This window comes from Rhodopseudomonas pentothenatexigens (genome assembly GCF_900218015.1).
Lineage (GTDB): Bacteria > Pseudomonadota > Alphaproteobacteria > Rhizobiales > Xanthobacteraceae > Rhodopseudomonas > Rhodopseudomonas pentothenatexigens.
The window spans coordinates 1-55,864 of record NZ_UFQQ01000028.1; the positions used below are offsets into that span (position 1 = coordinate 1).

57 protein-coding genes and 1 tRNA gene (1 of these 58 cut by a window edge) are annotated in these 55,864 nt (G+C 65.8%); 22 read left to right on the top strand and 36 right to left on the bottom strand.

What is annotated here, in order from left to right; translation table 11 throughout:
* Positions 1-124: 124 nt before the first annotated feature.
* The 7 genes from rfbC to DWA33_RS20670 all read left to right on the top strand — a co-directional run bounded on the left by rfbC (position 125) and on the right by DWA33_RS20670 (position 8,204).
* Positions 125-682, top strand: a complete 558-nt coding sequence (gene rfbC, locus DWA33_RS20640; RefSeq protein WP_114360392.1) for a dTDP-4-dehydrorhamnose 3,5-epimerase — start codon at positions 125-127, stop codon at positions 680-682.
* Positions 683-686: 4 nt separating this feature from the next.
* Positions 687-1,586: a dTDP-4-dehydrorhamnose reductase gene (rfbD, locus tag DWA33_RS20645; RefSeq protein WP_114360393.1), complete on the top strand. Its 900-nt coding sequence runs from the start codon at positions 687-689 to the stop codon at positions 1,584-1,586.
* Complete coding sequence (gene rfbA / locus DWA33_RS20650) at positions 1,583-2,470, top strand: glucose-1-phosphate thymidylyltransferase RfbA (RefSeq protein ID WP_114360394.1); 888 nt, start codon at positions 1,583-1,585, stop codon at positions 2,468-2,470. The genes rfbD and rfbA overlap by 4 nt, the downstream gene beginning before the upstream one ends.
* Positions 2,471-2,544: 74 nt before the next feature.
* A complete protein-coding gene (locus DWA33_RS20655; RefSeq protein WP_114360395.1) occupies positions 2,545-3,282 on the top strand; it encodes an FkbM family methyltransferase in 738 nt (245 codons plus the stop codon).
* Between the two features lie 14 nt (positions 3,283-3,296).
* On the top strand, positions 3,297-4,187 hold the full coding sequence (locus DWA33_RS20660) for a hypothetical protein (protein ID WP_114360396.1): 891 nt from the start codon (positions 3,297-3,299) through the stop codon (positions 4,185-4,187).
* A 104-nt stretch (positions 4,188-4,291) separates the two neighbouring features.
* Entirely contained in the window at positions 4,292-6,571 is a 2,280-nt protein-coding gene (locus DWA33_RS20665) for an ATP-binding protein (RefSeq protein ID WP_114360397.1), read from the top strand.
* Positions 6,564-8,204 (top strand): potassium channel family protein, encoded by a 1,641-nt coding sequence (locus DWA33_RS20670; protein ID WP_114360445.1) that lies wholly within the window; start codon positions 6,564-6,566, stop codon positions 8,202-8,204. The genes DWA33_RS20665 and DWA33_RS20670 overlap by 8 nt, the downstream gene beginning before the upstream one ends.
* 6 nt (positions 8,205-8,210) lie before the next feature.
* Here the strand turns inward: DWA33_RS20670 and DWA33_RS20675 are convergent, their stop codons facing one another.
* From DWA33_RS20675 to DWA33_RS20700, 6 genes are all read right to left on the bottom strand, one after another.
* On the bottom strand, positions 8,211-9,035 hold the full coding sequence (locus DWA33_RS20675) for a phosphodiesterase (protein ID WP_114360398.1): 825 nt from the start codon (positions 9,033-9,035) through the stop codon (positions 8,211-8,213).
* Positions 9,032-9,856, bottom strand: coding sequence for a phosphodiesterase (locus DWA33_RS20680; RefSeq protein WP_114360399.1), 825 nt, complete (start codon positions 9,854-9,856; stop codon positions 9,032-9,034). Before DWA33_RS20680 ends, DWA33_RS20675 begins: the two co-directional genes overlap by 4 nt.
* 63 nt (positions 9,857-9,919) lie before the next feature.
* Complete coding sequence (locus DWA33_RS20685) at positions 9,920-11,200, bottom strand: ABC transporter substrate-binding protein (RefSeq protein ID WP_114360400.1); 1,281 nt, start codon at positions 11,198-11,200, stop codon at positions 9,920-9,922.
* A gap of 23 nt (positions 11,201-11,223) precedes the next feature.
* Entirely contained in the window at positions 11,224-12,060 is an 837-nt protein-coding gene (locus tag DWA33_RS20690) for a carbohydrate ABC transporter permease (protein ID WP_114360401.1), read from the bottom strand.
* The gene (locus DWA33_RS20695; RefSeq protein ID WP_114360402.1) at positions 12,057-13,016 is read right to left on the bottom strand and encodes a carbohydrate ABC transporter permease; all 960 of its coding nucleotides are present in this window, start codon (positions 13,014-13,016) and stop codon (positions 12,057-12,059) included. The genes DWA33_RS20690 and DWA33_RS20695 overlap by 4 nt, the downstream gene beginning before the upstream one ends.
* A complete protein-coding gene (locus DWA33_RS20700) occupies positions 13,009-14,163 on the bottom strand; it encodes an ABC transporter ATP-binding protein (protein WP_114360403.1) in 1,155 nt (384 codons plus the stop codon). The genes DWA33_RS20695 and DWA33_RS20700 overlap by 8 nt, the downstream gene beginning before the upstream one ends.
* 127 nt (positions 14,164-14,290) lie before the next feature.
* Between DWA33_RS20700 and DWA33_RS20705 the strand changes: the two genes are divergently transcribed.
* On the top strand, positions 14,291-15,169 hold the full coding sequence (locus DWA33_RS20705; RefSeq protein WP_114360404.1) for a LysR family transcriptional regulator: 879 nt from the start codon (positions 14,291-14,293) through the stop codon (positions 15,167-15,169).
* 16 nt (positions 15,170-15,185) lie between these two features.
* Here the strand turns inward: DWA33_RS20705 and DWA33_RS20710 are convergent, their stop codons facing one another.
* From DWA33_RS20710 to DWA33_RS20775, 14 genes are all read right to left on the bottom strand, one after another.
* Positions 15,186-15,884 carry an ABC transporter ATP-binding protein gene (locus DWA33_RS20710; RefSeq protein WP_114360405.1) on the bottom strand — a complete coding sequence of 233 codons (699 nt, stop codon included), beginning with the start codon at positions 15,882-15,884 and terminating at the stop codon, positions 15,186-15,188.
* On the bottom strand, positions 15,881-16,657 hold the full coding sequence (locus tag DWA33_RS20715) for an ABC transporter permease (RefSeq protein ID WP_244601358.1): 777 nt from the start codon (positions 16,655-16,657) through the stop codon (positions 15,881-15,883). Before DWA33_RS20715 ends, DWA33_RS20710 begins: the two co-directional genes overlap by 4 nt.
* 7 nt (positions 16,658-16,664) lie before the next feature.
* Positions 16,665-17,657: an ABC transporter substrate-binding protein gene (locus DWA33_RS20720; protein WP_114360407.1), complete on the bottom strand. Its 993-nt coding sequence runs from the start codon at positions 17,655-17,657 to the stop codon at positions 16,665-16,667.
* A 12-nt stretch (positions 17,658-17,669) separates the two neighbouring features.
* Complete coding sequence (locus DWA33_RS20725; RefSeq protein WP_114360408.1) at positions 17,670-19,529, bottom strand: [FeFe] hydrogenase, group A; 1,860 nt, start codon at positions 19,527-19,529, stop codon at positions 17,670-17,672.
* A 4-nt stretch (positions 19,530-19,533) separates the two neighbouring features.
* Positions 19,534-21,531 carry an FAD-dependent oxidoreductase gene (locus tag DWA33_RS20730; RefSeq protein WP_114360446.1) on the bottom strand — a complete coding sequence of 666 codons (1,998 nt, stop codon included), beginning with the start codon at positions 21,529-21,531 and terminating at the stop codon, positions 19,534-19,536.
* Positions 21,532-21,704: 173 nt separating this feature from the next.
* Positions 21,705-23,414, bottom strand: a complete 1,710-nt coding sequence (locus DWA33_RS20735; RefSeq protein WP_114360409.1) for a methyl-accepting chemotaxis domain-containing protein — start codon at positions 23,412-23,414, stop codon at positions 21,705-21,707.
* Positions 23,415-23,421: 7 nt separating this feature from the next.
* Positions 23,422-24,513: a protein-glutamate methylesterase/protein-glutamine glutaminase gene (locus DWA33_RS20740; RefSeq protein ID WP_114360447.1), complete on the bottom strand. Its 1,092-nt coding sequence runs from the start codon at positions 24,511-24,513 to the stop codon at positions 23,422-23,424.
* 20 nt (positions 24,514-24,533) lie between these two features.
* Positions 24,534-25,376, bottom strand: coding sequence for a CheR family methyltransferase (locus DWA33_RS20745; RefSeq protein ID WP_114360410.1), 843 nt, complete (start codon positions 25,374-25,376; stop codon positions 24,534-24,536).
* A gap of 161 nt (positions 25,377-25,537) precedes the next feature.
* Positions 25,538-27,346, bottom strand: a complete 1,809-nt coding sequence (locus DWA33_RS20750; RefSeq protein WP_114360411.1) for a methyl-accepting chemotaxis protein — start codon at positions 27,344-27,346, stop codon at positions 25,538-25,540.
* A gap of 67 nt (positions 27,347-27,413) precedes the next feature.
* Positions 27,414-27,902, bottom strand: a complete 489-nt coding sequence (locus DWA33_RS20755) for a chemotaxis protein CheW (protein ID WP_114360412.1) — start codon at positions 27,900-27,902, stop codon at positions 27,414-27,416.
* Between the two features lie 59 nt (positions 27,903-27,961).
* The gene (locus tag DWA33_RS20760) at positions 27,962-28,432 is read right to left on the bottom strand and encodes a chemotaxis protein CheW (protein WP_114360413.1); all 471 of its coding nucleotides are present in this window, start codon (positions 28,430-28,432) and stop codon (positions 27,962-27,964) included.
* Positions 28,432-30,483 (bottom strand): chemotaxis protein CheA, encoded by a 2,052-nt coding sequence (locus tag DWA33_RS20765; RefSeq protein WP_114360414.1) that lies wholly within the window; start codon positions 30,481-30,483, stop codon positions 28,432-28,434. The genes DWA33_RS20760 and DWA33_RS20765 overlap by 1 nt, the downstream gene beginning before the upstream one ends.
* Complete coding sequence (locus tag DWA33_RS20770; protein ID WP_110786846.1) at positions 30,480-30,845, bottom strand: response regulator; 366 nt, start codon at positions 30,843-30,845, stop codon at positions 30,480-30,482. The genes DWA33_RS20765 and DWA33_RS20770 overlap by 4 nt, the downstream gene beginning before the upstream one ends.
* A complete protein-coding gene (locus DWA33_RS20775) occupies positions 30,845-31,168 on the bottom strand; it encodes an STAS domain-containing protein (protein WP_114360415.1) in 324 nt (107 codons plus the stop codon). Before DWA33_RS20775 ends, DWA33_RS20770 begins: the two co-directional genes overlap by 1 nt.
* 299 nt (positions 31,169-31,467) lie before the next feature.
* Between DWA33_RS20775 and DWA33_RS20780 the strand changes: the two genes are divergently transcribed.
* A complete protein-coding gene (locus tag DWA33_RS20780; RefSeq protein WP_114360416.1) occupies positions 31,468-32,619 on the top strand; it encodes an HD-GYP domain-containing protein in 1,152 nt (383 codons plus the stop codon).
* Positions 32,620-32,642: 23 nt separating this feature from the next.
* Here DWA33_RS20780 and DWA33_RS20785 read toward each other — a convergent pair whose 3' ends face one another.
* From DWA33_RS20785 to coxB, 3 genes are read right to left on the bottom strand one after another with little or no spacing between them, the layout of a single operon-like run.
* Positions 32,643-32,984 (bottom strand): hypothetical protein, encoded by a 342-nt coding sequence (locus DWA33_RS20785; RefSeq protein ID WP_114360417.1) that lies wholly within the window; start codon positions 32,982-32,984, stop codon positions 32,643-32,645.
* Positions 32,981-35,515: a cytochrome c oxidase subunit I gene (gene ctaD / locus DWA33_RS20790; protein ID WP_114360418.1), complete on the bottom strand. Its 2,535-nt coding sequence runs from the start codon at positions 35,513-35,515 to the stop codon at positions 32,981-32,983. The genes DWA33_RS20785 and ctaD overlap by 4 nt, the downstream gene beginning before the upstream one ends.
* Complete coding sequence (gene coxB / locus DWA33_RS20795) at positions 35,512-36,207, bottom strand: cytochrome c oxidase subunit II (protein WP_114360419.1); 696 nt, start codon at positions 36,205-36,207, stop codon at positions 35,512-35,514. Before coxB ends, ctaD begins: the two co-directional genes overlap by 4 nt.
* Before the next feature lie 21 nt (positions 36,208-36,228).
* On the opposite strand from coxB, the gene DWA33_RS20800 reads away from it, so the two are divergent.
* A complete protein-coding gene (locus tag DWA33_RS20800; protein WP_114360420.1) occupies positions 36,229-36,711 on the top strand; it encodes a DUF2231 domain-containing protein in 483 nt (160 codons plus the stop codon).
* Here the strand turns inward: DWA33_RS20800 and DWA33_RS20805 are convergent.
* The 8 genes from DWA33_RS20805 to DWA33_RS20835 form a co-directional block, all read right to left on the bottom strand.
* Positions 36,675-37,169: a CopD family protein gene (locus DWA33_RS20805; RefSeq protein ID WP_114360421.1), complete on the bottom strand. Its 495-nt coding sequence runs from the start codon at positions 37,167-37,169 to the stop codon at positions 36,675-36,677. The genes DWA33_RS20800 and DWA33_RS20805 overlap by 37 nt on opposite strands.
* Entirely contained in the window at positions 37,166-37,927 is a 762-nt protein-coding gene (locus tag DWA33_RS20810; protein ID WP_114360422.1) for a cytochrome c oxidase assembly protein, read from the bottom strand. The genes DWA33_RS20805 and DWA33_RS20810 overlap by 4 nt, the downstream gene beginning before the upstream one ends.
* Positions 37,928-38,428: 501 nt before the next feature.
* The gene (locus tag DWA33_RS20815; RefSeq protein ID WP_114360423.1) at positions 38,429-38,608 is read right to left on the bottom strand and encodes a hypothetical protein; all 180 of its coding nucleotides are present in this window, start codon (positions 38,606-38,608) and stop codon (positions 38,429-38,431) included.
* Between the two features lie 877 nt (positions 38,609-39,485).
* Positions 39,486-39,962: a hypothetical protein gene (locus tag DWA33_RS20820; RefSeq protein ID WP_114360424.1), complete on the bottom strand. Its 477-nt coding sequence runs from the start codon at positions 39,960-39,962 to the stop codon at positions 39,486-39,488.
* 149 nt (positions 39,963-40,111) lie between these two features.
* Positions 40,112-40,993, bottom strand: coding sequence for a hypothetical protein (locus DWA33_RS20825; RefSeq protein WP_114360425.1), 882 nt, complete (start codon positions 40,991-40,993; stop codon positions 40,112-40,114).
* Positions 40,994-41,066: 73 nt separating this feature from the next.
* Positions 41,067-42,830, bottom strand: a complete 1,764-nt coding sequence (locus tag DWA33_RS20830; protein WP_114360426.1) for a DUF2326 domain-containing protein — start codon at positions 42,828-42,830, stop codon at positions 41,067-41,069.
* Complete coding sequence (locus DWA33_RS24970) at positions 42,827-43,072, bottom strand: ABC-three component system middle component 6 (RefSeq protein WP_147270263.1); 246 nt, start codon at positions 43,070-43,072, stop codon at positions 42,827-42,829. Before DWA33_RS24970 ends, DWA33_RS20830 begins: the two co-directional genes overlap by 4 nt.
* A 4-nt stretch (positions 43,073-43,076) precedes the next feature.
* Positions 43,077-43,880 (bottom strand): hypothetical protein, encoded by an 804-nt coding sequence (locus DWA33_RS20835; RefSeq protein WP_114360427.1) that lies wholly within the window; start codon positions 43,878-43,880, stop codon positions 43,077-43,079.
* A gap of 131 nt (positions 43,881-44,011) precedes the next feature.
* Here DWA33_RS20835 and DWA33_RS25780 point away from each other — a divergent pair, with 131 nt between their 5' ends.
* Positions 44,012-44,656 (top strand): Y-family DNA polymerase, encoded by a 645-nt coding sequence (locus tag DWA33_RS25780; RefSeq protein WP_114360428.1) that lies wholly within the window; start codon positions 44,012-44,014, stop codon positions 44,654-44,656.
* 32 nt (positions 44,657-44,688) lie between these two features.
* On the opposite strand, the gene DWA33_RS20845 is transcribed toward DWA33_RS25780, so the two are convergent.
* Together DWA33_RS20845 and DWA33_RS20850 are read right to left on the bottom strand one after the other, a co-directional pair.
* Positions 44,689-44,778 (bottom strand) — tRNA-Ser (locus DWA33_RS20845).
* Positions 44,779-44,981: 203 nt separating this feature from the next.
* Positions 44,982-46,121, bottom strand: a complete 1,140-nt coding sequence (locus DWA33_RS20850; protein ID WP_114360429.1) for an ROK family protein — start codon at positions 46,119-46,121, stop codon at positions 44,982-44,984.
* 339 nt (positions 46,122-46,460) lie between these two features.
* Between DWA33_RS20850 and rplU the strand changes: the two genes are divergently transcribed.
* From rplU to DWA33_RS25285, 5 genes are all read left to right on the top strand, one after another.
* On the top strand, positions 46,461-46,847 hold the full coding sequence (rplU, locus tag DWA33_RS20855; protein ID WP_114360430.1) for a 50S ribosomal protein L21: 387 nt from the start codon (positions 46,461-46,463) through the stop codon (positions 46,845-46,847).
* 86 nt (positions 46,848-46,933) lie between these two features.
* Positions 46,934-47,206, top strand: coding sequence for a 50S ribosomal protein L27 (rpmA, locus tag DWA33_RS20860; protein ID WP_114360431.1), 273 nt, complete (start codon positions 46,934-46,936; stop codon positions 47,204-47,206).
* A gap of 131 nt (positions 47,207-47,337) precedes the next feature.
* A complete protein-coding gene (locus DWA33_RS20865; RefSeq protein WP_114360432.1) occupies positions 47,338-47,937 on the top strand; it encodes a GNAT family N-acetyltransferase in 600 nt (199 codons plus the stop codon).
* A 211-nt stretch (positions 47,938-48,148) separates the two neighbouring features.
* Positions 48,149-48,340: a hypothetical protein gene (locus DWA33_RS20870; protein WP_114360433.1), complete on the top strand. Its 192-nt coding sequence runs from the start codon at positions 48,149-48,151 to the stop codon at positions 48,338-48,340.
* Positions 48,341-48,471: 131 nt separating this feature from the next.
* Positions 48,472-48,645, top strand: a complete 174-nt coding sequence (locus tag DWA33_RS25285; protein ID WP_167443249.1) for a hypothetical protein — start codon at positions 48,472-48,474, stop codon at positions 48,643-48,645.
* On the opposite strand, the gene DWA33_RS20875 is transcribed toward DWA33_RS25285, so the two are convergent.
* The gene (locus DWA33_RS20875; RefSeq protein WP_114360434.1) at positions 48,646-49,551 is read right to left on the bottom strand and encodes a DMT family transporter; all 906 of its coding nucleotides are present in this window, start codon (positions 49,549-49,551) and stop codon (positions 48,646-48,648) included.
* A 151-nt stretch (positions 49,552-49,702) separates the two neighbouring features.
* On the opposite strand from DWA33_RS20875, the gene obgE reads away from it, so the two are divergent.
* Together obgE and proB are read left to right on the top strand one after the other, a co-directional pair.
* Positions 49,703-50,764, top strand: a complete 1,062-nt coding sequence (gene obgE, locus DWA33_RS20880) for a GTPase ObgE (protein WP_114360435.1) — start codon at positions 49,703-49,705, stop codon at positions 50,762-50,764.
* 135 nt (positions 50,765-50,899) lie between these two features.
* Positions 50,900-52,030 (top strand): glutamate 5-kinase, encoded by a 1,131-nt coding sequence (gene proB, locus DWA33_RS20885; protein ID WP_114360436.1) that lies wholly within the window; start codon positions 50,900-50,902, stop codon positions 52,028-52,030.
* On the opposite strand, the gene DWA33_RS20890 is transcribed toward proB, so the two are convergent.
* Positions 52,031-52,330: a type II toxin-antitoxin system RelE/ParE family toxin gene (locus DWA33_RS20890; RefSeq protein ID WP_114360437.1), complete on the bottom strand. Its 300-nt coding sequence runs from the start codon at positions 52,328-52,330 to the stop codon at positions 52,031-52,033.
* Positions 52,320-52,601 carry a type II toxin-antitoxin system ParD family antitoxin gene (locus DWA33_RS20895; RefSeq protein WP_110786880.1) on the bottom strand — a complete coding sequence of 94 codons (282 nt, stop codon included), beginning with the start codon at positions 52,599-52,601 and terminating at the stop codon, positions 52,320-52,322. The genes DWA33_RS20890 and DWA33_RS20895 overlap by 11 nt, the downstream gene beginning before the upstream one ends.
* Positions 52,602-52,724: 123 nt before the next feature.
* On the opposite strand from DWA33_RS20895, the gene DWA33_RS20900 reads away from it, so the two are divergent.
* The 4 genes from DWA33_RS20900 to rlmH form a co-directional block, all read left to right on the top strand.
* Positions 52,725-54,017, top strand: coding sequence for a glutamate-5-semialdehyde dehydrogenase (locus DWA33_RS20900; RefSeq protein ID WP_114360438.1), 1,293 nt, complete (start codon positions 52,725-52,727; stop codon positions 54,015-54,017).
* Positions 54,018-54,041: 24 nt separating this feature from the next.
* Entirely contained in the window at positions 54,042-54,671 is a 630-nt protein-coding gene (locus DWA33_RS20905) for a nicotinate-nucleotide adenylyltransferase (RefSeq protein ID WP_114360439.1), read from the top strand.
* Positions 54,672-54,960: 289 nt separating this feature from the next.
* Positions 54,961-55,338 carry a ribosome silencing factor gene (gene rsfS / locus DWA33_RS20910; protein WP_114360448.1) on the top strand — a complete coding sequence of 126 codons (378 nt, stop codon included), beginning with the start codon at positions 54,961-54,963 and terminating at the stop codon, positions 55,336-55,338.
* Positions 55,339-55,426: 88 nt separating this feature from the next.
* Positions 55,427-55,864, top strand: partial view of a 23S rRNA (pseudouridine(1915)-N(3))-methyltransferase RlmH gene (gene rlmH / locus DWA33_RS20915; protein WP_114360440.1) — the 5' portion only. The gene runs 45 nt beyond the window's last position; the window shows 438 of its 483 coding nt (coding positions 1-438); it begins with the start codon at positions 55,427-55,429; its stop codon lies off the right edge, out of view.

Below are 55,864 nucleotides of genomic sequence, written 5' to 3' on the forward strand. Positions count from 1 at the left end.
TGTGAATGTTCATCCGGTCCCTCCCTGGATACTGAAGCATCGCAACCTCAGCATCCCCGGTCCGGACCGGATGGACAACCTAATGAAAGCTCACAGCTAGCGGCACGCCGACAATGGGAAGATCATGCTGACAGTGACCCCGACCGCGATCGACGCGGTGAAGATCATCACGCCGACAGCGTTCGCGGATTCGCGTGGCGTGTTCTGTGAGACCTACAACAGGCAGCGCTTCGTCGACCACGGCATTGCGCTCGACTTCGTCCAGGACAACCAGTCGATCTCCGCCGCCGTCGGCACCATCCGCGGCCTGCACTTCCAGAGCGCGCCGTTCGCACAGGACAAGCTGGTACGGGTGGCGCGAGGCCGCATCCTCGACGTCGCAGTCGATCTGCGCCGATCGTCGCCGACCTACGGCCGATGGGTCGCGGAGGAGCTGTCCGCCGAGGACGGCAAGCAGCTGCTGGTTCCGGTCGGCTTCGCCCACGGCTTCTGCACGCTCGAGCCCGATACGGTGGTGGCCTACAAGGTGACCAATTACTATTCGCCGCCGAACGATCTCGGGATCGCCTGGAACGATCCCGATCTCGCCGTTCGCTGGCCGGTGACCGCCGATCAAGCGGTGCTGTCCGACAAGGACTTGCTGCTGCCGCCTTTCGCGTCGCTGCCCGGCTATTTCGAGTAACAGGATGCGAATCGCCGTCACCGGTCGTCACGGCCAGATCGCGCAGGCGCTCAGCGTCCGCGCGGCCGGCTCGACCGAACAGATCCTCCTGCTGGCCCGGCCGGAGATCGACTTGACACGGCCGGCAGAGCTCGAAGCGACGTTGATCGGACTCGAGCCGGACGCGATCGTCAATGCCGCGGCCTACACGGCCGTCGATCAGGCTGAGACCGAACCAGACCTCGCCGCCGCGATCAACGCCGAAGGCGCAGCCGCCGTCGCGCGCGCGGCAGCGAAACTGGGTGTGCCGATCGTACAATTGTCGACCGACTACGTGTTCGATGGCCGCGGCGACCGCCCCTATCGCGAAGACGACCCTACCGGACCGCTCGGCGTCTATGGCGTCAGCAAGCTGGCCGGCGAACGCGCCGTTGCGCAAGCCGCACCCGATCACGCGATCTTGCGAACCTCCTGGGTCTACAGCCCCTTCGGCAGGAATTTCGTACGCACCATGCTGGCCCTGGCGCGGCAGCGCGACGAAGTGCGCGTGGTGTGCGACCAGGTCGGCGCGCCGACCAGCGCGCTCGATATCGCCGACGGCGTCATCGGCGTCGTCCACAATCTGCTGGCTGAATCGGCGAGGTCCGATTTGCGCGGTGTCTTCCATATGACTGCGGCTGGCACGGCCACGTGGGCCGAATTCGCCGAAGCGAGTTTCGCTCTGTCGCGAGCGGCCGGCGGACCGTCCGCGACGGTGATTCCGATCCCGACGACGGAGTATCCGACCCCCGCCAGGCGGCCGGCGAATTCAAGGCTCGACACCTCGTTGCTCGCCACCGTTCACGGCATTCGCCTGCCGCACTGGCGGCAATCGCTGCAACCGTGTATCGAGCGGCTGCTTGCGCAGGACGCGGACCGACCATGATCACCAAGGGTATTATTCTCGCCGGCGGCAGCGGCACCCGGCTGCATCCGATGACGGCCGCGGTGTCGAAGCAGCTGATGCCGATCTACGACAAGCCGCTGATCTATTATCCGCTGACCACGCTGATGATGGCCGGCATCCGCGATATCCTGATTATCTCGACGCCCGCCGACCTGCCGCGGTTCCGGCAGTTACTGGGCGACGGCGCCTGTTGGGGCATGTCGTTCAGCTATGCCGAACAGCCGAAGCCGGAGGGTCTGGCGCAGGCGTTCATCATCGGCGCCGACTTCGTCGCCGGGCAGCCGTCAGCCTTGGTGCTCGGCGACAATCTGTTCTACGGCCACGATCTGATCCCGTTACTGCAGAACGCTGCGCAGCATCCGGAGGGCGCCACGGTGTTCGCCTATCAGGTCAGCGATCCGGAGCGTTATGGCGTCGTCGAATTCGATTCCGATCAGGTCGCGCGCTCGATCGAGGAGAAGCCGGTGCAGCCGCGCTCGAACTGGGCTGTCACCGGGCTGTATTTCTATGATCGGGACGTCGTCGAGATTGCAGCGAACCTGAAGCCCTCCGCACGCGGCGAGCTCGAGATCACCGACGTCAATCGCACATACTTGGAACGCGGCAAGCTGCGGGTCGAGAAGATGGGCCGGGGGTTCGCTTGGCTCGACACCGGCACGCCCGATAGCCTGCTCGACGCCGGCGAGTTCGTGCGCGTGCTGGAGAAACGCCAGGGCTTCAAGATCTGCTGCCCCGAGGAGATCGCGTTCCGGTTCGGTTGGATCGACGCGCGCCAGCTCGAACGGCTGGCGCAGCCGATCGCCAAGGGCGCCTATGGTCGGTATCTGCTGCGGTTGGCGTCAAATCCGGACGGCCTGGCCTGAAACCGCCGCCGGGCTTGCCTGATCCGGTAGAAGCTGCTGATTACGGGGCTCATCGTTTTACGAGGACGCACGTTTTGTCTGCCCTGCTCGATCGTCTGCGCGCCCGGCTGCGCCGCCTGCTGCGGGCGCCCACGGTGCCGTTCGACGGCTTCACGCTGGTCGGCTACCGCGCCGACGTGCCGAAAGGCATGATCCACGCCCTGCTGGCCGGCGACTATGAAGGCCCCGAGCGCAACGCCATCAAGGCGGTGGTGCGGCCCGGCGACCGCGTGGTCGATATCGGCGCCTGCATGGGGGTGGTGTCGCTGACCGCGGCGCGGGTCGCCGGCGCGGACAACGTCGTGGCGTTCGAGCCGAACCCGGCGGCGGCCGCGGTCGCTGCCGACAATTTCGCCCTCAACCGGCTGCCGGTGCGGCTGGAGCGCGCCGCAGTCGGCGCGCAGGCAGGCACCGCAACGCTGGCGATCGGCGACGGCAGCTGGCTCGGTGCATCGATCGGCGGCAACTATCAGACCACCGTCGAGGTCCCGGTCCGGGCGATCGCCGAAGTGATCGCCGCCTATCAGCCGACCGTGCTGGTGCTCGACGCCGAGGGCATGGAGACCGACATCCTGCCGGCCTGCCCGATGCAGCGGCTGCGCGCGGTGGTGGCCGAATTTCATCTTGCCGGGGTCGATCCGGCCGTCATCGATGGCTTGCGGCATCATCTCGGCGCGCAGGGCTTCGCGCGCGACACCGCGCTGAGCACCTCCGGCACGATGGTCTGCACCGAAGTCTGGACCCGCATACCGGCTGCGGCCGCCACCGCCTGAAGCGAGACTGCGCCGTGCCGAAGAAACTCTCCGACTACACCTTCGCCGACTGGAAGCGGCTGCGGCCGCTGTCGCAGGGGCTGAAGACCGCGCGCTACAACCGGATCGACCGCCGCTATCGCCGGCAGTCCGCCAAGGTCGGCGATCCGGCCGCGGTGGCGCGGATGATCACCGGCCGGCGCGCGCTGTTCACGGTGGCATATCAGGATCCGCAGGCAATCGACTTGCAGGCGCCGCTGATCCGGCTGTTCGTGCCGGGTGCGCTGTACATCGTGGTCGACAATTCGCCCGACGACGACCGCGCCGCCGAGATCCAACGGGTCGCTGCGGCGCACGGGGTGCCTTACTTACGCGCGCCGGAGAATCCGTGGCAGAAGAGCAGCCGCTCGCACGGCATCGTGCTGAACTGGATCTGGCACAACATCATCCGGCCAGGGGCGCCGGAGATGTTCGGTCTGCTCGATCACGATCTGTTTCCGACCGCGCCGGACGATCCGTTCGCGCCGCTCGCCACTCAGGACGTCTACGGTTACGTCCGCACCACCGAGCCGCCGAGCGAGCGCTGGTTCCTGTGGGCCGGCTTCACCATGATGCGGTTCGCCGCCGTGCGCGACCTGCCGCTCGACTTCGGCCAGGACTGGTTCCTTGGCCTCGATACCGGCGGCGGCAACTGGGGGCCACTTTACAGCAAGCTCGACCTCGCCAGACTGCAGCAGTCTCCGTCGCGCTTCGTGCCGTACCGGGAAGGTCTCGCCACCTATGACGGGCCGTTTCAGTGGTGCGGCAGCTGGCTGCACGAAGTCGGCCAGATGGGCGAGCCGGAAATCATGCGCGACAAGCGCCGGGTGGTGATGGAGCTGCTGGCGCCGCACCTCGCCGTCGCCGGGAAACCGCCGGTCGGCTGATCCGGGTCAAGGCGCCCAGCGCCGCGCCGGCCGAAGCTACCACCGCCCCGGCATCGGGCCGGGCGGCCACGAGCGGCGGCCGGAGGTCAGATGCGAGCGACTGGATGAATGAAGCCGACAGTGGCGGTATCGTCACCGCCAGGAATGTCGACCTGTCGAGCTGCGACCGCGAGCTGGTGCAATATCCGGAGGCGATCCAGCCGCACGGCGCGATGCTCACCGTCGACGAGCAGTCCGACCGCGTGCTGCACGCCAGCGCCAACTGCGCGGCGTTCATCGGCAAACCGCCGGAGGCGGTGATCGGCGCCCCGATCGCCGCGGTGCTCGGGTCCGGGTGGCGCGAGCTGATCGGCTCGCTGCGCCGGATGCCGCTCGACAGCGGTCCCGTCAACATCGCCCGGGAGTCCTTCCTCGGCTCGGACCAGGGCTGGCATCTGTTCGCCCATCGCTGCGGCGGCCTGATCATTCTGGAATTCGAGAACGCCGAACCGGAAGCGGCCGGCGCCACCTCGAATCTGTATTCGGCAGTTCGCGCCGATCTCGCGGCGCTACAGGCGACCGAAGGCGTGCAGGCGTTCTTCGATCTTGCCGTCGAGCGGATCCGCGCGTTCACCGGTTACGACCGGGTGATGGCCTATCGCTTCGCCGAGGACGGCAGCGGCCAGGTGATCGCCGAAGCCAGGCGCGAGGATCTCGAACCGTATCTCGGGCTGCATTATCCGGCGAGCGACATTCCGGCGCCGGCGCGGCGACTGTTCGCGCTGAGCTGGGTGCGGCACCTGCCGGATGTCGGCTACACGCCGGTGCCGCTGCTGGCGGCGAAGTCGCCGCTGGTGACCGGACCGGTCGACATGAGCTTCGCGAGCTTGCGCAGCGTCTCGGTGATGTACACCGGGTACCTCAAGAACATGGGCGTGCAGTCGACGCTGGTGATGCCGCTGGTGAAGGAAGGCCGGCTGTGGGGCCTGATCTCGGCGATGCATCATGCCGCTCCCCGCCACATCTCGCACCAGATGCGGATGGCGGCGGAATTTCTCGCCCATACATTGTCGCTGCTGATGTCGGCGAAGGAAGACGCCGAGCAGTTCGAACGAATCAGCGCCAGGAAGGCGTCCGCAGAGGCGCTCACGCGCCTGCTCGACAGCGAGGCCGACATCGGCGCGGCGCTCCGCTCCGCCGGCGCACTCGACCTGCTGAGCACGCTGATCGACGCCGGTGGCGTGGTCGTGCAGACCGGCGGCGAAGCAGCCACGCGTGGCGAGGCGCCGGCGGCCGCGCCGCTGCGCGAGCTGACGAACTGGCTGCTCGAACGCGCCGGGCCGGTGTTCGCCACCGACCGGCTGCCGACGCACGATCCCGCCGCGCAAGCCATCGCCAGCCAGGCCAGCGGCGTGCTGGCGGTACGGCCGATGCCCGATCAGCCGATCCTGATCGCCTGGCTGCGGCCGGAGCAGATCGAGGACGTGCAATGGGCCGGCGACCCGCACAAGCCGGTCGAAATCAGCGATGCCGACGGCATGCAGCGGCTGCGGCCGCGCAACTCCTTCGCACTGTGGAAGGAGAGCGTGCAGGGCCGCGCGGTGCCGTGGCGCGACGACGAGAAGGACGCCGCCACCCGGCTGGCCGCCGCCATCGCCGAGATCGCCGCCGCCCGCAAGGGACGCATCGAGCGGATCAACCGGGCGCTGGAAGCGTCGCATTCGGAGCTGAGCCGCTACACCGACGTCGCCTCCGCCGAGCTGAAGGAGCACCTGCGCGGCATCCATCATCTCACCACCTCGCTGCGCCGCCGCCACGGCGAAGTGCTCGACGAGGAGGGCCGGCAGCAGGTCGCCACCATCCTGAAGCTGACGCAGCGGATGGACGCGCTGGTCGATGCGCTGCTCGACCGCAGCCGGGGCGGCAGCGACTCAGCCGCCGAGACGGTCGACCTCGACGCGGTGGTGGACGACGCGCTGGCGCCGTTCGCGCGCCGGATCGCCGAGGACCGCATCGAGGTGCGCCGGCCGATGCGGCTCGGAACGGTCCACGGTCATCGCGAATGGATCGGCGAGGTGTTCGCCAATCTGATCGGCAACGCGATCAAGTACAACGACAAGCCGGAGCGCTGGATCGAAATCGGCGTCGAAGACGGCACGCCGCCGCGCTACTATGTGCGGGACAACGGCATCGGCATCGCCGAGACCGATCAGCAACTGGTCTTCCAGATGTTCCATCGCGTCGACCAACCGGAGCAGAAAGCCGAAGGCGCCGGCGTCGGTCTGGCGATGACGCGCCGGATCGTGGCGCATCACGGCGGCCGGATCTGGGTGCAATCCCGCCTCGGCGAAGGCGCGACGTTCTACTTCACGCTCGCGCCCGATGGGGAACGGCGCGATGCGTAGCATCGTCCGCCTCGGGCTCTCCCGGCTGCGGCCGCCGCTGATCCTGCTGGCGCTCGTCTTCGCGGTGTCGACGCTCGGGCTGATGCTGATCCCGGGGGTCGATGCTCAAGGTCACCCGTGGCGGATGACGCTGTTCGACGCTTTCTATTTCGTCACCTACACGGCGACCACGATCGGCTTCGGCGAACTGCCGCATCCGTTCACCGACCAGCAGCGCGGCTTCGTCACCGTCATCATCTATCTGTCGGTGATCGGCTGGGCGTGGCTGCTCGGCTCGCTGCTCAGCCTGGTTCAGGAAAAGGCGTTTCAGCAGGCGCTGGTCGACCGCCGGTTTCGCCGCGCTGTCGCCGGGCTGGATCAGCCGTTCTATCTGGTGTGCGGTCTCGGCGACACCGGCATGACGGTGGTGCACGCGCTGCGCCAGCTCGGCTGCCGGCTGATCGCGATCGACAAGGACGAGCGCGCCGTGCAGCAGCTCGAAATCGAGGGGCTGAACGGCAAAGCGCCGGCGCTGATCGCCGATGCCCGCTCGCCGGAGACGCTGACGGCCGCCGGCCTGATGAAGGCAGAATGCAAAGGCGTGCTGACGCTGTGCAACGACGATGAGGTCAATCTCGCCGTCGCGATCGCCGCCTCGATCCTGCGCCCCGGGCTGACGGTGATCGGCCGTGCCGATTCGCAAGCGACCGCCGCGTCGATGAGTTCGCTCGGCACGCACCGGGTGATCAATCCGTTTCGCGAATTCGCCGAACACCTGACGCTGGCGATGCGGGCGCCGGACGTCTACCGGCTGACCGCCTGGCTGACCAGCTCGCCCGGCGCCAATCTGTTTCCGAGCGCGCCGGCGCGGATGCCGGCGGCTCCCGGCCATTGGATCGTGTGCGGCTACGGCCGGTTCGGTCGCGAGGTGGTGGCCGCCGTGCAGCGCGGCGGCTTCACCGCGGCGGTGATCGACCCGGTCGGCTCACGGACCGAAGGCCATCACGCCGTGCACGGCCGCGGGGCCGACATCGCGGCGTTGCGCGAGGCCGGCATCGCGCAGGCATCCGGCATCGTCGCCGGCACCGACGACGATGCCGAGAATCTGGCGATCGCGATCGCGGCGCGGCGGCTGAAGCCCGACATCTTCCTGATCGCCCGACAGAACCTGCGGGCCAGCCACATGCTGTTCGCCAAGCTCGGCGCCGACATCACCATGGTGCCGAGCGAGATCATCGCCCATCAATGTCTGGCCGCGTTGCGAACGCCGCTGCTCGCGGATTTTCTCGACGCCGCGCGCCGCAGCGACGAGTTCTGGGCGTTCACGCTGTCGGAGCGGCTGCGCGCCGCACTCGGCAACGACACCCCGCAGTTCTGGAGCGCCGTGCTCGACGCCGAGAACGCGCCGAAGCTGATCGGAGCCGATGGCGCGCTGAAACAGCCGTTGAGCGTGGCCGAGCTCTGCGTCGATCCGGAGCACCAGGACGCCGCACACCCGCTGCGGCGGCGTGCGATCGTGCTGCGGTTGATCCGAGGCGGCAGCACGATCGAGACGCCCGCAGACGACGTCGTGCTGCAGCCGGGCGATACGCTGCTGTGCGTCGGCTCCGCTGCCGCCCGTGCAACACAGCAGCGGCGGCTCGGAGGCCGCTGAGGCGAGTCAGAACGAGACGCGATGCAGCGCGACGCTGTCGTGCAGCGAGAACAGCGGCCCGTCATACATGAACGAGCACTGGTGGATCACGATGCGGTCGACCTCGACGCTGACATGGGCGTAGTCCGGCGGCTCGTGCGAGCCGGGAATGTGGCCCTCGGCCACCAGATCGAACGCGACCTGATGCGCCAGCCCGCGCTGGATATGATACGGGATGCCGCGCCACACCCCGGAAATCGGCCGGTGCAGATGACCCATGAACAGATAGTCGGGCTTCCGGGTGCGGGCGATCACCTCCCACTCGGCGTCCGGATTGGCGAGCCGGATGGTGTCCATATAGCGCAGCCCGGTGTCGAACGGCGGGTGATGCTGGAACAACAGCAACGGTCGGTCGGCCGGCGCTTCGGCGAGGGCACGTTCGAGGAACGCCAGCCGGGCGTCGCATAGCAGGCCTTCGTGGTTCGGCGCGGCTTCGTTCAGCGTGTCCAGCGTGACGATCGTCGCCGCCTCGAACACCTGCATGGCCTGCACGAAACCGCTCGCATCGCGCGGCACGCCGGGGAAGAACTTGGCGAAGGCGTCGCGCTTGTCGTGATTGCCCATCATCAGGATGGTCGGCGCCCGCAATCCCGCCAACACCGAAGCGAGATTGTCGTAAGCAGGTTCTTCGCCCCAATGCGCCAGATCGCCGGTGACGATCACGAAGGCGATGTCGGGATGCTCGCGGTTGATCCGCGCCACCGCGGCGGCGAGCCGCTCGGCCGGATCGAGCCCGTAGATGCGGCGACCGCGGGCGACGAAATGCGTATCGGTGAGAACGACGAACTTCATCGCGCCATGGTCTCCCTGTTCCAGGCGTTGTAGTCGGGCGAGCCCTCGACCCGGACCTCGCCGGTGTAGCCGAACTCGACCATGTGCACGGTGACGTAGTCGTCGCCGAAGAACACCACGCCGTAGGACTCCGGCAGGTCGGAGGCGCTCAGCATCCGGCGCTCGGAGAACAGCGGATAGCTGGCATGGTTGGTGCCGCGCAGCGAGCTGACCGGCACGCCGGCCACCGAGCCGGCCAGCGGCAGATGGCAGTGGCCGAAGAAGATGTGGCGGATGCGGTCGCGATGCCGGCCGACGATCCGGCGGAATGCGGCGTCGTCGAGCAGCCGGATCTGGTCCATCGGACCGAGATGGGTCGGCATCGGATTGTGATGCATGAACAGCAGGAACGGACCGGGATGTTCGGCGAGTTGCCGGGTCAGCCACGCCTTGCGCGTCTCGCAATAGCGGCCCGCATGGGTGCCGGCTTCGGCGGTGTCGAGCAGCAGGCAGCGGCCGGCCGGGGTATCGACCACGCCCTGCACCAGGCCGTGCTCGTCGGCAGATTCCGGGAACACGCTCAGGAAATTCTCGCGGCGATCGTGATTGCCGATGCACAGCCGCACCGGAATCGGAAACGCACCCAGCTGCGCCTTCAGCCAGCGATAATCGTCCGCATCGCCCCAGTCCGACAGATCGCCGGTGATCACCATCAGCTCGGCATCGTGATGGTCGCGCAGGATGTGGGTCAGCGCTCGCTCGAAATTCAGCCGCGGATTGCGGCCGCCGATCGTCGCACCCGGGGTCGTGAGATGGATGTCGCTGAGATGGATCAGTTTCATGGCCGGCTCCGAACGAAACGCGACGGAGCGCAGGACGCGCTCCGCCGCGAGTTGATCCGTGCGTTACTTGGCGGCGCCGACGGTCTTCGACAGCAGGGCCTGGACATCCTTCGTCATGTCGGCGAGCACCGCGTCCGGCTCCTTGGCACGCGCGCCGGAGACGATCGAGTTGAGGTGATCCTTGATCACGTCGGTGATCTTCAGGCCGTTGTCGCCGGGAAACGCGTACCACTTGGTCAGCAGCGCAAGCTGGCTGACGGCGGTGTAGTTGTTCGGGTTGTTCTGGTAGAAGTTCTTCAGATAGACGTCGTTGGCGACCTTGTTGGGCGGCATGTAGCCGGTGGTCTCCGCCATGATCGCCGCGCCCTTCGGGCCGGTCCAGAACTTCACCACTTCCCAGGCGGCGTCGCGCTTGGCCTTGTCCTTGGCGGTGATCAGCACGACGTTGCCGCCGGCCGGCAGCCGGCCGTTCGGCTTGACGACGTCCGGGAACGCGATCGTCTTCAGCGCGAACTTGCCGCCGATCATGTCGGTGGTCTTCTTCAGGTCCGAGGTCGAGGTGATGTGGATGCCGGTCTTGCCGGCCGCGAAGGTGGCGCGCATCGACGGCTGGTCGAGATTCGGCATGCCGCCCTCGGTGACCAGGCGGGCGATGGTGCGCATCGCGAACTGGCCTTCGGGGCCGTCGAACGCCACCTTGGTTTCGTCGGCGTTGAGCATGGTGCCGCCGCGTGCGAACACCGGCGCCTGCCACAGCCAGTTGCCGGTGATGTCCCAGGCGTAGGTGATGCCGTTGGTGTCGGGGCCGAGCGCCTTGACCTTCTTGGCGAGGTCGAGCATGCCGTCCCAGGTGGTCGGCAGGTTGTTCACATCGCCGCCGGCCTTTTTCACCAGGTCGAGATTGACGTAGACGATCGGCAGCGAGATCGCGAACGGCAGCGCATAGACTTTGCCGCTGGCGGTGCCGATATCGTACATCGCCTGGTGGAAGCCCTGCTTGTCGAAATCCTTCTCGGCCGCGATATAGCCGTCGAGCGGCGCCGGGATGTTCTTGTCGACCAGCACGCGGATGCGGTTGAGGCCCTGGAAGGTGACGTCGGGCAACTGATTGGTCACCGCCTCGCGCAGCACCTTCTGGGTGGCTTCTTCGTACGACTCGTACGGCGCCCGGAACGTGACCTTGATCTCCGGATGCACCTTGGCGAATTCGTCGGCGATCCGCTTGTGGGTCTCGGTGAACAGTTCCGGATACGGAAACTGCAGCACCACCTCGGTCTGCTGCTGGGCGTGGGCAATACCCGCAACCAGCGTCATCGCGGCTGCGGCGATCCATCTCTTCAGCATGTTGGCCTCCTGTTGGGGTTGGATTACTTGAGTCCGGTCAAAGTGATGCCTTCGATGAAGCGGCGCTGCGCGAGCAGGAAGGCGACGACGAGCGGGGTGATGATCACGATCGCGGCCGCCATCAGCGGGCCGTAGCTGGTGCCGGCCTCGGCATTGCGGAAATGCGCGACCGCGAGCGGCGGCGTGTAGTATTGCTGGCTGTTGAGCACGATCAGCGGCCAGAAATAGTCGTTCCAGTGCGCCACCACCGAGAAGATGCCGAACGCGGTGACCGCGGGGATCGCGGTCGGCAGCATCACCCGCCAGACGATCGCGAACTCCGACATCCCGTCCATCCGGGCGGCGTCGAGCAGATCGTCCGGCACGGTCATGAAAAACTGCCGCATCAGGAAGATGCCGAATACCGAGATGGTGAACGGCAGCACCAGCGCCGCGTAGCTGTCGAGCGCGCCGAGTTGGTGCAGCAGCAGGAACACCGGGATCGCGGTCGCCTGCGGCGGGATCAGGATGCCGAACAGCACCAGCGCGAACAGCGCCTTGCGCCCGAGGAAGCGCAGCTTGGCGAGCGCATAGGCGGCCGGCAGCGCGATCAGCACCTGCAGCGCGAAGATCGACACCGTGACGATCACGCCGTTGAGCAGGAAGCGGCCGAGATCGGCCTTGCCGAACGCGATGCGGAGATTGTCCCACAGCGCGAAGTGATGCGGGATCAGATGCAGGTCGCTGGAGTAGATCTCGTCCGGCGGCTTGGACGCCGTCGACAGCATCCAGACGAACGGCGCCAGCATCAGCACCGCGCCGAGCATCAACACGGCGTGGCGGAGAGCGGAGCGGATCAGGCTTGGTCGCACGGCGCTCATGCGTAATGCACCTGCTTGGCGGCGAGCCGCGATTTCACCAAAGTCAGCAGCAGCACCAGGCCGAGGAACACCACGGTCACCGCGGCGGCGTAGCCGGAGCGGAAGAACTCGAAGCCTTCCATGTACATGGTGTGGATCAGCACTTCGGTGGATTTCGACGGCCCGCCCTTGGTGAGGACGTGGACGGTGTCGAACACCTGGAACGACCGGATGCCGGTGATCACCACCACGAACAGCGTCACCGGCCCGAGCATCGGCCAGGTCACCAGCCGGAACCGCGACCACGCGCTGGCCGCGCCGTCGATCTCGGCGGCGTCGTAGAGGTGCTTCGGGATCGACATCAGCCCGGCCAGGAACAGCACCATGTTGAAGCCGACCGCCTGCCAGATCCCGATCGCGCACAGCGCGTACAGCGCGGTGCCGCGATCCTGCAACCAGGGATGCGGTGCGAAGCCGACCATCTTGATCAGCCCGTTCACCAGGCCGAACTGCGGGTGCAGCATGAACTCCCACACGATCGCCATCGCGATCAGGGTCGCCATCACCGGCAGGAAGTAGATGGTGCGATAGAAGCTGCGTAAGCGCGTTCCGCTCTCGATCAGCATCGCGACGCCGAGGCCGAGCGCGACCGAGCCCGGCACCACGATCACCGCGTAAGTCAGCGTGTTGGTCAGCGACATCCAGAACACCCGATCGGCGAACAGCTGCTGATAATTGGCGAGGCCGATCCAGGCGAACGACGGCGCGCCGAGCTGATAATCGGTGAACGACAGCGCCACCACCCCGGCGAGCGGACCGAGCAGCATCAAGAGCATCAGCGTGAACGCCGGGGCGACGAGGCCATAGGCGACGGTGCCGCGGCCGCGACGCCGCGGCCTGGCCGAAGCGCGCGCAGTTGCGGGCGCGTCGAGATCGCGCAGCGCGACGGCGGCATCGGACATGGTGGCCTCAGACATGGGCCACCTCGCGGATCGCCTCGATGGACGTACCGGTCCGAAGCGCGAGCCGCTTGCCGGCGGCGTCGAACAGCCGGATCGCCTCGGGCGCGAAGCCGAACCGCTGGGTGCTGCCGATCGCGGGAAGCCGAAGCGGATCGTCGAGCCGGATCACCACCGGATCGGTCAGCCCGTCGCAGCCGAGATGCACGAAGGCTTCGGCGCCCATGTTCTCGACATGCACCACGACGCCGGACAGATCGCCGCCGCCGAGACTGATCCGCTCCGGGCGGACCGCGACCCGGCACGGCCCGGCGCCCGCCGTGGCGCGGGCTGCGAGCACACGATCCAGCATCACGATGCGGCCGTCGGTCTGCACCGCACCCGGCAGCACGTTGATCTTGGGGCTGCCGATGAACTCGGCGACCCGGATATCGCGCGGATTGTCGTAGACGTCGCTCGGCGTGCCGACCTGCACCAGTTCGCCGCCGATCATCACGGCGATCCGGCCGGACATCGTCATCGCCTCGGCCTGATCGTGCGTGACGTAGACGAAAGTCGCTTTCAGCCGGCGATGCAGCTGCGCGATTTCGGCGCGCATATGAACCCGGAGTTTGGCGTCGAGGTTGGACAGCGGCTCGTCGAACAGGAAGCCGACCGGCTCGCGTACCAAAGCGCGACCGACCGCGACGCGCTGGCGTTGGCCGCCGGAGAGCTGCCCAGGCTTGCGGGCCAGAAGCGGCGAGATCTCGAGCTGGGCGGCGACGCGCTCGACATCGGCGCGGATACTGCGCTCGACACGGTAACGGTTCGGCAACAGCCGGCCGAGCAGCGGCGCGCGCTCCAGTGCCGACAATCGCTTCATCCGCAGCGGCACCGCGATGTTGTCGAACACCGACAGATGCGGGTACAGCGCGTAGGATTGAAACACCATCGCGAGGTTGCGCGCGCTCGGCCGGACGTGATCGACCGCGACGCCGCCGATCTTCACTTCGCCGGCGCTCTGCGGCTCCAGCCCGGCGATCACCCGCAGCAGTGTCGACTTGCCGCATCCGCTCGGCCCGACCAGCGATACGAATTCGCCGTCGTGGATCGACAGATCGACGCCCTTCAGGACTTCGGTGTCGCCGAACGATTTGCGGATCGCGCTGAGCTCGATCTTCGCCATCACCTGTGCTCCGGCCTGATTGCGATGCGGCACAGGGTTACGGGTGGCGTCTGACAGTCACATAACGGTCGCCAGTTTTGCTTATGGCTCTCACCAGGTTTCCTGGTGATGCGGAGAAGCGAGCCCGATGGCCCTGACTTCGGCGCGGGTGCGCGCCGTCAACGCCGTGTTCGATGCCGGCAGCTTCGCAGCCGCGGCGCGGCGGATCGGCGTGACGCAATCGGCGGTGGCGCAATCGGTGCGCGAACTCGAAGGCGAATTCGGCGTGGCGCTGTTCGAGCGCCACGGCGCCAATCTGATTCCGACCTCGCTGTGCCGCCAGCTCTACGGCGCCACCAGCCGGATGCAGGCGATCGAGACCGACGCGCTGTCGATCCTGTCGCAGCGCGAGGAACTGGCCGGCGGCGAACTCCGTGTCGGGCTCGGCAATTCGATGCCGGGCATGGCGCTGATCGCGGCCTTCAAGCAGATGTATCCCAAGGTGCAGGTCGCGATCGAAATCGGAAGCTGGTCGGCGATCGTCGCCGCGGTGGTCGATCAGCGCGTCGACATCGGCATGCTGCCGGACGTGCCGGCCGACCGCCGTTTCCGCCGCGAGATCTGCCTCGAACAGCGCGTGGTTGCGCTGTGCCATCCGAACCATCCGCTGAAGAAGAAACCGCAGGTCTCGATCGCCGAGCTGATGCGCTATCCGCTGGTGTTCCGCACCCGCGACTCGTCAACTCAGCGTGCGGTCGACCGCGCGTTCCGCGCCGCCAACCTGCGGCCGATTCCGTCGATCGTGGTCAACACCCGCGAAGGCATGCTGGAGGCGGTCGCCAATCACCTGGGCATCGGCTTCATGTGGGAGCACGGCTCCAGCCGGGTCGACCGCATCGCCAAGGTGCCGATCGTCGAACTCGATGCCGAGTCGCCGGAGTGCATCTTCGCGCTCGCCGGCAAGAAGGGGCGTCTGGTCGAACTGTTCTTCCTCGCCAATGGCGCCCACTCGCCGCCGCGCGAGTAAGAAGGCGGCGCCGTCGTCAACGCCCTGTCGATGCGGCCACAAAGGTTCGGACCACGTCGCTGACGGGATGGTGCGCGATCTCGGCCGGTGTGCCGAATTGCTCGATGTGGCCCGCAGACAGGATGGCGAGGTGATCGCACTGCATCGCCTCAGGGCCGTCGTGGGTGACGATCAGCATCGTCAGGCCGCTGCGCGCATGGATGCCGCGCAGGATCCGCCACAGCTCGGCTCGCACCAGCGCATCGAGCGCGCTGAACGGCTCGTCGCAGAGGAGGAGATCCGGCTCGATCACCAACGCCCGCGCCAGCGCCACGCGCTGCCGCATCCCGCCGGAGAGCTGGCGCGGATACTTACCGGCATCGTCGCCGGAGAGGCCGACATTCGCGAGCATCGCCCGTGCGCGTTCGCGGCGCTCGCGCTTCTGCAGGCCGAGCGCGATCAGCGGAAACGCCACATTGTCGAGCGCGGTGCGCCACGGCAGCAATGCGGGATCCTGAAACACCATGCCGAGCCGCGTACTGCAGCGATGCACCGCGCCGGCGTCCGGCATCAAGAGCCCGGCGGCGAGCGCCATCAGCGTGCTCTTGCCGCTTCCGGACGGCCCCATCACCGCGGTGATCGAGCCTGCCTCGACGTCGAAATCGATGCCGCGCAGCACCGGCGCCGCCTGATAGCCGAACTGTACGCCGCGGAACTGCAGCACCGGCTCGCTCATCGGCCGCCGCTCCGCTCGTCGTCGCGCCATAGCCAAAGCCGCCGCTGCAGCGGCTGCAGCACGCCGGCATCGACCACGATCAGCACCCCGACCACGACCACCACCCAGGCCATGGTCTCGGCGGTGTCGACATGGGCGCGCGCGGTGGCCAAACCATCGCCGATGCCGCCGGCGCCGGCGAGTAGTTCGGCCATCACCGCGACCTTCCAGGACATCGCCAGCGTGGTCACCAGCGCCGGAAACAGATGGCTCAGCAGTTGCGGCCCATACAGCTCGGTCAACCGCGCCGAGAGCGGCAGCTGGTACACCCGCGCCATCCGGGCCAGCGTGCCGTCGAGACTGCGCACACCTTCCAGCGCCGCGGCGAACAGCATCGGTCCGGTGGCAGCAGCGACCGTCACCACCACCGCCCAGCGCCCGCCGAACCACAGCAGCGCCATCACCACCCAGGCGATCGCCGGCACCCCGAGCAGAATGATCGCGACCGGCTGCAGCGCACGCTGCGCCTCTTCGCGCAGGCCGGCGAGCATCCCGGCACACGAGCCGATCAGCGCGCCGATGATCCAGCCGAGCCCGGCATTGCCGGCGGTCTCGAGCAGCGCCGGCCCGACCTGCCCGGCGCGGATCATCCGCCACAGCGTTAGCGCCGTGTCGCCGAGCCCCGGAAGGACCAAAGGCCCGTAGAGGCGGTGCCCCGCCTGCCACAGCACGAGCAGCAGCGCGATGCCGACCAGGCTCCAGGCCGACGAGACCCGCGGTTTGCCTCGCCGCACCGGCCGCTCACCCTGCATAGAACGCCGGAGCGGGTAGCCGGCCGCCGACGATGCCCGGGTCGAGCTCCATCAGATTCTTGAAGTACACTTCGATGTCGTCGCGTGCTTGTCGCGCCGGAACGACGTCGAGGCGAACATGCGGCAGCGACGCCGCGATCACTTCGGCCGGCAAGCCGAGCGCCGGCGCAGCAAGCTCGGCGGCCTCGCGGGGATGCGCCGCGATCCAGTTACTTGCTTCGACGCAGGTGGCCTGCACTGCGGCCACGATCTCGGGCTGGGTGTCCAGCAGTTCGGCGCTGACTGCGAGCCCGACCTGCGGAATCCGCGCCCCCCGCCCGGTGTGGCGGCCGTACAGTTCGGCGATATCCAATACGCGATAGACCGGCCTGCCCTCCTGCCTGGCGCGCAGCAGCGCGGTGGTGGCGGCGGGTTCGTGCAGCACCGCGACGTCGCTGCGGCCGGCGAGAAACAGCGGCACCGCCTCGCCCGGCGAGCCGACATATTCGCAGCGGACATCGCGGTCCGGATCAAGCCCGGCCCGGCGCAGCACCAGCCGAAACAACAGATCGGGCGCCTCGTTCTTGTTCGACAGCAGAATGCTGCGGCCGGCGAGATCGGTGACCGACCTGATGGCCGGATCGCGCGCCATCACGTAGAGCACGCCCCAGGTAACGACGTTCAGCATCCGCGTCCCGGCGCCGCGATTGAAGAAATTGGCGGCCGCGTAGGTCGAGGTCGCGAACAGCCGGAACTGTCCGGACGCGATCCCGGCGCGCATCTGGTCCGTGCTCTTCCAGAGCTGAAAGCGCGTTCCGGGCGCGATCTGTTGCAGCCGCTCCGACGTCACCGCGCGGACGAACAGCGCCGACGGCGTTGCCGGAATCCCCCACAGCGTCAGCGGCTCGGCCGCGAACGCCCGCGTCAGGTCCAGCATCGGCAACGCCGCCAGGCCGCACACGACCTCGCGACGATTGACCAGCGGGTGCTGAGGCGAAGTCATCACGAGCCCCCGTCAGTACAGGATCGTGCTCATGGTGAGATCGTCCCAGATCTCCTTGACGGTGTGCTGCAGCTCGCGCTTGCGCGAGGCATAGTGAGTGTGCAGCAGCTGATGCGCGATCTCGGAATTCGGCGCCTGCAGCAGTTCGCGGTACAGCGCCTGCACCTGGGGATTGTTGTGCGACTGCCGGACCTTGGCGGCGCGGTCGACATTGTAGATGGTCTCGCGCCGCTTCAGCGCCAGCGGCAGATACGCCTTCTTCGAGCGCAGCGACCCGCCGCCGTCGACGCAGCCGCCCGGACAGGCCATCACCTCGATGAAATCGTAGTTCGCCTCGCCGCTCAGCACCGATTCCACCAGCCGGCGGGTGTCGCCGAGGCCGTGAACCATGGCGACCTTGACCTCGCCGACCGGGCCGCCGAGATCGACACTGGCCTCGCGCAGCCCTTCAAAGCCGCGGAGCTGCGTCAGCTCGATCCGATCAAGCTCGCGGCCGTTCACCAGCGCGTAGATGGTCCGCACCGCCGCTTCCATCACGCCGCCGGTGGTGCCGAAGATCGCACCGGCGCCGGAATACGCGCTCATGAACGGCCGGTCGAACTGCGACGACGGCAGGTCCTTCAGGTCGATGCCCTCGCGCCGCAGCAGCCGGGCGAATTCGCGCGTGGTCAGCACCAGGTCGGTTTCCGGATGGCCGTCGTGCGACAGTTGCGGCCGTACCGCCTCGTCCTTCTTGGCGATGCACGGCATGATCGAGATCACCCGGATACGTTCTGCCGGCACGCCGAGCTGCGCTGGCAAGTAGCTCTTGGCGATCGTCGACAGCACCTGCTGCGGCGACTTGGTCGAGGACAGCAGCGGCAGCACCTCCGGATAGTGGATCTCGGCGAAATTGATCCAGGCCGGGCAGCACGACGTGAAGGTCGGGCGCCGGCCCTGCTTCAGCCGCGCCAGCAGCTCGGCGCCCTCCTCCATGATCACCACGTCGGCGGCGAAATTGGTGTCGAGCACCACGTCGACCCCGAGCTTGCGGCAGGCGGCGATGATCTGGCCTTCGACATTGGTCCCGGCCGGCATGCCGAATTCCTCGCCGAACGCCACCCGCACCGCCGGTGCGAACTGCACCACGGTAACGACGTTCGGATCGCAGATATAGCTGAGGGCCCGCTCGGTCTCGTCGCGTTCGCCGAGGGCGCCGGTCGGACAGACCAGCACGCATTGGCCGCAGGAGACGCAGACCGAGTTCGGATAGCCGTCCGCGTCGCGCAGCGCCACAACCCGTTCCATGCCGCTGCCTTCGATCGCCAAGGCGTCGATCTTCTGGTGATAGCGGCAGATCGCCACGCAGCGCTGGCAGCGGACACAGCGCCGCATGTCGCGCACCATCGACGGCGAACTCTGATCGACCGGGCGCGACTCGGTCCGTTCCCGATCGAAAAACCGGTTCTGCTGCAACCCGACGAACTGCGCCAGATCCTGCAGCTCGCAACTGCCGTGGCGGATACAGGTCGCGCAATCCTGCAGATGGTCGGCCATCAAGAGCTCGACCTGCAGACGCTGCATGTCGCGCGCCTTCTTGGAGCGGGTCTGCACCTCCATGCCGTTGCGCACCGGGGTGTTGCAGGCGGTGACGATCTGCGCCGTGTCCTTGCCGGCCTGCAGGATCTCGACCAGGCAGACCCGGCAGGCACCGGGGGTGTGATCGATGTCTTCCAGTTCGCACAGCGTCGGGATGTAGACGTCGTAGCGCCGCGCGCAGGACAGGATGGTCTCGTTGGCAAAGCCGGCGCAGGCGATGCCGTTGATCGACAGCGCGATCGTCGCCTCGGCGGGATCGCGGGCAGAATGGCCGGCCTGATCGGGGGTGCACATCGCTTCAAGCCGCTCCTTCCGGGATCGGATGCTTGGTGACGACGGAATAGACGCGATAGCAACGCATGCAGCGCTGGGTTTCGGCGTAGGCGGCGCGAGCGTCGATGGTCTGCTCGACCTCGCCGAACATGTGCTTGCGCAGTTCGGGATCGATTTCGGGATTGTGCACCCGATAGGCGTTGCGCACCGGCGCCGCGACGATCTCGTTGGCCATCATATGATTGTCGGCGATCAGCTTGCGCATCCGCGACCGCTTGAAGAACCGCACCGAGCCGCGCTGAATCCAGTCGTCGATGTTGCGCGCCGCCTTCAGCCCGGCGGCCATGGCGTAGACCAGGGTCGACGGACCGGTGACGCAATCGCCGCCGGCGAATACGCCCGGCCGCGAGGTGGCGAGCACCCGATCGGTCGCGACGCAGCGCCAGCGGTCGAAGGCGATGCCGTCGCTCTCGATCAGCGGGCCGTCCTCGACTTGCTGGCCAATCGCAGCGATCAGCACGTCACAACGCATCGCCGTCTCGCTGCCCGGGATCGGCTTTACCGAGCGCCGCCCGCTGGCATCGGGCTCACTCGCCTGCATCTTCGTCAGCACTACGCCGGTGACCTTGCCGTGCTCGGTGACGATCTCGGCCGGTGCGCTGAGCACGTGGAACTCGACGCCTTCGGCGCGGGCGGCTTCGATCTCGGCCGGATCGGCCGGCATGTCGGCGAGGGTGCGGCGATAGACGACGTGGACCTTGGCGGCGCCGAGGCGGATCGCCGAACGCACGCAGTCCATTGCGACATTGCCGCCGCCGACCACCACCACCTCGCCCTGCAGCGCCAGCGGTGCGATGCCGTCGACATGGTCGTGAACCTTGAGCAGAAAGTCGATGCCGCTGAAGTAGCCGCCATGCGCGAGGTCTTCGCCCGCAACGCCGAGCCGGGCGCCCTGCTGGCAGCCGAGGCCGAGGAACACCGCGCGATAGCCGCGCGCGAACAGATCGTCGATCGAGAAGTCGCGGCCGAGCCGCTGCTCAAACAGGAAGCGGCCGCCGAGATCGACGATGATATCGGTCTCCAGCGCCAGCGTGTCCTTGGGCAGCCGGTAGCTCGGAATCCCGATCTGTGCCATGCCGCCGGCCTGGCTGGCTTTGTCGAAGACGTCGACGTGATAGCCGCGCAGCAGCAGGTGATAGGCGCAGGAGATTCCCGCCGGGCCGGCGCCGACCACCGCTACCCGCATGCCGTCGGCGAGCGGCTTGCGGATCATGTCGCGGGTGAATTTCAGCGCGTGCGGACCGCTCTGCTGGTCGGCGACGTAGCGCTTCAGCGTCTTGATGCCGACCGCCTCGTCGACGAATTTGCGCCGGCACGCCTGCTCGCAGTAACGCACGCAGACCCGGCCGCAGGTCGCCGCCATCGGGTATTTCTGCAGCAGGACGCCGAGCGAGCTCTCGGGCTTGCCGTCGCGGATGTAGTCGATGTAGCGCGGCACGTTGATCTTGGAGGGGCACGCCTCGATGCACGGCGCGGTGACGTAGGCCATGCCGTGCTGGGCCGGAATCGGCCGGCCGGGCGCCAGCTCCTGTTCGATCCGGCCGCGAAACTCGCGCAGCACCGCGAGCAGCGCGACCGCACAGGTCTGGCCCAGCCCGCACAGCGAGGTCTGACGGATCTGCTCACCCAGCACCACGATGTCGTCGAGTGTCAGGACGGCGTCGAGACCGCGTCGCATCTGGTCGAGCGCGTCCCGCACCAGCACCGTTCCGACCCGGCAGGGTGTGCAGGCGCCGCAGGACTGCTCGGCCGCGGTCTTGAGGTAATGAAACAGCGCGTCGACCAGCGACACGGTGGGATCGAACACGAAGAAGCCGCGATCGGCGATGAAGGCGCGGATCGCATTGCCCTCATCGAACTCGTCGAAGTTCTCGAGCGCGTAGTCGGTCGCCCGCGCATCGAACCCGCCGGCTCGCGCGTCGTAGGCCACCCCGTCCCAGACTCCGTACACCACCTGCGTCATTTCGACCCCGTTCCAGCAGGGCGCGCGCGCACCGACCGGGCCGATCAAAGCCGATTTGCGCTGAAGTGATGATGACACAGATCAGAAATGGCGGCCGGCCGAGGCCGGACGGTCGGCGCACCTCATCGGCGCTTTGCGTCCGCTCCGGCTTTCAGTCGCCGCCGGCCGAGACCTTAAAACAGCTCGAAGTCACAATCGCTTGCAGCAGGCGCCTGCTGCCTGGTGACGAGCCCGAACCGCAGCAGGAATTGGCGGTGGACGTCGCGCTCACGCTCCATCGTGTAGCGGGCGTAGAGCTGGTCGAGCACGGATTCTTCCGCGTGGCCGAAGGTGGCCCGCCCGAGATCGCCGCCTGCTTCCTCGAGGCGTTCGGCGACCGCCGGCAGCGTCGAGGCGCTGGATCCGAGCGACGTCATCTGTTCGCGGGCACTGTTCATGACGGCGTCGAACTTGCCGCCCTCGTCGATGAGCCGGCCGATCAGTCCGCCGAGCCGGTCGTTGCCGGCCTCGACGTCCTGCAGAGTCTGCAGGATCGCCGCCTCCATGCCGGACAGCTTGGCCGGATCGCTGCTCGCCCGGGTGTTGCGCAGATCGGCGCCGACCTTGCCGATCTCCGACAGCAGCGGCCTCAGCCGCGCCGCCGCCCCGGTCATCTGGTCGGCGGTGAGCTTCATTTCGTTGGCGATCACCACGAAGGCGCGCCCCTTGGCGCCGAGGTGGCCGGCCTTGAGCCCGGCATTCATCCCGATCAGGGAGATGTCGACCACGGAATCCGTCAGGTCGGCGATGGCGGCGCCGAAGGTTTCCAGCGTATTCTCGACCACACCCAGGGCTTCGTCGATCGAGCGGCCGCCGTCTTCGCACATCGCGATCAAACCGGAGGCCTGGGCGAGGGCCTGCCGCACCCGCGACAGAAACGATGCCGAGCCGCCCTCCCGGCCGCCGTGCAGCGACCGGCCCTTTTCGACCAGCGTCGCCACTTCGGTCAGAATCGTCGACAGCGACCGGACGATGTCGACGATCCCGGCGTCGAATTCCTGTTGGGTGTCGTGCAGCTGCACCGCTTCGAGATGGACCAGCAGCCGGGGCAGCGGCTGCACTTCAGTCGTGTCCGGCACCAGCGTCGGCTCCGGATCGGCGGCGCGGCGCAGACCTTCGCAGACATGCTCCAGCCGCTGACGCGTACTGTCGCCGGCCTGCAGCGACACGATCGAGCGTCCGACCACTTCGCTGATGGTCCGGGCGCTGCTGCCGGCCAGCTCGGCGACGCCGACGCTGCCGTTGCGCTGCCGGCCGAGATCGGCGAACGCCGACATCAATTCGCCGCCGGAGGCGCCGAGTTGTGGCCGGTAGCGCCGCTCGAATTCACTCTGGCGGCCCCAGGTGGTTTCCACCGCCGCCGCCAGCAATTGCTGATCCTTGACGCAGGCTTCGATCGACGACTGCACGGTCTTGCCGAGATCGTAGGCCTCGCGGGTGAAGGCGATGAAGCCCTCGCGATCGCCTTCGAGCGAGGCCGATTCGATCCGGGCGCTACGCGCGATGGTGGTGATCATTTCGACGTGCTTGAGCAATTGCTTCAGCAGCGCCCCCGCCTCGCCGACGTTGCGGCGCAGCTGATCGAGCAGCGCGCTTTCGGCCGGCAGCGTGTCGGCGAGGCTGTTCAGCCGGCCGGCGATGTCGCGCAGCGCGCCGGATGCGCCCTCGATCTGCGCGGAGGACAATTCGCGGGCGAGTTCGCTGAGGGCCTCGTTCAGCCCCTGGAAGATGCCGTGGCCTTCGCCGAGCTGCCCCCCGACCTGGGCGAAAGTCGTTTCGATCCGGGACGCGACCAGTTCGATCGACGCGACGGCGTCGGCAATCGGATGTTTCAACGCGGACACGACGCGATCAATCCGCCGCGACCGGCTGCTTGGCCTGCTGCCAGGCCATGATCTCGCGCGGGATCTGGTTCAGCGACACCACCTTCTCGACCGCGCCGCAGGCGATCGCCTCCTTCGGCATGCCGAACACCACGCAGCTCTCTTCGTCCTGGGCGCAGGTGGCGGCGCCGAGCTTGCGCATCTCCAGGAGGCCGCGGGCGCCGTCGTCGCCCATCCCGGTCATGATGATGCCGAGCGCGTTGGCGCCGGCATATTGCGCGGCGGAGCGGAACAGCACGTCGGCCGAAGGGCGATGCCGCGACACCGGCGGGCCGTCCTTGATGGCGATCTGATAGCGCAGGCCGCTGCGCACCAGCAGCATGTGCCGGGCGCCGGGCGCGATATAGGCCCAGCCCGGCAGCACCGGATCGCCGTCCTCGGCTTCCTTGACGTTGATCCGGCAGCCGGCGTTGAGCCGCTTGGCGAAGGCGGCGGTGAAGCCCTGCGGCATGTGCTGCACGATCAGGATGCCCGGGCAGGTCGGCGGCAGCACTTCGAGCACGTCGTACAGCGCCTCGGTGCCGCCGGTCGACACCCCGATGCAGACGATCCGCTCGGTGGTCGGGCGCGACCGTCCGGCCACCGGCGGCGGGATGATGGCGTCGGCGGTCAGCTTCTGTTCGATCACCTTGCGGGCCGCGCGCGGTCGGACCCGGGCGCGCGCCGCGGACTTGATCGCTTCGCGCAGCCGGCCGGAGCTCTCCAGCAGCGCCTGCCGGGTATCAACCCGGGGCTTGGGCACGATGTCGACCGCGCCGGCCTCGAACGCCTCGAACATCAGGTCGGAGCCCTCGGCCGTCAGCGACGAGCAGATCACCACCGGAATCGGATGCTGCGCCATGATCTTGCGCAGGAACGTCATGCCGTCCATCCGCGGCATCTCGATGTCGAGCAGGATGACGTCGGGCAGTTCGTTCTGCAGCCGCTTCGCCGCCACGAACGGGTCGGACGCGGTGGCGATCACTTCGATCTCGGGGTCTTCGCCGAGGATGGTGCCGAGGACCTGTCGCACCGAGGCGGAGTCGTCCACGATCAGGACCCGGACCTTCTGCTTCGCCATCTGATGCGCTCCGATCATCCCTACAGCTTAAAGACGGTTGGTTGAACCTGCCTTAACTTCGGCAGAGCGCTGTGAATCATCGACTCGGAGTGGCCGACCAGCAGATAGCCGCCCGGCCGCAGATGCGAGCACAACTGCTCGACCACTTTGCGCTGGGTGTCGCGGTCGAAATAGATCAGCACGTTGCGGCAGAAGATGACGTCGACGTCGCGGTCCACCGGATAGGACGCGTCCATCAGGTTCATCCGGGTGAAATGGGTCAACCGGCGCAGCTCCGGCACCACCCGCACCTGATCCCGGGAGCGGTCGCGCGAGGTCAGAAAATAGCGGCCGACGAACGGCGCCGGCACCGGCGCGACCACCTCGCGATTGTAGATCGCCGCCTTGGCGAGACGCAGCACGGCGGTCGAAATATCGGTGCCGAGAATCCGGAACTGAAACCGCGACCCGGATCGCACCATGTCGTCCAGCACCATCGCGGTGGTGTAGGCCTCCATGCCGGTCGAGCAGGCGGCGCTCCAGATCTTCAAATCGTTGGACTTGCGGCTGGGCAGCTTCAGCAGCTCCGGCACCGCCACCGTCTTCAGGAATTCGAAATGCTGCGGCTCGCGAAAGAAGTCGGTCTTGTTGGTGGTGACGACGTCGATCAGATGCGTCAATTCGTCTTCGAGTATCTGTTTGTCGAACAGATTGTCGACGTATTCGCCGACGCCCGAATAGTTCAGCGCCCGCACCCGCTTGTGCAGCCGCCCCTCCAGCATCAAGCGCTTGGCGTTCGGCATCTTGATGCCGACCTGGTCTTCGATCAGTTCGGCGAGCGAACGAAACTGCCTGTCCGACAGCTGGCGCTTGGCTTGGACCATGAGGATACTCTTCGTTACGGTCCACCGACCGATCGTCTCGCAGGCGACGCCGGCGCCGTCGATCGCGCGACGGCCGGCCGGCGTTTTCGAAAGGTGAACGCCCGGGCGGGGCGTTCACCGTTGCTGCATCCGGGCTCGCGGGATCTGGTCCCGCGGCTTGCTCAGCGTTGGAAGTCGGCGTCGCGGTCGTCCTCGCCGTCGCCGAGCGCGAAGGCGAAGCCGCCGCCGCCCGCCGCCTTGACCTGGCGCTGCGGCTTGGCGGCCACCGGCTTCTTCGGGCCGCGATCGACGGCGGCCATGTGGGCGGCCTTGGCGCGGAGCTGGCCGACCGCCTTGTCGAGCGATGCGCCGTGCGACTTGGAGGTATCCTGGTCGATGCGGAAGAACGCGATGGTCGACTGCAGCTGCTCGGCCTGCGAGGCGAGTTCTTCCGAGGTCGACGAGACCTGCTCGGAGGCGCTGGCGTTCTGCTGGCCGACCTTGTCGAGCTGCTGGATCGCCTGGTTGATCTGCGACGACCCGACGTCCTGTTCGCGACAGGCCGAGGAGATCTCCTGCACCAGCTCGGAGGTCTTCTTGATGTCCGGCACCAGCTTGGCGAGCATATCGCCGGCTTCCTGCGCCACCCTGACGGTTTCGCCGGAAAGTTCGCCGATCTCGGTCGCCGACGCCTGGCTGCGCTCGGCGAGCTTGCGGACTTCCGAGGCGACCACCGCAAAGCCCTTGCCGTGCTCGCCGGCGCGGGCCGCTTCGACCGCGGCGTTGAGCGCCAGAAGGTCGGTCTGGCGTGCGATCTCCTGCACGATGGTGATCTTCTCGGCGATCGTCTGCATCGCCTGGACGGCGCGGCCCACGGCGGCGCCGCTGGCTTCGGCGTCCTTGGCGGATTGCGCCGCGATCTTCTCGGTCTGGCTGGCGTTCTCGGCGTTCTGCTTGATGTTCGCCGCCATCTCTTCCATCGACGACGAGGCCTCCTCGGCCGACGAGGCCTGCTCGGTGGCGCCCTGCGACAGCTGCTCGGCGCTGGCCGACAGTTCCTGGCTGCCGGCGGAGACATTCTGCGCCGCGGTGAGCGCTTCGGACACGATCTGCCGCAGCTTCTCGACCATCTGCTCGAGCGCGATGCCGAGCGTGTCCTTGTCCGACAGCCGCTTGGCGTCCGCGGTGAGATTGCCCTTGGCGATCTCGTTGGCGACATCGGCCGTGGCGTTGAGGTTGGCGGTCATCGCATTCAGCGACTTCACCAGATCGCCGATTTCGTCGTCGCTGGAGACGTCGATCTTCTGGCTGAGATCGCCGATCGCCACCGCGTCGGCAAGCCCCACAGCCCGCGACAGGCCGCGGCTGATATTGAGCGCGATCCAGATCGCGGCGATCAGCGCGATCACCAGCGAAGCGATGACGAGACCAATGAGCATGATCTGAGCGCGCGCACCATCCTCCTTGGCTTGCTCCGACCGGTCGGACATGGTCTTCCTGACGTAGGTGATGTATTCGTCCAGATCGGACATCGCCTCGACGACCTCCTTCCGGACTTCGGTGCTCGACAGCTCCGCCGCCTTTGCCTTGTCGGACTTCGCCAACCGGAGCGCCTGATCCTCGCTGGCGCTGACGCGCAGGTACACCGCCGAGAACTTGTCCAGAATCCGCTTTCCGTTCTCGGTCGCCGCGGAGTGGATCTCGTCTCTCGCCTTCACCAGCTTCGCGCGAATGCTGCCGATCTCGGCAGCATAACGATCCACCTCGCTCTCGGAGCTGGCCAGAATGGCATTCTTCTCCGCACGAACCTGCAGCAGCAACATTTCCTTCAGGTGATTGGCTTTGTCTGCTCGGTCGGCTGCCGCCGTCAGAGCAGTCGTCGTGGCGGCCATTTCACTCAGCTTGAGGTAACCCACCGCCCCGGCGATGGCGGACAACAGGATCACGACACCGAAGGCGCCGGCCAGCTTTGCTTTGACAGTCAGTCTCATGTCGAGATTCCTTAGAGGTCGAAGGTTTGGGCCAAACTCACGCAACAACTGATCCGGACCGGGCGGCTCAAGCCGCCAGGTCGTTCGATGGGTTCGCGGCAGCGCTGGGCGCCATATCGGCGCCGGCCATCAGGCGCGCCAGATCGAAGATGATGACGAAGCGATCGCCCTTGCGACCGATGCCGGCGATGTAGTCCGACTTCCATTTGCCGCCGACGTCGGGGACCTGCTCGAGCGAGCTCTCCTCGATGTCGGTGACTTCGTAGACACAGTCGGCGACGAAGCCGACACCGACGATGCGGTCCGCGACCGGCACATCGAGAATGATGATGCGGGTCGCCTCGGTCGGCGGCACCGGCGGCAAATCGAGTTTCAGCCGAAGATCGAGGATCGGATAGCCGGTCCCACGCACGTCGATGATGCCGAGCATGAATTCCGGCGCGTGCGGCAGCCGCGAGATCGGCCGCATATCGAGGATTTCACGAACGTTGCGGATCGCCATTCCGAACGTCTCCCCGGCGAGTCCGAGCGTCAGATACTGAGCGATTTCGGCCATGTCTTCCTCACTTCAGCGCAGGTGGCGGCAGGCACGGTGGGATGCCGGACCGAGGACGCTCAATTCAGGATCCGTTCCATGTTCGGTACGACGACGAATTCGTCGCGCCATTTGGTGATGAAGCGGATGTATTCCGGCTTCCAATGCATGCCGACGCGCGGGGTCTGTTGCACGTCGGTGCGCGAGATCTCGGTGACTTCGTAGACGCGGTCGGCATTGACTCCGACCAGCACCGGCTCGTTGTCGAGGCGGACTTCGAGCACCACGATGCGGCTGTCGGCGGTGTGGGCCTGCACCGGCATGCCGAAGCGGATCCGCAGATCGGCGTAGGGAATGACGTTGCCGCGGACGTTGATCACGCTCGGCACGAACGCCTTGGCGCCGGCGACCTTGGTGGCCGGAATCGGATCGATGATCTCGCGAACCAGGCCGGCGTCGAGCGCGAATTTCTCCTCGCCGAGCCCGATCATCACCACCTGCATCGCGTCGGCATCGCCGTCGATTGCACCTTGAACCCGATCGTTGCTCATCAGGCCGCCTCGCTCATCTGTTTTTCGGATCGGGCTTGGGCGAGGCCGACGAGCTGCACGACGTCGAGGATCAGCGCCGCCGTTCCGTCACCCAGGATGGTGGCGCCGGAGAAGATCGTGACGTCGGAATGCAGCTTCGACAGCGACTTGATGACGGTCTGGTGATTGCCGATGATCTGATCGGCCACCAGACCGACGCGGGTCTCGCCGGTCGAAATGATGATCGTCTTCTGGTGCTGGTCCGGCTCGCCGTCGGCTTCGAGGATTTCGCGAAGGCGCAGGAACGGCACGAGGTTGCCGCGGACATTGAGGAAGTTGCGGCTGCGCGAGCGCTCGTCCTCGGCGGTGAGTTCGACGCACTCTTCGACCGCGGACAGCGGAATGATGTAGCGGCCGCTGCCGACCCGGATCAGCAGGCCTTCGATGATCGCCAGCGTCAGCGGCAGGCGCAGCGTGACGGTGGTGCCGTCACCCGGGACCGTCGACAGGTCGATCGACCCGCGCATGTTCTCGATGGTGCGCTTGACCACGTCCATGCCGACGCCGCGCCCCGACAGCGCCGAAACGGTCTGCGCCGTCGAAAAGCCGGGGTGGAACAGAAACTGATGGATCTCCTGGTCGGAGGCCGACGCCCCCGGCGCGATCAGTCCCTGCTCTTCGGCCTTGGCGCGGATGCGCGCGGTGTTCAGCCCGCCACCATTGTCCTTCACGGTGACCAGCACCTGCGCGCCGCAATGCTGCGCAGCCAGTTCGATGCGGCCCTGCTCCGGCTTGCCGGCGGCGACCCGCGCTGACGGCGATTCGATGCCGTGATCGATCGCGTTGCGGATCAGGTGGACCAGCGGGTCGGCCAGGCACTCGATCATCGTCTTGTCGAGTTCGGTGTCCTCGCCGATGGTGATGAACTCCACCGGCTTGCCGAGGTCGCGTGACAGGTCGTGCACCAGACGGCGGAAGCGGCCGAACAGCGAGCCGATCGGCACCATCCGGGCGCCCATCGTGGTGTCGCGAAGGCTCGAGGCGAGCCGTTCGATTTCTTCGGCGATCAGCTTGATCGAGATGTCGTTGCCGGAAGCCGCGAGCTGGGTCAGGCGCGCCTGCGCGATCACCAGTTCGCCGACCCGATCCATCAGCTCGTCGAGCCGTTCGGCCTGAACCCGGACCGTGGCGATGCCGCGGTCTTCGGCGCGTCGCGGCTCGCCGCTGCGGCGCTCGGTCGGCAGCGGGGCGGCGGCGGCCTGCGGCGCGGACCTCGCCTCGTCCGCACTCTGCGGCGGCTCCGGCGGCACAATGGAAATGTCCGGCAATTCGAGCACCGGCACCGGGCGGGCGCTTTCACCTTCGAACAGCGGCTCCAGGGCGAGCGTCATCTCGTCCTGGACGAACATGAAGACGTCGTCGATCGCGGCCTTGTCGCAATCCGAATGCAGCGAGACGTCCCACTTCAGATAGCAATCCTCGGGCACCAGTTCGTCGAGAAACGGGATGCCGTCGGTCAGCGGCATCGCGAAGCAGGAGCCGAGCTTGCTGAGGTCGTCGAGCAGGTCGAGCGGGTTGGACCCGTTGCGCAGGATCTGGGAGTCGAATTCGAAGCGAAGATGCCAGCCGACCTGGCGACGCTCCGACACCGGCGCAAGCGCCGACACGGGCGACGATACCGGTGCTTCGACGGCTTCGGTCGGCGACACGAACCGGCTGAGATCGGCCAGGATCGCCTCGCCGATGATCGCATCGGTGTCGTCCGGCGTTTCGATCAGCGCGCGGATGAAATCCTTGGCGGCGAGCGCCACCGAAACCAGGTCCTGGGTCGGCTTGATCTCGCCCTTGCGGACGCGCTCGAACGCGGTCTCGAATTCGTGGGTGAAGCTGGCGACCTTGTCGAACCCGAACATCGCGCCCGACCCCTTGATGGTGTGCAGGGCGCGAAACGCAGAGTCGACCAGCTCGCGGTCGTCGGGGTTCTGGCCGAGATCGAGCAGCGCCGCTTCCAGCACCTCGAACAGTTCGGCCGCCTCCTGGCGGAAGACGGCTGCCGGATCGATCGTGGTCATGACCGCACCAGCTTGCTCACCACGGAGAGCAGTTGCTCCGGCTTGAACGGCTTGGTGATCCAGCCGGTGGCGCCGCAGCTCTTGGCCTCCTGCTTGACCGCGTCGTTGGACTCGGTGGTCAGGAACACGATCGGAAGGCCGACCAGGTTGGGCTGCTTGCGAAGCGCCTTGATCAGCTCGAGCCCGTTCATCACCGGCATGTTGAGATCGGTGATGACGAGGTCGACCTTGGTGGCCTGCGCTTTCGACAGCCCCTGGGCGCCGTCGCCGGCCTCGAGGACACTGTGGCCGGCCGGCTCGAGCGTCACCTTGATCATCTGGCGGATGCTCGGAGAATCATCGACGGTCAGGATCGTGGCCATTACGAGCCACCTTTCTTCTGCGGAAAATTCTGGTCGATCATCTCGTCGTCGGCGAAGCCGGCGCGCTGCATGGTGTTGCGAAGGACTTCGGAGAGCTCTGTCAGCACCACCGGGCGGCCCTGGGCCTCTCCGGTCTTCGCGGTCGACAGCAGGAGCTGGATCGCGGTGAGGTCGGCCCTGTTCACATTCGAACAGTCGATCTCCAGTGGACCTTGGCGGCCGAGAGCTTCCTGGATGGTCTCGTGAATGGTTCGAATGGAAGAGATGCTACAGTCGGAAGGAAGCCGAAGCGCGGCTCCCGCTTCGGAGGGATCAAACGTCATTGCAGTCCCCAATCGCGAGCGATCGTCGGTCGCGGAGCGAATACTTCGCCGGCATGAGGGAGCCTAACGGCTAATTATTAAAATACTCTGCTACGCGTCTGTAAAGTTCGTTCGCCGACTGAAATTTCTAGAGCGATTACTTGTCTGAGCGTCTCACCCCGGCAAACTACCAGGTCTCGCGGACGGAGACGATCGCACGGGAAGATCAAAAGATACCTTTGGCGGACCGAACTTAGCTCGCACTTAACCGACGCTCGTTAGTATAGATACGCCGCTATACTTAGCAAAGGTCGCACTTTATGTTAATTCAAGCATTAGTTGTGGATGACAGCCGGTCGGCCCTGGACTACCTGAAGCGAACGATCGAAGCGGACGGGCAAGTACATGTCATCCCGTTCACCGAGCCGCTCCTGGCTTTGTCATCGGCCCGTAATCTCGATATCGACATCGTCTTCGCCGATTACGAGATGCCGCATATGGACGGCATCAGCCTGATCCGGCGGCTGCGATCGCTGCCTAAATTCTCGGACATCCCGATCGTGATGATCACCTCGGTGGAGAGCGACGAGGTGCGGCTGCAGGCACTGGACGCCGGCGCCACCGACTTCCTGCCGAAGCAGCCGAAGAGTCTGGAAACGCAGGTGCGGCTGCGCAACATGATTCGGCTCGGCTCCGCGGTCCGGAAGCTGAACGACCGCGCCGCGCTGCTGGCGAGCGAGGTGGCGCGCGCCACCCATACGCTTCAGGAGCGCGAAGAGGAGATCATCCTTCGGCTGGCGCTGTCGGTCGAGTATCGCGACAACGACACCGGCGATCACACGCTAAGGGTCGCCAAGTACAGCCGCATGATTGCAGAGGGGTTGGGACTCCCGGACCGGCTGTGCCGTGACATCTATCTGGCCGCCCCGTTGCACGACGTCGGCAAGGTCGCCACGCCCGACCACATCCTGCTCAAGCCGGGCAAGCTGACGCCGGACGAAATCGCCGTGATGCAGACCCACACCACGATCGGCGCTTCGATCCTCGCCGGCAGCCGCTGCGAGCTGATTCGGCTCGCCGCCGACATCGCCGTGGCCCATCACGAGCGCTGGGACGGCACCGGCTATCCGAACAAACTCAAAGGCGACGAGATTCCGATCGCGGCTCGGATCGTCGCGGTCGCGGACGTGTTCGATGCGCTCTCCACCGCCCGCCCATATAAAGAGGCAATGCCTTTGCCGGTAGCGCGGCAGCATCTCGAAAACGGTCGCGGTCTCCATTTCGACCCGGCCTGCGTCGATGTGTTTCTGACGCGCTGGGACGACGTCGTGGCGATCGCCACCGAACGGTCGAGACTCCATCCGCAAGACGACGCGCCGCTGCAGCCGTCGTTCACGCCCGAGACCCGGGAGCCCACGATCTCGTTGCCGGCAACCGGCGCCGGCGGTCCCGCGGCGACTTCGCTGGCCTGATGTTTTGAGCTTCGGCCCACCGCTCACAAGCACGGCGTGGCCGCAGGAATGACCGCTCCCGTCCAAACCGTTGCGGCAATCGCCGCCATGGTCGACCCGATTGCCGCGCGTCGCAGGAATCCGAACGTCCGATCGGCGGACCGCCTTCCCAGTCTCACGCAATAGATCAGCAGCGTACCCAGCGCCGCGAGATGGGCGAACCAGATCGCCAGCAGAACCGCCCGCAGCAGCGTCACGCCGGCGATCAGCTCGCTTTGCCAGCCGGCCACGCAGCCGAGCGACAGCCCCGCATACAGCAGGGTGAACGCCGACGCCCAGATCACGAAGCCGGCGGCGATCAGGAGCAGCGGGAGCCGCGGCGTCATCGCGCCGCTCCCATCACCAGCGGCAGCCCGAACACCAGCAGCAGCACCGCCGCACCGAGCGCGGCCGTATAGCCCGTCCAGATCGCGCCGAGACGCAGATCGATGCTGCGAGCCGGCGAGACGAAGCCGGCGCGGCTGCGCCAGATCCCGAAGCCGGCGAACACCAATCCGATCGCGGCGTGCAGGCCTGCATACAGCAGCATCACCAGAATCACTGCGGCGTAGGCATGCCGCGTCGGATCGGGCGTGATGACGACGATCGCAGCGATGCCGAGCAGCGCGACGAGGTGGCCGAGGCCGGAGATCGCGAGCAGCGCTTCCCGCCATGCGGCGTGCGCGATCACGCGCCGCCTCGCCGCGACCTGACCGGCCATCAGCGCCGTCACCAGCCCCGCCCCGGTCAGCGCCGCGCCCCACGGCGACCATTGCAGCAGCTCGGGGGGCGGCCAGTTCGGCGCCACCACCCACAGGAACAACAATCCGAAGCCGAGCGACGCAAAAGCGGTGGCGTCCGCGGCCAGCGCCAGCCAGATCGCCCACAGCGACGGCGGCGATGCGGCTTCGCTGTGCAACACCGCGGAGTCGCCGTTGCCGATCGGCAGCGCCCCATGGTCCTGGCGTTCGCCGGAGTCGGGGGTCCACATCATCACCGCCGCCACCACCGCGGCCAACGCGATCAGCGCCAGGACGTAGAGCTTGAACAGCACCGCGACGAAGAACAGGCCGGTGATCACCGCCGTCACCAGCGGAATGAAGGTGCGGTTCGGCAGCCGGACGATCTGCTCGACCCGGCCGGTCGTCACCTCGACGCCGAGCGTTTCCAGCCATCGGTGTCGAACGAAGCCGAGATAGCCCGCTCCGGCGGCCAGCCGGTTACCGAGAGCGGGATCATCGGCGAGCGGTGCGCGCGAGCCGATCTGCGGCAGCGAGGCGAAATTGTAGCTCGGCGACGGCGTCGCGGTGGCCCATTCCAGGGTGGACGCGCGCCACGGATTGCGGTCGCAGCGCTTGCCGTGCCGCCAGTGCATCAGCACGTCGACGGTGAACAGCGCGAAGCCGATCGCCATGGTGAAGCCGCCGATCGACGACAGCAGGTTGGGCCATTCCCAGCCGGTCTCGGGGCCGTATCCGGTGATCCGGCGCGGCATGCCGAGCAGCCCGGTCCAGTGCATTACCAGGAAGGTCAGGTTGAACCCGATCAGGATCAGCCAGAACGCCGGCTGGCCGAGGCTGTGGCGCGGCACCCGGCCGGTGAAATGCGGCAGCCAGTAATACGCCGCCGCCAGCATCGGAAACACGAAGCCGCCGACCAGAACGTAGTGCAGATGGGCGACGACGAAATGGGTGTCGTGCACCTGCCAGTTGAACGGCACGATCGCCAGCATCACGCCGGTGAGCCCGCCGATCACGAAGACCGAGAAGAAGCCGAGCAGGTACAGCATCGGCAGTTTGAGCTGCGGCCGCCCCGCCGCAAGGGTGCCGATCCAGGCGAAGATCTGCACCGCGGTCGGCACCGCCACCGCCGTACTGGCCGACGAGAAGAACGCCAGAGCGAGATGCGGAATCCCGACCGTGAACATGTGGTGGACCCACAGCCCGAAGCTGAGGAACGCCAGCGCCACCACGCTGACCACGATCCAGCCGTAGCCGATGATCTCGCGCCGGGCGAATGTCGGCAGGATGGTCGACACCATGCCGGCGGCCGGCAGGAAGATGATGTAGACCTCGGGATGGCCGAACAGCCAAAACAGGTGCTGCCACAGCAGCGAGTCGCCGCCGCGGGTCGGATCGAAGAACGGCAGCGAGAACGCTCGCTCCAGCTCCAGCAGCACCGAGCCGAGGATCAGCGGCGGGAAGCCGAACAGCATCATGAAGGCGGTGACCAGCAGATACCAGGCGAGCAGCGGCATCTTGTCGATCGACATGCCGGGCGCCCGCAGCTTCAGCACCGTGGCGATGATCTCGATCGCCGCCGAGATCGCCGAGACCTCGACGAAGGTGACGCCGATCAGCCAGATGTCGGCGTTGATGCCGGGGCTGTAGGTCTTCGAGGTCAGCGGCGTGTACATGAACCAGCCGCCGTCCGGGGCGAGCCCGACCGCCAGCGCGATCAGCAGGATCGAGCCGCCGAACAGGTAGCACCAGTAGCCGTAGGCACCGAGCCGCGGGAACGCCATGTCGCGGGCGCCGAGCAGTTTCGGCAGCAGGTAGATCGCAAAACCCTCGAACATCGGGATCGCGAACAGAAACATCATCACCGTGCCGTGCATGGTGAAGATCTGATTGTAGATTTCGGGGCCGAGAAACGCGCTGCGCGGCGTCGCCAGCTGCGCCCGGATCAGCATCGCCAGCACGCCGCCGATGCCGAAGAACACGAACGCGGTCAGGATGAAGCGGCGGCCGACGACGTTGTGGTTCACCGCCGACAGTTGCGCCCAGCCGGGCGGCGTGCCCCACACCGCTTCGAGTTGCTTGTGCAGCCGGATCGCGCCGGTCGTAGTCTGGGGCGGATGACCGTTTCCGTCCGTCATGGCCGGTCCCGCGGCAGCTCGCGCAGCCGGTCCTCGTAGCTGTCATCGGCATGCGCCTCGACGCGAAAATCCATCGCGGTGTGGCCGCCGCCGCAGAACTCGGCGCAGACGCCGCGATACACGCCGGGCCGATCGGCGCTGAGCCGGACGACGTTGATATGGCCAGGAATGGCGTCGATCTTGCCGCCGAGCCGCGGGATCCAGAAGCCGTGGATTACGTCCGGGCTGGTGACGTGGAGGTCGACCGGCCGCCCGACCGGCAGGTGCAGCTCGTTGACCGAAATCCGGGTCCCGCCGTCCGCGGCCGGATAGCGGAAGGTCCATTGCCACTGCCGGGCTTCGACCTCGATCCGGACCACCTCGGCGGCGCGCGGATGCGCCAGCAGTCGTTCGCCGGTCAGCAGTCCGAACCCGAGCAGCGGCGTCAGCACCAGCGCCGGGAGCACCAATCCGCCGCCGGCGAGCCACAGCCCCGGCCTTGCCGGCGCAGCGCTGCGTCGAACAAAGACCCACAGCAGCAGCACCATCACCAGGCCGAACAGCACCACCGCGCCGGCCAGCATCGCCCACCACAGCTGCGCGATCGCCGCGGCGGCGGGACCGGCGGGTTCGAGCGTGGACAATGGCCCGCTGCAGGCGGCCAGCGGCAACGTGGCGGCCGCGACGATGCAACCGGCGCGCCCTCGCCGCATTACCGAGCCGGGAGGTGCGCCATGCCGAAATCCGTCGTCGAGGAGATCAGCGACTACGACACCAGTTCGGTGGTGGCATTCGCCGGCCACCCGGTCCACGCCATGCTGGTGGCGTTTCCGATCGCGCTGGTGATCTCCACGCTCGGCTGCGACGTGTTCTACTGGTGGACCGCCGACCCGTTTTGGGTCCGCGTCGGGCTGTGGGCGAGCGGCTTCGCATTCTGGCTCGGCGTCGCCGCCAGCCTCGCCGGCACCGCCGAGCTGCTGCTGGTCGAGGGTATCCGCAAGCGGACGACGAGCTGGACCCACGCCGTCGCCGGCGTGACGCTGGTGTCGATCGCCGGAGCGAATTGGGGATGGCGGCTGGTGCAGGACGACCCGGTGCTGCCGGTCGGCCTGATGATCTCGGCGCTCGGCACCGTGTTCGTCGGCCTCGCCGGGTGGCACGGCGGCAAGCTGGTGTTCGATCACGGCGTCGGCTTGATGGTGTCGACCAACGACTGAAGGCCGCCGGGCTGCGTCAGCCAGTCCGGCAGCCCTGCCGGCGTCAGCTCGGGCTTGGCCAGCACCAGCGTCAGGATACCGGCGATCGTGCACACCGTCGCGCCGGTCAACGCCCAGCGGCGCCAGGCCACGAAACTGCCGTGGGGGGCGAACAGGTTGAGGATCAGATGGCCGCTGCGGATGTGGATCACCACCAGCACCCCGACCACGACCAGCTTCAGCATCATCCAGGTGGTGAACACCTCGCGCAGGAACAATAGCCCGGTACCCGCCACCACCGCGACAAACGCCGCCGGCGACGCAACCCGGATGAACAGGGTCCGGGTCAGCCGGTGCAACTCGGCGGCCGCGGTATCCGATAGCCGGCTGCGATGCACGAACAGGCCAGGCAGCGCCAGCAGCCCGGCGCACCACACCATCAGCGCCAGGATATGAACAGCCTTCAGCCACGCGATCATCGGACCGGTTCATCGGCGGCGATCGGGCGGTCGAGCCGGCGCCCCAGCAGGATCAGCGCCACCGCCAGATACGGCAGCGCCGCCGGAACCCACATCACCAGGCCGGCAAGCTGCTGGTCCTGCAGGGCGGACAGCCCCCACGGCGTGGTGACGCCCAGATGGGCGTCGTACAGCGGCGCACGGGCGAAGGTGATCACCGCGCCCAGCATGCCCATCTGCACCACCGCCCCCAGCAAAAGCGCCAGACTCCGCCCGACCGGCCCTGCCAGCGACAGAATCGCCAGCCACAGCACCACGGCGCTGCCGAGCAGGCTCAGCTCCATCACCCAGAACACAGCCGGCTCGGCCAGCGCCGCCGCATAGGGCGCCGGCGCGTGCCATAGCCACAGCAGGGCAGAGTGCAGCACGAACGCCGCCGACCCGGCGCGCGCGACCGCCGCCACCGCCGCGATCCGCCGCAGCGACAGCGCCAGCAGCGGCGCCGCGACCGCCACCATCACGACGTGATGGGCGACCCGCACCGAGAACAGCGCCGATGTCAGCGCGCACAGCGGGGAAACAAACAGCACCGCCAGCATCGTCCATGCCGCAGCCGGCGCCAGCCACGCCCGTCGCGCGTCCGTGCCGCCCGGCGTGGCGACCACGGACAAATGGGCGATGCTGCCGACCAGCAGCGCGGCGATCAGCACCGGATCGAGATTCCAGCGGCCGACCAGCTCCGCCGGGAGCGGCGCTGATCCACAATAGGGCTCGATCATCACCTCTCCCAGGATCGCAGCCGTCGACGCCGGCGCCGCGGCTGCCTACGGAGCTCGGAACGTCTGCACAACGCGGGCCCGCCGCCGCGCGGCTTCCGGCCGGGGCAACGTCCTGGATCGATCAGGGATGCTATCGGGGTTCGGCGGCAAATCGCCACGCCGGCGCCCGGCCGGCACGACCGCGCGGCGTTGCGGACAGCGTCCGGGTCGGCGAGCTTTGCGGCAAGCGGCACCCGCCTCGCTCGACGGCGCGGCGACGCGGTGACAAGGCCCGAGGGGGGGCAGGCGAGCGCGGGGCCGCCGGCATCTTGGCCGGGCGGCGTTTCGGTTGGGATGCAATGGAAGCGCAGCGCGCGGCGGGTTCGGCGCAGGTTGTCCGCGAGACCCGGCGTCGGCGTGCTCACGCCGAGCGAACTGCAGCTCTAATCAACGACCGGTGTTGCCGGCGAATCGGAACGGCCGCCTGACCAACGCATCAACAAGGCGGACCGGCCCGAGCGGTCAGGCGGCGAGGTCCGCCTGTTGCGGCGGCGCCAGTCTGGCTTCCTCGACGAAGTCCAGCGCGCCATTGATCTCGACCGCGCACATCCGCGCCGCGTCCCGGTTCACGAAGATCGCGCGGACGACACCGCGCCGTCCGTTGTCCTTACAAACCTCGTCGCCAAGCTTGAATCGGTTCATTCGCGCACTCCCGAACAAGAGCCGATGCCACACATCCAGCCCGACCTCCTTCCTGGCGCGGAAAAGGTTAACGAGGTGTTAATCGCGCGCGCGCGAGGCGCTTTCTTGGTTTCTCCCCGCTAAAAATCGCGTTTCCGGCCAATGCCCTGCCCAACCAGCCCTGAGGCGCGACCACAGGACTAATTGGGGAACGAAACGACTGGAGCGGGACCGATGGGGATTTAATTCGCCTCAAAATCCCCACAGCCCTTTCCGGCGGACCGCTTCGGACGCCCGGCACTCGCGTCGGAGCCTCCACACGACTGCCAAATGAGCCCGGAGCCGTGCGCGGGCCCCAAAGAGAAAAATATTTTCTTTTCCGGTCCGCCTGATCGGCGCGGTTGGCCGCTCCGAGCTTCTTTTCTTCGGTCTTGTCGCCCCGCCGAAACGCTCCGCGCCAAGGATTAGTATTACCGCGGCTCGGCCCAGGCCTGATCTCGAACGTCCGCAGTCCCTGCACCGACCCGCTCGCCTTCGTCAGCATGGTGGAAATCTCCGGACAAATATCGAATCCTTGCTCCAATTATAGGTTGAGCTTGCCAGTCCGCTCGGTCCCGGACACGACGCGCCCTGATGCAAGGCCGCTCCCGTTGAGGAAGGCGACTAAGACCGTCCAAAGCGCAAGGCTGGACCGATTCGCGGCCCGGCACGGTGATGGGCGCCGAGCTGCATGCCGAGAACGACCAGAAGACCAACAAAGTCATTTGTGGAGAGGTCCTAGGAGGACCGATTGCCGACCACCAAAATCCTCGGCGAGAACGTCAACCGCGTTCCCAGCTGGAAGCAAGGCGCTGGCATCGATCCCTGCAGAGTTTGCAGCCCAACGATTGAGAGTCTTCTACAAGTCTTCCGTAAGGGTGTGAGCGTCGCGAAGAACGTCGAGATCAGCGATGATGTCACGGCACTCACGTGTGACCGCCCGGACCTGGTCGATGCTGAACACATTGGCTCCATGTTCGCCCCGATCAAACTTATCTATGTAATCAAGATCTTTCTTTATGATCCCCACCCTGTACGGCTGAAGTGATTTCCCTTTGAACTGGCCATCCCATGTTTCTCCGTGAACAAGGAAGTTTCTTTTCGGCAACAGCTCGTCGAGCTTCTTGTAAACCCGCTGAAGCCGAGCCTTCCTAGCGTCCGGCACGCCTGAGAGATCGCACCATTCCTTAAATGCCTTGATCTTTGGTCCGAACGGGCCCGAAAGGTCCGCAAAGATAGCCTCGATACCTGGTTCGCTTATGTAGTCAGCAAACACAATCATCTTGAACTCCAGCTCGCCACACGCGGTGAGAAACTCGCCGAGCGCTCCGTTCATCCGATCAATTGGCCGCAAGGCAAGCCCTCTTTTCCTTCGTTGCCGTCTGCGCCTAAGAGCCCTTCGCGATTTTTTCGACATGTTTGCCTAAGTAAGTTTTCCTGTTTGCTGATGGACCTGCCGTCGCTTCCTGTCTGTCATCACGATCGCTAGCGGCGATGCCGAACCGTAGATACCAGAAGCTTCCAGAGGCCGCCGTCCGCGCCGAGGACAAGATTGCGACATCTGGCGTAATCGGCCTGCCCGAGTTCCGTCGTGTGGGCGGCTGGATTTCTGTAGTCAGTCGTCAGGACATTGAGGAAGCTGGCAAGTCCGCTCTCGTCGAGCAACCAATGCGAGCCGGGCCAGTTTGAAACCAACTTCAAAAAGCCCTGGAGAAGCAAACTCTGTTGACGGCGCTTCTTGCTATTCGCCAAGGTCCTCAGAAAGTGGACGATCGCTCCAAGCTCTGGTGGACGTCGCGTGGGATCGGTACAGAATGCGGCGACTCGGCCGTAGTCCTTGTCAGCTCGGTCTACCGCAAGATTGGCCTCGGCAAGTTGGACTGCCAGCGGTCGCAGAAGGAGTCGGGCAGCCTCCAGCTCTACCGACTTGCACAGCCCAATAACAGCTGGCGACCATTCCAGCCCAGGCTGACTCGCCAGATGCTTCGACACGTGCTCCGAAGTCGCTATGAACCGTATGGCTTCCGGCGAAAGCAATTCAGCGCGGTTCTCGGATGCCCTGAGCAACCGCTCAGCCTGGATGATCTCATCCTTGCTGACGAGCCCAAGCAGCACAGCGGCGAGAGCATCCGTGCGTTCGTCATCTGGCGTGCGGCCGCCCTTAACCTCGTAAATCGACAGGAGCCGGCCGTAGCACCCGTTGCAAAGGCGTCTTGACCAATCGTCCCCGTAGATCGTCGTCAGCTTTGATTTCTTGGATTGCCCGCACCGGAAACAGTTGAATGCCGCGCTTTGAACGAGCCTGTACTGCTGCAGTGGGCCGCGCGGCGGATAGACCTTTTCAATCTGAAACGGGACCGGCTTCATGGCGAATCTTCGTGCCCGCGCTGATTACATCCGTGAAAACGGAGTTCTATTGATGTATGAAACTACCTAGCTTCTAAGCCGCGGTTTTCTCCCTCGGTGGCAATTGTTTGCCGAGCAGCCGTCCTTCCGGGCCGACATCATTCAATCGCAGCCTTACGTATGGTTCTATCGAAAATTCCCCTAGGTGGTCTTTTGGAATAGATCCGACGTTCAAACAGCAAACGTACTGGAATCCATATTTCGCTGAATTGTCTGCCGCCAACTTCAGTGCCTTAGCGTACTGTCTCGGATCTACGTCCGCGAAAAGGCTGCTATCGTGAATCAGCACCGGGAAGCCTTTGCCACGTTTGGCCCACACACTCGCGACGGTTAGATCGAAACAGAACACCACCATCTGATCGACCCCGTCGCTTCCCTGCCGGTCAATCGTAAAGGAAAACGAATAACCATTCGAGCCGACGTCTACTCCTAACCGCCCAGGCCGGCCATAAAGTTCCTGGGTAAATTCTGCAAAGAGAGCCCTCACTTCGTCGACCTGTTGACGGCGATCCTCAAGATCCTGCTTCAACAAGGTCCTGTCGCGAGCGATCGCCGCCGTTAACTCGTCAGCCCGTCGATCTATCGATTTCCGGTCGTCGATCTGCGAGATAAGAACTTGGTGGCGTGCATTCAGATCCGTGTGCGTCCGCTGTAGGGTAATCAGGGTATCTATGGCGCCGCTTGTTCTTAGAACGGTCAATAGCTGCTGCTTTTCCGACGATAGCGCATCGATCTTGGCATCTCTAGCTCGGATGGCCCGATCAAGCCTGGTCACCTCGGCTTTCAAGAAATCTTTCCGATTTCGATAGACTTGCTCATGGAACGACGCCACCTCGCTCAGCTTGCGCAGAGTCTCATCCTTGAATACGGCGCCGGCTTCCTGAAGGATAGCGATCGGTCGAGTCGTATCGGCTTCGGGGACGTCAGAGGAATTTTCCTGATAATAGTCACGTAAACGACCATCGGAAAAGTTCTCGTTGATAGCATCGTGCAGGTCGCGGTCTATGCCGCCCAACCGTTTCTCAAGATCCCGGTAGTCCTCTCTCAGGTTGAACGAATCCAACTCCTTCTTCTTTGCACTTAGCTGCGATTCCAGCGCGACACGTTCGGCCTCAAGTTCACCGATCGATTTTTCCGCACCCGCCTCTTCCGCCGCCCTTCTTACCTTGGAGGCGTCGGTTAGGTGGCCCCGGCTTGCAAGTTGCTCGTGGATGTTTTCCTGCAAACCCCAGTTCAGCCCCAAGAGATAGCTAACATTCAATCTCTTGCCTGGCCCTGATTGTCCCTGAAAGGCCATCTGCGGGTCAGCAAAGGCCGCCTTGCCCAGTCGAACTAAGTACAAGACTATGTCTCGGAAGGAGGGCTGCCGTGTCGTGATTCCATGAGCAGGTGGGTAGAACCGATGAGTGAGCACCCTCTTCCAGTCATCGGTACCAATTTGTACAAACTCGTCGTCGATCCTCTTGGCATCAATATGCAGCCCATCGACTAATAGGGAGCTCACCAGCACTTGCTTTGGTGTCGATGTATTTCGCTTCACGGTAACGATCGCGCCACCGACCGACATATCCAAACAAAATGATATATTGGCCAGGTCGGGGTGACTGAGCACCTTGTCACGGCCTGTTTCCATACCAAGACAAAAATGAACGATCCGGATCAGGGTCGTCTTTCCGAGACCGTTGGTGCTTTCCGTCTCCTTTGAATCTTCAGCTGTATCGGCAAGCACAACGTTGAAGCCGTCTTGAAATGTCACTTCCTTGAACGTCGCCAGATCGGACCAAACACGTATGATCATGCCGCTTTTCCACCGCCGGCAGGCTGAATGAGTATACCGTTACGTACATCAATGAGATTGGCCGCAAAGAGAAACGTTAAGGCCTCTGCGTAACGGTCAAAGGTTCGTATTTGCGGGTGCAATCTCACCCGGTCCCAAAGTGTCGAAACGGTATCATTGGATTTGAGGCCTCCCATTATGATCGATGCGACGCCGATCATTGAGGCATCGAGCGGGACGTACTTGGTGGGCAGAAATGTCATCGACTCACTTCTCGAAGACATCGCAGATAACGAAGAGATGTGTCAGGATCGACAAGCCAGCAGCCTCGCGCCCCTTGTCACCCCCTCCTCCTCCGGCCCATTCATACATAGCCAGGAAAAGATCGTCCCCATCGAAATCTTCCGCTCGCAATTCCTGGTATTTCATAAGAAAACCGTTCCTGAGCCGGTCCGGGAACGTGCTATCCAGCTGGGAAGCAGACTGGAGAACCCGTTCCACCTCTCTGGACTTCGCAGCTCCCAGTGTCAGCAACATGGTCGAGGTTGCCCCGAGCTTGTTCTTTGCGATCTTTGCCGCAGGTGGAATGGCATTAAAATCGCCATTTCCCACGGCCGCCGGAGCCAGCAAGGCTTTGGCGACAACCTCCAGCTCAGCGAAACCGATGTCCGTAATTTTGGCGGACAAATTCTCACGGTACTGGCGTTCGTGCTGTTCCTTCCACTGCTTGAGCAGGACTGCTGGATAGGTTTCATGCTGCCCATCGACGATGACATGGTGAGTGGGGCAAAACAGCATGAGATTGTCCGCTTGCCGTAACTGCTTCTCGGTCATTCCGGGGTTGCCCCGCGGACCCTTCCCGCTATGCGCATAGATGTGGCTGATGTGCCCGACGACGATGTTCGGAGAACTTAAAGTCGCAGCCTTGATGATGGGCTGCGAGCACTCGGGATGCGCGCACTGATTCCCACACAGGGCAAAGAGCAGTTTGAGCGTCTTGTCGGAATAAGACCGCGCCTTGGCAACCTTTTTAGGCGGCGATTTTGGCTGAGACTCGTTGAGGGAGCTCACTGGGCGCAATCCGAGTGGGTTGTTTGCAATGTCTCTTACTACCACAAGCAGATACGCTCGCCGAGATGTTCAGCACAATTCGTCCCATTCCTGCACAAGCTCAGGCCATAGGGGCGAAGGCATCTTCCGGAATGACATCGCTATGGTCGACCGCTCGCGGCCGCCCGTCGACCCATCGGTGGTGGCAGCCCTCGTTGACGACGAGTTCGCAATTAAGCGCCGGCGACGCGGCAAGAAGCCCGGCTGCAAGCCGAGAACCAGACTTTCGAGCACATCTCCATCAGCGAACGCACTGCCTTCGAAGTTTGGCTAGGTCAAACAATCCATACGATGTTCTAGGCGTGGCAGCGCCCAGCGCCCTTGCGGACTGCAATAACTTCTTTGTTTCCTGCGAATGTGCCTTCCAACCCGCCCTGCACGGTAAGCCGGTTGTCCTATCGAATAACGACGGCTGCGTCATTGCGCGGAGCAACGAAAAAAGGCGCTTGGCATCGGCATGGGTCGACCCCCGGCACCTCAGCAAAGTGAAGTTTGAAAAGGCGAAGTTTTACTCGCGCACCATTTGCCCCCGGATCGGGTCCGAGGATGGACGCCAGCCAAGCCAGTGGAAGCCTCTGATTCATCGATCAGAACGTTCATCACTAATGGGGGCAAGTTCGGCGCCTATTCACACGATGGACAGCTCGCACGACCGAACAATTCGTGGCAAGGTCCGCGTTGCAGTGCTCCACCGGGGTGCTCCACCGTCAACATCCGGGCGCTCGATAAGTTATTGATTTTGAAGGACTTCTGCGCTATCAAGCAGCGATGGCGGAGAGGGAGGGATTCGAACCCCCGATAGGCTTGCACCTATGCCGCATTTCGAGTGCGGTGCATTCAACCACTCTGCCACCTCTCCTGGTGCCAAAAGCGGGCGATTCACGCCCGGTGGTCGGGGCGTGTTCTAGGCGAGGCGGGGCGGATGCACAAGGTGGGTCGGAAGATTTGGCGGCCATGACGGTGCCGCCACGACGACCGCCCCGAGCCGCACGGCCGGCCCCCCGCCGGCCAAAACTGGCAACCGGTCTGGTGAAGCGATGCCAGCCGGCCCCGGTCGGCCGCTCAGGCCTTTTCTTTCCGCTCCTTCTTGTCCTTGTCTTTTTCCTTCTCCCGCTCCTTCTTCGCCTTGTCCTTGTCCTTGGACTTGCGGTTGGTGAAGCGGGCGTTGCCGAGGCCGGTGCCGATCGTCAGCACGCCCCAGCGCTCGAATTCCTGCATGAACGGCACTTCGCTGAGGCCCTGGGCCACACCGTCATTGTGCATCAGGATTGCGGTGTCGTGTCTGCCGATCGTCGGGATGCCTTCGAGCAGGCTGCGCGGCAGGTGGAATTTGCTGCTCTCCCAATTGCCGGGCAGGTTCTGGGCGCCCTTTTCGATGCTGCCGTCGGCGTTGATCACGCCCGGACAGGAAATGCCGATGAACGGCGCCAGCTTGAAGCCTTCGTCCTCGGCCTCCGAGATCAAATCCTTCAGCATCCGCGTCAGCCGCTTCACCGCGCCCTCGCGGGTCGGCTCGTCCTCGGCGTGTCGCCAAAGGTCGGACTTCCACACCGACGCCTTCGACAGGTCCGGCGCCTTCTTCCAGCAGGTCTCGACCACGCCGCAGCGGATGTTGGAGCCGCCGATGTCGACCGCCAGGATGCTGTCATGGGCCTCGAAGATCCACGACGGCGCCAGATGCAGGCAGCCGATCAGGCCGGCCTCGTCGGGATGGAACCGGATCGGCACCAGATCGACCTTATGTCCCTCTGATCGCAATAGAATTTCTGTTCGTGCGATGGCGATCTCGCCGAGCCGGCTCTGCCGGAAGCCGCCGCCGACGACGATGCATTCGGTGTCGGTCCAGGCCTTGGTCTTGAGGAATCGCTTGGTCACATAAGCGAGCTCCTGGGCGAAGTCCTCGATCGCGCCATGCACCAGCGCAGCCGCATTGGCGTCGTCGCCGGTCAGCACCGCGTCCAGCATGGACTTGGAGATGTCCTCCGTCGCGGTCTTGCCGAACGGGTCCTCGCCGTTCTTGCGCAGCGGCTTGCGCCAGGAGTCGAGGATGCGCTGGAACGCGCCCTTGCTGGCGCGGTCGCCCAGGAAGCCGTCCTCGTCCTTCAGCTCGATATTGTAGGTGTCGATGTCGACCGACGGCAGCCGCGCGGCGCCGTGGACCGCGATGCCCGCGGTCGTGGTGGTCAGCGTATCCTCAGCCATGGCGCGTCCCCCGTGAAAACCGCATGACAACGGCCCGGGAACCGGTTGGTTGCATCCGCCGACCGGCCAAACAGCCCGTTTGGTCGCGGCCGGCGCCGCTCCCGCGGCGGATTTGGCCGCCTTTGCCTTGACTTGACTTCGCCGGGCAGTATAAGTCCGGCACCGGCGCGGGCAGGTCTCGCGCCGAATCCTTTTGTGCGGCCAGAGGCGGCTTCCGCCCGGCTCAAGTCCATCCGCACGGAATGCCCGCGGCGATCCCGCCGCAAGTCCTTAACCGACTGACCAAAAAGCCGGCCCGGGTCACCCGAGGCCGGGATCGAACACGAAGGAAGAAAAACGATGTTCGCAGTCATCAAAACCGGCGGCCGGCAGTACCGCGTCGTTCCGGAAGATGTGCTCGAAGTAGGCAAGCTCGACGGCGACGTCGGCAGCATCATCCAGCTCGGCGAAGTGCTGGTGCTGGGCGGCGACACCCCGACGCTGGGCGCGCCCACCGTGGCCGGCGCCACCGTCGCCGCCGAGGTGCTGGACCACAAGCGCGGTCCGAAGGTGATCGCGTTCAAGAAGCGCCGCCGCAAGCACTCCAAGCGCAAGCGCGGCTATCGCGACGAAATCACCGTGCTGCGGATCACCGAGATCCTCGCCGACGGCAAGCAGCCCTCGGTCGGCCCGCGCCCCAAGCGCGTCAAGGCCGAAGCGACTCCGGCGGCGGACGCTGCCGAGTAAGCCGGCGCGCAGCAGGCGTGACAAAAAAGCGGGATGATTCCGTAACGGGATTCATCTAAAAGGTATTCGGATTTTGGAGACGGGCTATGGCTCATAAAAAGGCGGGCGGTTCTTCGCGCAACGGACGTGATTCCGCGGGCAAGCGCCTCGGCATCAAGGCTTACGGCGGCGAACACGTGATTCCCGGCAACATCATTGCGCGTCAGCGCGGCACTCAGTGGCATCCCGGCGTCAACGTCGGCATGGGCACTGATCACACCCTGTTCGCCAAGGTGGAAGGCCGCGTCGAATTCCGCGCCAAAGCCAACGGCCGCACCTACGTATCGGTCCTTCCGATTGCGATGCAGGCGGCCGAATAGACGGTGGAACGAATATGTGTCCGCCGGGTCCTGTCAAACCGGCGGAGCACACAAGGGCTCCAGGGGAGGCGGGATAACCGGCCTCCCCTTTTTCTTTGCGTAGTTCTACGGCGCATCTTCAGGAGCCCGCCATGTTGCAGGAGATCCCGACCACCACGCCCTCGTTGCGCGAAGCGAGACCGTGCGTCCTCGAGACCGAGCGGCTGACGCTGCGTAAACCGGTGCTCGCGGACGTACAGGCCATCGCTTCGCTCGCCAACGATCGCCGCGTCGTCGAGATGACCCGGCGGATGCCGTTCCCATACAGCCGCGACGACGCCGCGCGCTTCGTCACCGCGCTGGGCCAGGGCCACGACAGCGTCTTCCTGATCGAGGCCGAAGACCTGGAGCCGATCGGACTGGTCGGCGTCGACTGGAGCGACCGCGATGCGCCGGAGCTCGGCTATTGGCTCGGCGTGCAGCATTGGGGCAACGGCTACGCCACCGAAGCCGCGCGGGCGGTGATCGACTTCACCTTCGAGGTGCACGGCGCCCGGCAGATGATCTCCGGCGCCCGCGTGATCAATCCGGCGTCGCGCAACGTGCTGGAGAAGTGCGGCTTCCAGTGGACCGGCGTCGAGCTGCACCGTTTCGAATCGATCGGCTCGTCGACTCCGGTCGACTGCTTCCGTCTGACCCGCGGGGTGTGGTCGTCGCTGAAGAAGTGGGGCACCACCAGGCGGCGCTGCTGACCCGCGCGGTCGCGCGTCGTCAATGAAGTGAACCGATCCGCCGGGCCGCGACCCGGCCGATGTTGTTTCGGGACAGTCGTATCGAGCCGCGGCCTCGCCGTTACCGGCCGCTTAACCACGGCGGGACGACGAACCGTCAGCCTCGGTCGGAACCGAGTTCAGCGAAGCGCGCAGGCTGCGTAGGACGGACTTCCACACAGGGAGTTCCGAAATGTCCGCTCATCGCTACATCCAAGCCGTCCTCGCCCGCGACCTCGCCGAAGACATCCAGCCGCTCGCGCCCGCGACGATCGATCAGCTCGAACGCGCCGCCGACCGCGCCGTGGAGGCCGATCAGCACCGCGAGCGGGCCGAACAGCTCAGCTTCCGCTTCGTCGATCTCGACCGCCGTTTCGGCATCTGATCACGACGCATCGCGGCGCGTTCAATCGGCGCTTAACCATCGCCGGGCGCACGTGCCGCTTCCGTCCCCGCGACTACGCGATTTTCATCAATGCCGTGTAGTCAGGTGTCAGTTCGACCAGGGAGGTCCCAATGTCCGATTCGCCAGACCACAGCGTCACCGCGCGCGACGTGCGCAACGAGTTCCGTGCCGACCTCGACGCGTTCGAGGCGACCGAACGCAAGCTGCTGATCGAAGAGCGCCGCGAACGCGCGCGCCTGCTCAGCGAACGATTCAGCGGGCTGGCGCTCCGGGTGGGCGAGTAGTCAACCGCCCTCGGACGGCCGCGGTGCGCTGCGTTCGCGCCAGCCGAGATACAGCCCGGCCGCGATGATGATCGCGACCCCGGCCACGGTTGCGTGCGACGGCACGTCGCCGAACAGCAACCAGCCGAACGCGGCGGCGAAGATGATCATCGTGTACTGATACGGCACCACGACGCTCGCCGGCGCCAGCCGCAGTGAGCGATTGACGCACAGCAGACCGACCGCCGACACCGCCCCCGAGATCGCGAACCACACCAAATCGGTCGCGGACGGCGTGATCCAGCCGGACGGCGCCAGAACCGATCCCAGCACCAGCGTGCCGGCGAACTGCTGCGAGGCCAGCACCATGTCGGGAGTCCGGCGCAGAAACCGGGTCAGCAGCAGCAGCCCGGCGAACAGTACGCTGGCCAGGATCGCGATCAGCGCCGGCCAGCTGACCGTCTGGGCCGACGGCTGCAGCGCGATCAGCACACCGACGAAGCCGACGCCGATCGCGATCCCCCGCGGCCGGTCGATGGTCTCGCCGAGAAACACCGCTGCACCGACGGAGACGAACAGCGACGAGGCCAGATAGAAGGTGATGACGTCGGCGAGCGGCAGATAGACGGTGGCCAGATAGAACACCGCGACTTCGCAGGTCGCGATCAGCGTCCGCGCCAGTTGCAGACCCGGCCGCTCCAGCCGCAGGAACGCGCGGCGCTGGCGCCAGATCAGCGGCGACAGCACGAGCAAACCGCCCAACGCGCGCAGCAGCAACAGCTGCCCGACCGAATAGACCGCCACCACCGTCTTACCCGCCGCGTCGGCGAACGAGAACGCCAGCATCGCCAGCAGCATCAGCAGGATGCCGGTGATCCGCGCAGTGCGCGGATCGGATGCGGTGGTGATTTTGGCGAACAGCCCCATATCTGCCCTGTCGGTCAAGACCGGCGCTTATCGCGCCGCTGCGCGAACCGACGCAAGGCGTCGCAGCGTCGCTTCGACTTTCAGACCGCCCTGGCTGCAGACGGTGATCGAAGTGTTGCCGCGCCCCCCGACCTTACGATACGGATGACCCATGAAATTCCTCGATGAAGCCAAGGTTTACATCCGCTCCGGCGACGGCGGGAACGGCTGCGTCGCGTTCCGCCGCGAGAAGTTCATCGAATTCGGCGGCCCCAATGGCGGCAATGGCGGTCGCGGCGGCGACATCATCGTCGAGGCCGCCGACGGCCTGAACACGCTGATCGACTACCGTTACCAGCAGCACTTCAAGGCCCAGAAGGGCGGCAACGGCATGGGCAGCGACCGCCACGGCGCCGGCGGCAAGGACATCGTCATGAAGGTGCCGGTCGGCACCCAGATCTTCGACGAGGACAAGGAAACGCTGATCCACGACTTCACCAAGGTCGGCGAGCGTTTCGTGCTGGCCAAGGGCGGCAATGGCGGCTTCGGCAACGCCCATTTCAAATCCTCGACCAACCGCGCGCCGCGCCACGCCAACCCCGGCCTGCCGGGCGAAGAGCGCTGGATCTGGCTGCGGCTGAAGCTGATCGCCGATGCCGGCCTGGTCGGGCTGCCGAACGCGGGCAAATCGACTTTCCTGTCCAAGGTCAGCGCCGCCAAGCCGAAGATCGCCGACTATCCGTTCACGACGCTGCATCCGCAGCTGGGTGTGGTGAATAGTGACGGCCGCGAGTTCGTGCTTGCCGACATTCCTGGGCTGATCGAAGGCGCCCACGAAGGCGCCGGCCTCGGCGACCGCTTCCTCGGCCACATCGAGCGCTGCCGGGTGCTGCTGCATCTGATCGACGCCACCTGCGAACACGCCGGCAAGGCCTACAAGACGGTGCGCGGCGAACTCGAAGCCTATGCCGAGACGCTGGTCGACAAGATCGAAATCGTTGCGCTGAACAAGATCGACGCCGTCGATCCGGACGAATTGAAGAAGCAGAAGGACCGGCTGAAGCGGGCGGCCAAGAAGACTCCGCTGCTGCTGTCGGGCGTCACCGGGCAGGGTGTGCCGGAGGCGCTGCGGGCGCTGGTCGCGGTGATCGGCGAAGCGCCGGTGTCCGACAAGGCGATCGGCACCGCCGACAATCCGGCCGAAGCCAAGCCTTGGGCCCCGCAGGACGCCTGAGCGGCGCAGCAGCGGAGATCGACAGATCTGCCGGTCCGTTTGCACGGCTTGCGCGGGCCGGCGCCGTGCTGCAAAACGAGCCACTTCCCGCCAGTCGCCGCGCTCTGCGCCGCGACGCTGTGATCGATACCTCCGATGGCCAGTCCCAAGCTTCACGATTTCCGCCGCATCGTCGTCAAGGTCGGCTCGTCGCTGCTGATCGACTCCGCCGCCGGCGAGGTGCGGGCCGGATGGCTGACGGCGCTCGCCGCCGACATCGCCGAGCTGCATCGCGGCGGCCGCGACGTGATGGTGGTGTCGTCCGGCTCGATCGCGCTGGGGCGCAGCCGACTGAAGCTGCCGCGCGGTCCGCTGAAGCTCGAGGAAAGTCAGGCCGCGGCCGCAGTCGGCCAGATCGAGCTGGCGCGGACCTGGTCCGAAGTGCTCGGCGCTCACGGCATCGGCGCCGGCCAGATCCTGGTGACGTTCCAGGACACCGAGGAACGCCGACGCTATCTCAACGCCCGCTCGACCATCGGCAAGCTGCTGGAATGGCGGGCTGTCCCGGTGATCAACGAGAACGACACCGTCGCCACCACCGAAATCCGCTACGGCGACAACGACCGTCTCGCGGCGCGGGTCGCCACGATGGCGAGCGCCGATCTGCTGATCCTGCTGTCCGACATCGACGGGCTTTACACCGCTCCGCCCGGCAGCAATCCCGACGCCACGCTGATCTCGGTGGTCGAATCGATCACCGCCGAGATCGAGGGTATGGCCGGGGCCGCCGGTTCGGAACTATCCCGCGGCGGCATGCGTACCAAGATCGAGGCGGCCAAGATCGCGACGTCGGCCGGAACGCATATGCTGATCGCCTCCGGCAAGATCGATCACCCGCTCAAGGCGATCGCCGAGGGCGGCAAGTGCACCTGGTTCCTGACCCCCGCCAATCCGGTCACGGCGCGCAAGCGCTGGATCGCAGGCTCGCTGGAGCCGAAGGGAACGCTGACGATCGACGCCGGCGCGGTCAGCGCGCTACGCGCCGGCAAGAGCCTGCTGCCGGCCGGCGTGATCCGGGTCGACGGCCAGTTCTCCCGCGGCGATGCGGTGATCGTGCGCGGGCCGGATACTCACGAGATCGGCCGCGGCCTGGTCGCGTACGACGCCGAGGACGCCGAGAAGATCAAAGGCCGGTCGTCCCCCGACGTGATGATGATTCTCGGAATCACCGGCCGCGCCGAGATGATCCATCGCGACGACCTGGTGGTCGGAACGGCACCAGCGTGATCAGGGCGCGATATCCTTGGGCGTAATGTCCTGGCGCCCGTGCAGCACACGCGCAATCCGAATGGCTCCCGCCTCGGCCGTGTAGAAGACCAGGTAACTACCGACAGGAAAACTCCGGACCGTTGGTGACAGTTCGGGGCGCCGCCGCCCTGCACCAGGATTCTGCGTGAGGAGGTCGAACGTTTGGGTGATCAATTCGATCACCGCATCAGCAGCGTGTTCGTTATCAGTTGCAATAAATGACCAGATCTGATCGAGGTCGGTGCGCGCGCGTGGACTGAGGCGACGATTAAGAAACACTTTTGGAGGCTGCTGCGCGCGCAGCGGCGAGCCTCTCCCGTCCACGTCGCTTCACATCCTCAGCCAAGGTCTTGGCGTCGAACTCCTCGCCCGGCCCGCTGTCCAGCCCCTTCTGAATCTCGGCGCGCAGTGCTTCGAGCTTGGCCTCGCGCGCCTGCATCTGGCGCAGGCTTTCCCGCACGACGTCGCCGGCGGTTTCGTAGCGACCGCTTTCGACCAAGCTGTCGACGAACGCCGCGGAGTGCTCGTCGAGGGTGTAGCTGCCGGCCATGGGAGCCTCCTTGAGCAGATTTCAGAAGGATAGGGATCACCCGGTTTCCCTGCAACCGGCTTGGCGTACCGGCATTTTCCTCCTATTTACATGACGCAACTCGGATTTTTCAGGCTCCAGCCCATGACCGCCCCGCTCAAAGCCATCGACGGCAGCGCCGAACTGACGACGCTGACGACCGACCTGGGCCGCCAGGCCCGCGCCGCCGCCCGGATCCTGGCGCTGGCGCCGCCGGAGCAGAAGAACCGCGCGCTGGAGGCGATGGAGCGGGCGATCCGCGCCCATGCCGACAAGATCCTGGCGGCGAATGCCGAGGATGTCGCCGATGCCAAGGCGGCTGGCACGACGTCGGCGTTTCTGGACCGGCTGACGCTGACGCCGGCGCGGGTCGAGGCGATGGCCGAAAGCATCACGGTGGTGCGTGGCATCGCCGATCCGGTCGGTACCGTCACCGAGAGCTGGCAACGGCCGAACGGCATGACGATCGAGCGCGTCCGCGTGCCGCTCGGCGTCGTCGCGGTGATCTTCGAAAGCCGGCCCAACGTCGCCGCCGACGCCGGCGTGCTGTGCCTGAAGTCCGGCAATGCCGTGATCCTGCGCGGCGGCTCCGAGAGCTTCCGCTCCTGCCGTGCGATTCACGACTGCCTGGTGCAGGGGCTGCGCGAGGCGGGGCTGCCGGACGCGGCGATTAGCTTGGTGCCGACCCGCGACCGTGCCGCGGTGGGCCTGCTCCTCGCGGGCCTCGATGGTGCAGTCGACGTCATCGTGCCGCGCGGCGGCAAGAGCCTGGTGGCGCGTGTCGAAAGCGAGGCGCGGGTGCCGGTGTTCGCGCATCTCGAAGGCGTCAATCACGTCTATGTCGATCGCAGCGCCGATCCGGCGATGGCCAAGTCGATCGTGCTCAACGCCAAGATGCGCCGCACCGGCGTCTGCGGCGCGGCCGAAACGCTGCTGATCGATCGCGCGGGCGCTGCGACGCATCTGGCGCCGCTGGTGACGATGCTGATCGACTCGGGGTGCGAAGTCCGCGGCGATCAGGCCGTGCAACAGGTCGATCCCCGGGTGAAGCCGGCGAGCGACGAGGATTGGGACACCGAGTATCTCGATGCGGTGATCGCCGCCAAGCTGGTCGACGGCGTCGACGCGGCGATCGCCCATATCCACGATCACGGATCGCACCACACCGACGCGATCGTCGCCGAGGATGCTCAGGCCGCCGCGAAGTTTCTCGGCGAAGTCGATTCCGCGATCGTGCTGCACAACGCCTCGACGCAGTTCGCCGACGGCGGCGAATTCGGTTTCGGCGCCGAGATCGGAATCGCCACCGGCAAATTTCACGCCCGCGGGCCGGTCGGCGCCGAGCAGCTCACGACCTTCAAGTATCGCATCCATGGCAGCGGGCAGACCCGGCCGTGATGCCGCCGCGCCGCCGAGGCTGAGGTGACGCCGGATCTCGCCGCGGCGCGCCGCGCGATTCCGCCGTTCACGCCCGGGATGCGGATCGGGCTGCTCGGCGGCTCGTTCAACCCGCCGCATCTGGCGCATCGTGCGATCAGTCAGTTCGCCATCAAGCGGCTGAAGCTCGACCGGCTGTGGTGGCTGGTATCGCCTGGCAATCCGCTGAAGGATATCTCCAGCCTGCGCGAGATCGACGCCCGGGTCGCCGCAGCACAGAGCGTCGCGGACGATCCGCGCATCCGGGTCAGCCGTCTCGAAGCCGTCATCGGCACCCGCTACACTGCTGATACTCTTCGTTATCTGCGCCGGCATTGTCCCGGCGCTCGCTTCGTCTGGATCATGGGCGCCGACAATCTGGCTCAGTTCCATCGCTGGCAGCAGTGGCAGCAGATCGCGGCCGAGGTCCCGATTGCGGTGATCGACCGTCCGCCGACCAGCTTGCGCGCATTGGCGGCTCCCGCCGCGCAGCGCCTGATGCGAATGCGAATTCCTACCGACAAGGCGGCGACGCTGGCGGATCGCGCCGCGCCTGCCTGGGTGTTTCTAACCGGACTGAAATCGCCGGTGTCCTCGACCGCGTTGCGGAACCCCGATGGAAGCTGGAAGACATGATGGTCGCGTCTGCTGGACTCTCGGCGCGGCGCTCCCCACATCGGACGTGTGACTTTTGCGAGACGGCGCGGCGGCTTCTACGGCGCACTCGAGGCGCCCTGGATTCCACTTTGCTGGAAATTGCTTTAGAATGGCCTGTGGGCGCCGGGAGTCGGCACCCGCGATACAGTGAAAGGAAAGGTCCCTGACCACTTCTGTATTGTCCACGTCGGCTTTGCCGAAATCGGTCGCGGCAGAGGCTTCGCGGTCCGCGTCAACCAGGACTGCGCCAGTACCGACCCCTGAGGCGATCACTCCGAATGCATCGCAGTTCAAAGCTGCGCCCGATGCGGAGGCAACGCTGAAACTGATCCTCTCCCGCCTCGACGACATGAAGGCGGAAGAGACGGCGACCATCGACCTCCGCGGCAAATCAGCGATGTTCGACTACGTGGTCGTCACCAGCGGACGGGCCAACCGTCACGTCGGCGCGATCGCCGAGAACGTCGTCAAGGCGCTGAAGCAGGCCGGCATCGCCGCGCCGCACGTCGAAGGCTTGCCGAATTGCGATTGGGTGCTGATCGACAGCGGTGACGTGGTGCTGCACGTCTTCCGTCCCGAGGTCCGCGAATTCTACAACCTCGAGCGGTTGTGGACCCAGGGACCGTCGCCGGCGAAGACGCTGTAGTTATCGGACCCGGTTGGTGTCGGCGCGACTGGCGGCGCCTGTCTGATGGATGAGTAGCGCGGCTCTCGCGCAAGAGGCGCGTGAGCCGATGCGACTGATGATCCTGGCGGTCGGTAAGCTGAAGCAGGGGCCGGAGCGAGAGCTCGCCGAGCGATATCGCGCGCGGTTCGACGATTTCGGCCGCAAGCTCGGCTTCCGCGGCCTCGACATCCACGAGATCTCCGAGAGCCGCGCCCGGGAGGCGCCGGCGCGGATGGCGGAAGAAGCCGCCGCGATCGCCGCCCAGGTGCCCGACGGCGCGGTTCTGGTGGCGCTTGACGAGCGCGGCCAAAGCCTCGGCAGCGCGGCCTTTGCCGCGCAGCTCGGGCGCTGGCGGGACGAACAGGTGGCAGGTACTATTTTCGTGATCGGCGGTGCGGACGGACTTTTGCCCGAATTGCGGCGCAAGGCAAAGTTGAGCCTGTCGTTCGGCGCTGCGACCTGGCCGCACCAGATGGTCCGTGTCCTACTGTTGGAGCAGATCTAT

What these genes read in the sequence shown, in the direction of transcription:
- DWA33_RS20770 (WP_110786846.1), bottom strand. Translation starts at nt 30,845, where the DNA reads ATGGCCACGATCCTGACCGTCGATGATTCTCCGAGCATCCGCCAGATG.
- coxB (WP_114360419.1), bottom strand. Translation starts at nt 36,207, where the DNA reads ATGCGGCGAGGGCGCGCCGGTTGCATCGTCGCGGCCGCCACGTTGCCG.
- DWA33_RS20685 (WP_114360400.1), bottom strand. Translation starts at nt 11,200, where the DNA reads ATGCTGAAGAGATGGATCGCCGCAGCCGCGATGACGCTGGTTGCGGGT.
- DWA33_RS20755 (WP_114360412.1), bottom strand. Translation starts at nt 27,902, where the DNA reads ATGGCCGAAATCGCTCAGTATCTGACGCTCGGACTCGCCGGGGAGACG.
- DWA33_RS20720 (WP_114360407.1), bottom strand. Translation starts at nt 17,657, where the DNA reads ATGACTTCGCCTCAGCACCCGCTGGTCAATCGTCGCGAGGTCGTGTGC.
- DWA33_RS24970 (WP_147270263.1), bottom strand. Translation starts at nt 43,072, where the DNA reads ATGACATTTCTGCCCACCAAGTACGTCCCGCTCGATGCCTCAATGATC.
- DWA33_RS20750 (WP_114360411.1), bottom strand. Translation starts at nt 27,346, where the DNA reads ATGAGACTGACTGTCAAAGCAAAGCTGGCCGGCGCCTTCGGTGTCGTG.
- DWA33_RS20825 (WP_114360425.1), bottom strand. Translation starts at nt 40,993, where the DNA reads ATGAAGCCGGTCCCGTTTCAGATTGAAAAGGTCTATCCGCCGCGCGGC.
- DWA33_RS20775 (WP_114360415.1), bottom strand. Translation starts at nt 31,168, where the DNA reads ATGACGTTTGATCCCTCCGAAGCGGGAGCCGCGCTTCGGCTTCCTTCC.
- DWA33_RS20700 (WP_114360403.1), bottom strand. Translation starts at nt 14,163, where the DNA reads ATGGCGAAGATCGAGCTCAGCGCGATCCGCAAATCGTTCGGCGACACC.
- DWA33_RS20670 (WP_114360445.1), top strand. Translation starts at nt 6,564, where the DNA reads ATGCGTAGCATCGTCCGCCTCGGGCTCTCCCGGCTGCGGCCGCCGCTG.
- DWA33_RS20765 (WP_114360414.1), bottom strand. Translation starts at nt 30,483, where the DNA reads ATGACCACGATCGATCCGGCAGCCGTCTTCCGCCAGGAGGCGGCCGAA.
- proB (WP_114360436.1), top strand. Translation starts at nt 50,900, where the DNA reads ATGGCCAGTCCCAAGCTTCACGATTTCCGCCGCATCGTCGTCAAGGTC.
- DWA33_RS20740 (WP_114360447.1), bottom strand. Translation starts at nt 24,513, where the DNA reads ATGGCGAAGCAGAAGGTCCGGGTCCTGATCGTGGACGACTCCGCCTCG.
- rfbD (WP_114360393.1), top strand. Translation starts at nt 687, where the DNA reads ATGCGAATCGCCGTCACCGGTCGTCACGGCCAGATCGCGCAGGCGCTC.
- DWA33_RS25780 (WP_114360428.1), top strand. Translation starts at nt 44,012, where the DNA reads ATGACATCGCTATGGTCGACCGCTCGCGGCCGCCCGTCGACCCATCGG.
- DWA33_RS20665 (WP_114360397.1), top strand. Translation starts at nt 4,292, where the DNA reads ATGAATGAAGCCGACAGTGGCGGTATCGTCACCGCCAGGAATGTCGAC.
- DWA33_RS20705 (WP_114360404.1), top strand. Translation starts at nt 14,291, where the DNA reads ATGGCCCTGACTTCGGCGCGGGTGCGCGCCGTCAACGCCGTGTTCGAT.
- obgE (WP_114360435.1), top strand. Translation starts at nt 49,703, where the DNA reads ATGAAATTCCTCGATGAAGCCAAGGTTTACATCCGCTCCGGCGACGGC.
- DWA33_RS20725 (WP_114360408.1), bottom strand. Translation starts at nt 19,529, where the DNA reads ATGTGCACCCCCGATCAGGCCGGCCATTCTGCCCGCGATCCCGCCGAG.
- DWA33_RS20810 (WP_114360422.1), bottom strand. Translation starts at nt 37,927, where the DNA reads ATGATCGAGCCCTATTGTGGATCAGCGCCGCTCCCGGCGGAGCTGGTC.
- DWA33_RS20850 (WP_114360429.1), bottom strand. Translation starts at nt 46,121, where the DNA reads ATGGCTGAGGATACGCTGACCACCACGACCGCGGGCATCGCGGTCCAC.
- DWA33_RS20830 (WP_114360426.1), bottom strand. Translation starts at nt 42,830, where the DNA reads ATGATCATACGTGTTTGGTCCGATCTGGCGACGTTCAAGGAAGTGACA.
- DWA33_RS20895 (WP_110786880.1), bottom strand. Translation starts at nt 52,601, where the DNA reads ATGGCCGGCAGCTACACCCTCGACGAGCACTCCGCGGCGTTCGTCGAC.
- DWA33_RS25285 (WP_167443249.1), top strand. Translation starts at nt 48,472, where the DNA reads ATGTCCGATTCGCCAGACCACAGCGTCACCGCGCGCGACGTGCGCAAC.
- DWA33_RS20690 (WP_114360401.1), bottom strand. Translation starts at nt 12,060, where the DNA reads ATGAGCGCCGTGCGACCAAGCCTGATCCGCTCCGCTCTCCGCCACGCC.
- DWA33_RS20785 (WP_114360417.1), bottom strand. Translation starts at nt 32,984, where the DNA reads ATGACGCCGCGGCTCCCGCTGCTCCTGATCGCCGCCGGCTTCGTGATC.
- DWA33_RS20805 (WP_114360421.1), bottom strand. Translation starts at nt 37,169, where the DNA reads ATGATCGCGTGGCTGAAGGCTGTTCATATCCTGGCGCTGATGGTGTGG.
- DWA33_RS20675 (WP_114360398.1), bottom strand. Translation starts at nt 9,035, where the DNA reads ATGAAGTTCGTCGTTCTCACCGATACGCATTTCGTCGCCCGCGGTCGC.
- DWA33_RS20815 (WP_114360423.1), bottom strand. Translation starts at nt 38,608, where the DNA reads ATGAACCGATTCAAGCTTGGCGACGAGGTTTGTAAGGACAACGGACGG.
- DWA33_RS20745 (WP_114360410.1), bottom strand. Translation starts at nt 25,376, where the DNA reads ATGGTCCAAGCCAAGCGCCAGCTGTCGGACAGGCAGTTTCGTTCGCTC.
- DWA33_RS20695 (WP_114360402.1), bottom strand. Translation starts at nt 13,016, where the DNA reads ATGTCTGAGGCCACCATGTCCGATGCCGCCGTCGCGCTGCGCGATCTC.
- DWA33_RS20865 (WP_114360432.1), top strand. Translation starts at nt 47,338, where the DNA reads ATGTTGCAGGAGATCCCGACCACCACGCCCTCGTTGCGCGAAGCGAGA.
- DWA33_RS20800 (WP_114360420.1), top strand. Translation starts at nt 36,229, where the DNA reads ATGCCGAAATCCGTCGTCGAGGAGATCAGCGACTACGACACCAGTTCG.
- DWA33_RS20870 (WP_114360433.1), top strand. Translation starts at nt 48,149, where the DNA reads ATGTCCGCTCATCGCTACATCCAAGCCGTCCTCGCCCGCGACCTCGCC.
- ctaD (WP_114360418.1), bottom strand. Translation starts at nt 35,515, where the DNA reads ATGACGGACGGAAACGGTCATCCGCCCCAGACTACGACCGGCGCGATC.
- DWA33_RS20710 (WP_114360405.1), bottom strand. Translation starts at nt 15,884, where the DNA reads ATGAGCGAGCCGGTGCTGCAGTTCCGCGGCGTACAGTTCGGCTATCAG.
- rplU (WP_114360430.1), top strand. Translation starts at nt 46,461, where the DNA reads ATGTTCGCAGTCATCAAAACCGGCGGCCGGCAGTACCGCGTCGTTCCG.
- DWA33_RS20820 (WP_114360424.1), bottom strand. Translation starts at nt 39,962, where the DNA reads ATGAACGGAGCGCTCGGCGAGTTTCTCACCGCGTGTGGCGAGCTGGAG.
- DWA33_RS20875 (WP_114360434.1), bottom strand. Translation starts at nt 49,551, where the DNA reads ATGGGGCTGTTCGCCAAAATCACCACCGCATCCGATCCGCGCACTGCG.
- DWA33_RS20680 (WP_114360399.1), bottom strand. Translation starts at nt 9,856, where the DNA reads ATGAAACTGATCCATCTCAGCGACATCCATCTCACGACCCCGGGTGCG.
- rpmA (WP_114360431.1), top strand. Translation starts at nt 46,934, where the DNA reads ATGGCTCATAAAAAGGCGGGCGGTTCTTCGCGCAACGGACGTGATTCC.
- DWA33_RS20760 (WP_114360413.1), bottom strand. Translation starts at nt 28,432, where the DNA reads ATGAGCAACGATCGGGTTCAAGGTGCAATCGACGGCGATGCCGACGCG.
- DWA33_RS20780 (WP_114360416.1), top strand. Translation starts at nt 31,468, where the DNA reads ATGTTAATTCAAGCATTAGTTGTGGATGACAGCCGGTCGGCCCTGGAC.
- rfbC (WP_114360392.1), top strand. Translation starts at nt 125, where the DNA reads ATGCTGACAGTGACCCCGACCGCGATCGACGCGGTGAAGATCATCACG.
- DWA33_RS20900 (WP_114360438.1), top strand. Translation starts at nt 52,725, where the DNA reads ATGACCGCCCCGCTCAAAGCCATCGACGGCAGCGCCGAACTGACGACG.
- DWA33_RS20730 (WP_114360446.1), bottom strand. Translation starts at nt 21,531, where the DNA reads ATGACGCAGGTGGTGTACGGAGTCTGGGACGGGGTGGCCTACGACGCG.
- rfbA (WP_114360394.1), top strand. Translation starts at nt 1,583, where the DNA reads ATGATCACCAAGGGTATTATTCTCGCCGGCGGCAGCGGCACCCGGCTG.